At 55.0% G+C, this 47,257-nt stretch carries 38 protein-coding genes and 2 pseudogenes; 20 read left to right on the top strand and 20 right to left on the bottom strand.

Features of this window, described 5'->3' with window-relative positions; translation table 11 throughout:
- Window positions 1-512 precede the first annotated feature (512 nt).
- Window positions 513-2,654 carry a TonB-dependent receptor gene (locus QPL98_RS17620; protein WP_303293692.1) on the top strand — a complete coding sequence of 714 codons (2,142 nt, stop codon included), beginning with the start codon at window positions 513-515 and terminating at the stop codon, window positions 2,652-2,654.
- Window positions 2,655-3,065: 411 nt separating this feature from the next.
- Here the strand turns inward: QPL98_RS17620 and QPL98_RS17615 are convergent, their stop codons facing one another.
- A complete protein-coding gene (locus QPL98_RS17615; RefSeq protein ID WP_303293691.1) occupies window positions 3,066-4,151 on the bottom strand; it encodes an OprO/OprP family phosphate-selective porin in 1,086 nt (361 codons plus the stop codon).
- A 281-nt stretch (window positions 4,152-4,432) separates the two neighbouring features.
- Here QPL98_RS17615 and QPL98_RS17610 point away from each other — a divergent pair, with 281 nt between their 5' ends.
- The 12 genes from QPL98_RS17610 (at window position 4,433) to QPL98_RS17555 (ending at window position 20,498) form a co-directional block, all read left to right on the top strand.
- Window positions 4,433-5,161 carry a TorF family putative porin gene (locus tag QPL98_RS17610; protein ID WP_303293690.1) on the top strand — a complete coding sequence of 243 codons (729 nt, stop codon included), beginning with the start codon at window positions 4,433-4,435 and terminating at the stop codon, window positions 5,159-5,161.
- Window positions 5,162-5,448: 287 nt separating this feature from the next.
- Window positions 5,449-6,750, top strand: a complete 1,302-nt coding sequence (locus QPL98_RS17605; protein ID WP_199451736.1) for a TolC family protein — start codon at window positions 5,449-5,451, stop codon at window positions 6,748-6,750.
- Window positions 6,751-6,799: 49 nt separating this feature from the next.
- Window positions 6,800-7,984 carry an efflux RND transporter periplasmic adaptor subunit gene (locus QPL98_RS17600; protein WP_136629913.1) on the top strand — a complete coding sequence of 395 codons (1,185 nt, stop codon included), beginning with the start codon at window positions 6,800-6,802 and terminating at the stop codon, window positions 7,982-7,984.
- Window positions 7,985-7,998: 14 nt separating this feature from the next.
- Window positions 7,999-11,106 carry an efflux RND transporter permease subunit gene (locus QPL98_RS17595; RefSeq protein WP_303293689.1) on the top strand — a complete coding sequence of 1,036 codons (3,108 nt, stop codon included), beginning with the start codon at window positions 7,999-8,001 and terminating at the stop codon, window positions 11,104-11,106.
- Window positions 11,107-11,123: 17 nt separating this feature from the next.
- Window positions 11,124-11,480 carry a P-II family nitrogen regulator gene (locus tag QPL98_RS17590; RefSeq protein WP_035561679.1) on the top strand — a complete coding sequence of 119 codons (357 nt, stop codon included), beginning with the start codon at window positions 11,124-11,126 and terminating at the stop codon, window positions 11,478-11,480.
- A gap of 279 nt (window positions 11,481-11,759) precedes the next feature.
- Window positions 11,760-12,899, top strand: coding sequence for a TolC family protein (locus QPL98_RS17585; protein WP_303293688.1), 1,140 nt, complete (start codon window positions 11,760-11,762; stop codon window positions 12,897-12,899).
- A gap of 21 nt (window positions 12,900-12,920) precedes the next feature.
- Window positions 12,921-14,186, top strand: coding sequence for an efflux RND transporter periplasmic adaptor subunit (locus QPL98_RS17580; protein ID WP_008174785.1), 1,266 nt, complete (start codon window positions 12,921-12,923; stop codon window positions 14,184-14,186).
- Between the two features lie 14 nt (window positions 14,187-14,200).
- On the top strand, window positions 14,201-17,398 hold the full coding sequence (locus QPL98_RS17575; RefSeq protein ID WP_264995182.1) for an efflux RND transporter permease subunit: 3,198 nt from the start codon (window positions 14,201-14,203) through the stop codon (window positions 17,396-17,398).
- 76 nt (window positions 17,399-17,474) lie between these two features.
- Entirely contained in the window at window positions 17,475-17,636 is a 162-nt protein-coding gene (locus QPL98_RS17570; RefSeq protein WP_008169856.1) for a hypothetical protein, read from the top strand.
- Window positions 17,617-18,006: a GtrA family protein gene (locus tag QPL98_RS17565; protein WP_039881780.1), complete on the top strand. Its 390-nt coding sequence runs from the start codon at window positions 17,617-17,619 to the stop codon at window positions 18,004-18,006. The genes QPL98_RS17570 and QPL98_RS17565 overlap by 20 nt, the downstream gene beginning before the upstream one ends.
- A complete protein-coding gene (locus tag QPL98_RS17560; protein ID WP_008169859.1) occupies window positions 17,990-19,018 on the top strand; it encodes a glycosyltransferase family 2 protein in 1,029 nt (342 codons plus the stop codon). Before QPL98_RS17565 ends, QPL98_RS17560 begins: the two co-directional genes overlap by 17 nt.
- Entirely contained in the window at window positions 19,002-20,498 is a 1,497-nt protein-coding gene (locus tag QPL98_RS17555) for a glycosyltransferase family 39 protein (RefSeq protein ID WP_123891319.1), read from the top strand. Before QPL98_RS17560 ends, QPL98_RS17555 begins: the two co-directional genes overlap by 17 nt.
- Before the next feature lie 75 nt (window positions 20,499-20,573).
- Here QPL98_RS17555 and QPL98_RS17550 read toward each other — a convergent pair whose 3' ends face one another.
- Both QPL98_RS17550 and QPL98_RS17545 read right to left on the bottom strand, forming a co-directional pair.
- Window positions 20,574-21,896 (bottom strand): ATP-binding protein, encoded by a 1,323-nt coding sequence (locus QPL98_RS17550; RefSeq protein WP_303293687.1) that lies wholly within the window; start codon window positions 21,894-21,896, stop codon window positions 20,574-20,576.
- Window positions 21,897-21,925: 29 nt separating this feature from the next.
- Entirely contained in the window at window positions 21,926-22,597 is a 672-nt protein-coding gene (locus QPL98_RS17545; RefSeq protein ID WP_303293686.1) for a response regulator transcription factor, read from the bottom strand.
- A 234-nt stretch (window positions 22,598-22,831) separates the two neighbouring features.
- Between QPL98_RS17545 and QPL98_RS17540 the strand changes: the two genes are divergently transcribed.
- Together QPL98_RS17540 and QPL98_RS17535 are read left to right on the top strand one after the other, a co-directional pair.
- On the top strand, window positions 22,832-24,670 hold the full coding sequence (locus QPL98_RS17540) for a copper resistance system multicopper oxidase (RefSeq protein WP_303293694.1): 1,839 nt from the start codon (window positions 22,832-22,834) through the stop codon (window positions 24,668-24,670).
- A gap of 20 nt (window positions 24,671-24,690) precedes the next feature.
- Window positions 24,691-25,455: a copper resistance protein B gene (locus tag QPL98_RS17535; protein ID WP_199451743.1), complete on the top strand. Its 765-nt coding sequence runs from the start codon at window positions 24,691-24,693 to the stop codon at window positions 25,453-25,455.
- A gap of 167 nt (window positions 25,456-25,622) precedes the next feature.
- Here the strand turns inward: QPL98_RS17535 and QPL98_RS17530 are convergent, their stop codons facing one another.
- Complete coding sequence (locus QPL98_RS17530) at window positions 25,623-26,978, bottom strand: hypothetical protein (protein ID WP_303293685.1); 1,356 nt, start codon at window positions 26,976-26,978, stop codon at window positions 25,623-25,625.
- Window positions 26,979-27,262: 284 nt separating this feature from the next.
- Here QPL98_RS17530 and QPL98_RS17525 point away from each other — a divergent pair, with 284 nt between their 5' ends.
- Together QPL98_RS17525 and QPL98_RS17520 are read left to right on the top strand one after the other, a co-directional pair.
- Window positions 27,263-27,511: a hypothetical protein gene (locus QPL98_RS17525; protein ID WP_303293684.1), complete on the top strand. Its 249-nt coding sequence runs from the start codon at window positions 27,263-27,265 to the stop codon at window positions 27,509-27,511.
- On the top strand, window positions 27,460-27,963 hold the full coding sequence (locus tag QPL98_RS17520) for a hypothetical protein (protein WP_058577644.1): 504 nt from the start codon (window positions 27,460-27,462) through the stop codon (window positions 27,961-27,963). Before QPL98_RS17525 ends, QPL98_RS17520 begins: the two co-directional genes overlap by 52 nt.
- Before the next feature lie 17 nt (window positions 27,964-27,980).
- Here QPL98_RS17520 and QPL98_RS17515 read toward each other — a convergent pair whose 3' ends face one another.
- The 15 genes and pseudogenes from QPL98_RS17515 to QPL98_RS17445 all read right to left on the bottom strand — a co-directional run bounded on the left by QPL98_RS17515 (window position 27,981) and on the right by QPL98_RS17445 (window position 42,677).
- Entirely contained in the window at window positions 27,981-29,342 is a 1,362-nt protein-coding gene (locus tag QPL98_RS17515; protein WP_303293683.1) for an NADH-quinone oxidoreductase subunit N, read from the bottom strand.
- A complete protein-coding gene (locus QPL98_RS17510) occupies window positions 29,342-30,811 on the bottom strand; it encodes a NuoM family protein (RefSeq protein WP_104270560.1) in 1,470 nt (489 codons plus the stop codon). The genes QPL98_RS17515 and QPL98_RS17510 overlap by 1 nt, the downstream gene beginning before the upstream one ends.
- A gap of 15 nt (window positions 30,812-30,826) precedes the next feature.
- Window positions 30,827-32,725 carry an NADH-quinone oxidoreductase subunit L gene (locus tag QPL98_RS17505; RefSeq protein WP_153741175.1) on the bottom strand — a complete coding sequence of 633 codons (1,899 nt, stop codon included), beginning with the start codon at window positions 32,723-32,725 and terminating at the stop codon, window positions 30,827-30,829.
- Window positions 32,722-33,033: an NADH-quinone oxidoreductase subunit NuoK gene (gene nuoK / locus QPL98_RS17500; RefSeq protein ID WP_053113951.1), complete on the bottom strand. Its 312-nt coding sequence runs from the start codon at window positions 33,031-33,033 to the stop codon at window positions 32,722-32,724. The genes QPL98_RS17505 and nuoK overlap by 4 nt, the downstream gene beginning before the upstream one ends.
- On the bottom strand, window positions 33,030-33,566 hold the full coding sequence (locus QPL98_RS17495) for an NADH-quinone oxidoreductase subunit J (RefSeq protein ID WP_199452670.1): 537 nt from the start codon (window positions 33,564-33,566) through the stop codon (window positions 33,030-33,032). Before QPL98_RS17495 ends, nuoK begins: the two co-directional genes overlap by 4 nt.
- Complete coding sequence (locus tag QPL98_RS17490) at window positions 33,566-34,435, bottom strand: complex I subunit 1 family protein (RefSeq protein ID WP_227548929.1); 870 nt, start codon at window positions 34,433-34,435, stop codon at window positions 33,566-33,568. The genes QPL98_RS17495 and QPL98_RS17490 overlap by 1 nt, the downstream gene beginning before the upstream one ends.
- A 23-nt stretch (window positions 34,436-34,458) precedes the next feature.
- On the bottom strand, window positions 34,459-35,409 hold the full coding sequence (locus tag QPL98_RS17485) for a Ni Fe-hydrogenase III large subunit (protein WP_303293693.1): 951 nt from the start codon (window positions 35,407-35,409) through the stop codon (window positions 34,459-34,461).
- 971 nt (window positions 35,410-36,380) lie between these two features.
- The gene (locus QPL98_RS17480) at window positions 36,381-36,743 is read right to left on the bottom strand and encodes an NADH-quinone oxidoreductase subunit A (protein ID WP_008169436.1); all 363 of its coding nucleotides are present in this window, start codon (window positions 36,741-36,743) and stop codon (window positions 36,381-36,383) included.
- 151 nt (window positions 36,744-36,894) lie between these two features.
- Window positions 36,895-37,311: a hypothetical protein gene (locus QPL98_RS17475; RefSeq protein WP_153741171.1), complete on the bottom strand. Its 417-nt coding sequence runs from the start codon at window positions 37,309-37,311 to the stop codon at window positions 36,895-36,897.
- A 113-nt stretch (window positions 37,312-37,424) separates the two neighbouring features.
- The gene (locus tag QPL98_RS17470; RefSeq protein ID WP_099615972.1) at window positions 37,425-37,643 is read right to left on the bottom strand and encodes a hypothetical protein; all 219 of its coding nucleotides are present in this window, start codon (window positions 37,641-37,643) and stop codon (window positions 37,425-37,427) included.
- A 27-nt stretch (window positions 37,644-37,670) separates the two neighbouring features.
- The gene (locus QPL98_RS17465; RefSeq protein ID WP_278350854.1) at window positions 37,671-39,026 is read right to left on the bottom strand and encodes an APC family permease; all 1,356 of its coding nucleotides are present in this window, start codon (window positions 39,024-39,026) and stop codon (window positions 37,671-37,673) included.
- An 11-nt stretch (window positions 39,027-39,037) separates the two neighbouring features.
- Window positions 39,038-39,394: a hypothetical protein gene (locus tag QPL98_RS17460; protein ID WP_092031100.1), complete on the bottom strand. Its 357-nt coding sequence runs from the start codon at window positions 39,392-39,394 to the stop codon at window positions 39,038-39,040.
- A gap of 141 nt (window positions 39,395-39,535) precedes the next feature.
- A pseudogene (locus QPL98_RS17455) lies at window positions 39,536-40,285 on the bottom strand (copper resistance protein B).
- Window positions 40,282-42,062: pseudogene (locus QPL98_RS17450) on the bottom strand (copper resistance system multicopper oxidase). The pseudogenes QPL98_RS17455 and QPL98_RS17450 overlap by 4 nt, the downstream one beginning before the upstream one ends.
- Before the next feature lie 87 nt (window positions 42,063-42,149).
- The gene (locus QPL98_RS17445; protein WP_199452690.1) at window positions 42,150-42,677 is read right to left on the bottom strand and encodes a cupredoxin domain-containing protein; all 528 of its coding nucleotides are present in this window, start codon (window positions 42,675-42,677) and stop codon (window positions 42,150-42,152) included.
- Window positions 42,678-42,878: 201 nt separating this feature from the next.
- Between QPL98_RS17445 and QPL98_RS17440 the strand changes: the two genes are divergently transcribed.
- The 3 genes from QPL98_RS17440 to QPL98_RS17430 all read left to right on the top strand — a co-directional run bounded on the left by QPL98_RS17440 (window position 42,879) and on the right by QPL98_RS17430 (window position 46,426).
- Entirely contained in the window at window positions 42,879-43,544 is a 666-nt protein-coding gene (locus QPL98_RS17440) for a response regulator transcription factor (RefSeq protein ID WP_053113967.1), read from the top strand.
- Window positions 43,531-44,859: a sensor histidine kinase gene (locus QPL98_RS17435; protein ID WP_199452684.1), complete on the top strand. Its 1,329-nt coding sequence runs from the start codon at window positions 43,531-43,533 to the stop codon at window positions 44,857-44,859. The genes QPL98_RS17440 and QPL98_RS17435 overlap by 14 nt, the downstream gene beginning before the upstream one ends.
- Before the next feature lie 877 nt (window positions 44,860-45,736).
- A complete protein-coding gene (locus tag QPL98_RS17430) occupies window positions 45,737-46,426 on the top strand; it encodes a hypothetical protein (RefSeq protein WP_199452686.1) in 690 nt (229 codons plus the stop codon).
- Window positions 46,427-46,428: 2 nt separating this feature from the next.
- Here the strand turns inward: QPL98_RS17430 and QPL98_RS17425 are convergent, their stop codons facing one another.
- A complete protein-coding gene (locus QPL98_RS17425) occupies window positions 46,429-46,728 on the bottom strand; it encodes a hypothetical protein (protein ID WP_199452688.1) in 300 nt (99 codons plus the stop codon).
- Window positions 46,729-47,257 lie beyond the last annotated feature (529 nt).

Below are 47,257 nucleotides of genomic sequence, written 5' to 3'. Positions count from 1 at the left end.
TTGTGCCTGAATGCCGGAAACTGGCTAAATAATCGCCAACTTCGACCATGACCACTCGGATCTGGCACTACCAGGCTTGGTCTGCGAAGGTTGTTGGAGCACTATGAGAAATCCGGGCTAGAGTAAATCTCGTGACCCTCCCCGGCAGCCTCTAGTTTATAGAATTACCCGCACACCCTAGGCACTCACAGCATTCTCCAGGGCTGAGAAGGCCGGCGCGCTGGCCAGACCCTACTCTGCCTCAAGCGGTTTCACTCGGCGTCCGGCTTGAACACCGGGCCATGGCGCAGGGTGTTGACGTCATTAGCATCGGCATACCCGCAAGCTATCTGAACAATCCTCTCGGTCGATAAAGGAAAAGCGGGAGTTGACGGTTTTCAGCCTGTTGACACGTTTCGACCCATAAGAATTGGCTATTGACTTAATAGTTACAAAACCATAAAGTTTCGAAATGTAATGCTAATCATTATCACCTGCATCCGGCAAATTCAATGATAACGGAGAACAACCGTATGTTTAGACCTTCCCAACTATCACTGGCTGTGGCGATCAGCCTGGCCCCAGCCATGGGCTCTGCCGCTGGCGATGACCAGCCCCAGACCCTTGAAGCCCTGGAAATCATTGGCGATGCGTCTGCAGCCCAAACTCTGCCGGGGTCAGGCTATGTAGTTGGCGATCAGCAGTTGAAAACCGAGGTTGAGGCCGACATCAACCAGGTATTGAAAACCGTCCCGGGCGTGTATGTACGGGAAGAGGAAGGTCAGGGCCTGCGCCCTAACATTGGCATTCGCGGTGCCACCGCCGAGCGCAGCAGCAACGTCACACTGATGGAAGATGGCGTTCTGATCGCCCCGGCGCCCTACTCCAATCCGGCCGCCTATTATTTCCCGACGCTGAAGCGCATGTCCTCGCTGGAAGTGCTCAAGGGTGCCCCGCTGCTGCGCTATGGCCCGCAAACCACCGGTGGTGTCGTCAACCTGATTTCCACACCCATTCCCGATCAGCGGCAGGGGTATATTGAGACCGTCACCAACGACCGCGGCTCCACCGACGTTCATGTAACCTACGGTGACACGGCCGGCGACTGGGGCTACCTGCTTGAGACCATCCAGCGCTCCGCGAAAGGCTTCAAGGAGATTGACCGCAGTAACCGCGATACCGGCTTTGATATCGAAGACTATGTCGGCAAACTGCGCTGGCAGGGAGAGCGCCAGAGCGTAACCGCCAAGCTGCAGTATTCCGAGGAAACCTCCAACTCGACCTATGTCGGACTGACGGATGCGGACTTCAACCAGGACCCCAACCGGCGCTACGGGCTTTCCAGTCCCGACCAGATGGATAATACTCACTCCGGTGTCAGCCTGACTCATCAGTTCGAGTGGAGCGACAATGTAAGCAGCACCACAACCCTCTATCGCAACGACTTCAAACGCAATTGGTACAAGCTCAGTGGCGCCGGAAACATCATCGACCAGGCAAACGCCGGTGACGCCAATGCCCAGGGTATTCTCGACGGTACCGTTGACACCAGCGGCCTGAATTACAAGAACAACGCCAGAGAGTACGTCTCCCAGGGCGTGCAGACAAACTTCGATGTAAACATTGGCAACCACGAATTCGACTTCGGCGCCCGCGCCCACGAAGATGAAATGGATCGCTTCCAGCCGGTGGATGTGTACGACCAGGTCAATGGCTCCCTGGTGTTCCAGAACAGCGTGGCCCCAACGGGCAGCAACAACCGCTTCGAGACCGGCGAAGCCCTGAGCTTCTGGGCACTCGACAAATGGCAGGCGACGGACAAGCTCAGCATTAATCTGGCCCTGCGCTACGAAGATGTGCAGACCAGTCGCACCCAATACGCGGATCCCGGCCGCACAACCATCGACAGCACCCGCGCCAATGACAGCGCTGAACTCCTGCCCGGCGCTTCCTTTACCTACGACCTGACCCAAAGCTGGCAGGTTCTGGGCGGCGTGCACCGAGGTTTCTCCCCTCTCGGGGGTGGTGCCAGGGCAAACGAAGAACCGGAAACCAGCAAGAACTGGGAGGCTGGCGTCCGCTACTTTGGCAATGCGTTCTTCGCGGAAGTGATCGGCTTCTACAGCGACTTTTCCAACAAGGCTGAAAACTGCTCCGTGGGCTCGCCGTGCAGCAATGGCGCCACCTCTGGCAGCTTTATAACCGGCGAGGCTGAAATTGCCGGTGCGGAATTCCAGCTCCAGACCGGCACCGAGGCGGGCGACTTCTACCTTCCGGTCAGCCTTACCTACACCTTTACCCAGGCGGAAATCAGCAAGGACAATGCTGCCTCTGGCCTGAAAAAAGGCGAGCAGCTCAAAGACGTTCCGGAAAACCAGATGAGCCTGCGGGTCGGCATGGAGCACCAGAGCGGCTGGGACAACTATCTGGTGACTACCTACGTCGATGAGATGTGTGTCAGCGCGGGATGCAACAACACCGCCACGAAACTGGACGAGACCGAGTCCCTGTTCCTGGTCGATTTCATCAGCCGCTACGCACTGACCGCCAGTGCCGATGTCTTCCTGAAAGTGGACAACCTGTTCGATGAACAGCAAATTGTTTCACGTTTGCCCGATGGCGCCAGGCCAAACATGCCACGTACCGCTTCGCTGGGGATCAGCGTTAATTTCTGATCAACAACCCAAGGCCAACTGATCGGCGGCGAGTTCGCCTTTGCATTCTCTCTCTGTCATAGCCCTGGTTTCCAGCCGGGGTTTTCTGGCTATGAGAGACCTAACAACCTAATCCCGACAGACTGCCAGACGACTCCACGTGCGCGTCGGTGCGCCCCTTTTTCAGGAATTGATTATTGCCAGATAGCTATGTACCCAGAAACTTCAGATGAGCTCTATTCAGAGCGGGGCAGACAAAAAAATGGGCAGATGAATATCTGCCCTAAAAACCTGAGTACTTCATTAACTCGCAAGAACTATATCAAGCTAAACTGAACTCTAACTGAATTTTCCGATTGTTTTTTGATCGCAATGTTTCCCGTACCAGTGCCCTAATCAAGTGGTAAGCTTATTCAAGAACCCGCCATGCGGTCAAAACGCATATTGCAACCTTGCACGTACTTCATCTCCACTAGTGCCATTGGCTTCTTCCCCATCCATATAGCTCACGCCAACTCGGACGTTATTGTTGGCGTAATAGTTGAGCCCCAGTGTCGTTTGCTCGCCGTCAGTTGTGGCCAACCCCACGTCACTGTATTTTCCGTCACCATCCTCAAAGCGGGCAACAACTTCCCAGGCCCCTTTGGGTGATGCCGGTTTTACCCGCTTGAATACTCCGGCTTTGTAAGGACGGCTTTCGCCGGTGATGATCCAGCCAAGCTGTACGTAATAGCCATCAACATCCACCTGGCCTTCCTCGGAATCGAAATATTCGGCCTGGGCATGGAAGGGCCCGAAAGCGCCGGCGAGCTCCAGATTAAACGTATCGACCTCATCGGCCTGAGTGTCGGCATCACGCGTGGTATAGCCCGCGCCAAGATGAACAACAGCATTATTCGTTTGAACGGGTGCAAATGTGCCCCGCGCGGTTACTGCCGTGTTATTGAAGTCGTCGCTGCCATCGCCGTCTGCCTCGAAATAGCCGATACCGTAGGTCCAGTTGCTGCCCTTGCCGCTGAGCTGGATGCCACCGCTGCGACCGGGGGCATAACGCTCGGTCATGGCAGATCGCTCAAGCGCTGAGATGTCTTTTGAACTCGTTAATTCTTCCAGGCCGAATGGCTCTTTCTGTTTACCGATAGTCACGGTTGCAGCTGAGCCAAATCCCATGTAACGAATGTACAGGTCTTCAGCAGTACCGCCGTCGGCGCCATCACTTTCAGCGACGTTGAACTGGGTCTTGTACGCCCAGTCGCCAAAGTGGCCCTTGGCGTAGAGGCGTGCCCGGCGCACATCGAAATCGGTAGTGTCAACACCGTTGTCGTCAGACTGCGTGGCGTCGTAATCCCATTGAAGGCGCCCGCCGAGCTGAAAAGACGCAGAGTTATCCGACACTTTCACTTTGATACCGCTGTCGGTATCGATCACAAGGTCTTCGCCGCTGGTCGTAACAGTTCCGGCCTGTGCAGCAGAAGCGGCAGAAATCGCCAAAGCCAAGCCCAAATATTTCTTGCTCATGATCTGTCTCACCTTTTTCGGTTTGGTTGTGTGTGTTGGAGCGCGATTAAAGTCTATTTGGCAAAGATTACAGAATGGTTACAGAGAATGCATCAAAACAGGGCGCTGGTCCGGGCCGGTGACAGGTTCTGGGGCGCTAGGTGTTGCGGTCGTTTTTCGGGGGCAAGCTCAGAATGTGCCGATTTGTCTCTATCATAATGATAAACAAGAATAAATAAGATGTGGCAAGACTTTTGCTAAATCATATTTGGAGCAATGAAACCCAACCGAAGGTATCCATTATGAAGAAGCAGTTTTTCACCAAATCCGGATTTATCAGTATCACTTTGCTTGCAGCACTTCAGGCTGCGCCCGCCATTGTTAGCGCTGACGTCAGCTCAAATGTGAGCGCCAGCAGCAACTATCTGTTCCGGGGCGTCACCCAGACAGACGGGGCTGCGGCTGTCCAGGGAGGGTTGGATTATGAGCATGCGTCGGGCTTCTACGCCGGTGGCTGGGGTTCCAATGTCGATTTTGGTGACGGCACCAGCTATGAGCTTGATCTTTATGCCGGATTCTCCGGCTCTGTGGAAGAACTGGGTTATGACGTTGGGTACATTTATTATGCGTATCCTGACGCGCCGGACTCCATTGATTTCGGCGAACTTTACGGCGAGATCAGCTATGGCATTGCTGCTGTAGGCCTGGCCTACACGATCAACAGCGACACCAGTGGTGATGGGGTGTTCGTGCAGGGGGATGCCTATTACTACGCCTCTGTTGGGGTGCCTCTGGAGGACAGCTACAGTGCCGGTGTGACGCTTGGCTATTACGACTTCGCTGATGACGGCAAGGCTTCTGTCGGCGAGGCAAGTTATTCACACGTCGCCGCCAACGTTACAAAGGATGCGGGAAACTTCGGTTCTTTCAGTGTTAACGTGGAGTACGCGGACATTGAGTCAACCGACGCGCTTGGCTCTGTCAACTCGGATGATCCGAAGTTCTGGCTGGGTTGGAGCAGGAGTTTCTGATCGGCCAAGTGATCACAAGCAATTCAGATCCAGAATAAAAAGCCGGCCCAAATGACGGGCCGGTTTTTATTTATCATGCAAGAACCCACCATCGTGCGCCTGCCTTGACGCCCGGTGACTCGACATCCTCGCCCTTACCTCTGCCCCCCCCCCTGCCGCCAAAGCTCATTTCTTATCCGGTGCCTGAATTTCAAACTGTATTAAAGGTTTGTCTGTAAGGTCGTTCCAGATTCCCACGCAAAAATGCTGACTCACTGACCTCAGTCAAACAGCCAGGATGATACTGAATGAACAAACGATTGTTGTTGTGCGCGATGATAGTTCCGGGAGCCTTGGCCGTCTCTCCTATGGTGTCGGCCCAGGCAAAAGAGAGTGTGTCGCTGAAAGAATATCAGCAGGCCAAAGCCAGCCAGGCTGTTTCCCTGAACCAGGCCATGGTGATGGCTTTCGAGAATAGCCCGGTATTGGCTTTGAGGCGGGCCGCGGTCTCGATACAGCAGGGACAGCTTGATCATGCCAGCCGCTGGGCGCCGAGCAATCCAGAGTTTGAGTTGGGGGCCCGTCAGGCCCCGGATCAGGCCGACGAGTCCCTGGAATATGGGGTGAGGGTTACTCAGGAGATCTGGATGGGTAATCGCGGCGACCTTGGGCAGTCGCGTGCCCGGAGTAATCTCACGTCCCGGCAACAGGAGCTTGAATACCTGAAGGTAGCCACCAAGGCGCGGGTGCGGGCCGCCTATTTCCGGATACTGCTGGCTCAGAAAGAGTTGGAAACCGCAACCCGTGCCGTTGAACTTATGCAACGCACCAAAGACCTGGTTGAAATGTCCGTAAAACAGGGTAAACAAACCCGGATTGATCTCAATACCGCAGTCATTGGGCTTGCCAGGGCCCGGAATCAAAAAGCCTCGGCGGAACAAAAGCTCGAGCAATCAAAAATTGACCTTACCGAAGTGCTCGGGGTGTCCCCCTCCGATGCCGTTGGGGTGACCGGCGAGCTTGATGTGACGCTCGAAGACCTGCCTCCGACCAGCCAGCTTGTCGAGATGGCACAGAGTCAGAGAGCGGACCTGAAAGCGGCGGCCGCCAGAATTGCAGCGGATGAATCTGGCCTTGAAGTTGCGAAAAGCCTGACGATTCCAAATCTGAAAGTCTTCGGATTTTATGATCGTGAGGAAGGCTCCAACCTTTTCGGTGCAGGGGTGTCGATGCCTTTGACCGTTTTCCATGATTATTCCGGTGAGCAGAGACAAGCTGCTGCGCGGCTGAAAACCTCCGAGCTTGAGGCAGAGGCCTTGCGCCTGGCTACAGAGCGTCAGGTTGTGTCGGCTGTGGCCCGGTATAAATCCACCGCCGTTCGGCTGCGCCAGATGAACGAGTCGATCCTGGAGCGTTCAGAGGAAACATTACAACTGATGCAGAAAGCATTTCGGGCGGGCAAGGTCGGTGCCTCGGATGTTCTGGCAGCACAGGACAATCTCCTGTCGGTAAGGCAGGAATACGTTCAGGCGCAGAATGATTATATCGATGCCGTCCGGGCGCTGGAGATAAGCACAGGAGGTGCTCTGTCGATGTCAGCCGGTTCCTGAGGGTACGAAATTCAAAACTGACCGTTCTTTAAATAGCGAGGGTGAATGAATGATTCGCAATCTGAAGATATTTTTAATAGTTGCCAGCATTCTGAGCCTGCAGCAAGCATACGCTGCCGGAGAAGCTGGAGGTGACCAACACGGTGATGAAAGCGTCGAGCATGCCGGAGAGGAGAACCAGTCCCGCCAGATCCATCTGACGCCGGAGCAGACAGAGTTATTGTCCATTGAGACGGTGACGGCTGCCAAGGGGCGCGCTGGCGCAATTGTTACGGCACCTGCCGAGATTCAGTATGTGCCGGATCGCGTGGCCGAGGTTGGTCCGCTGTTGGAAGGAAAGTTGACGGGGTTGGTGGTTGACCTGGGGGATTACGTCAAGAAAGGGCAGCTATTGGCAACCTTGAACAGTGTGGAGTTGGCCCGGATTCGCTCCCGGTTGATCTCGCTGGAGGCCCGTAAAGAAGCAGCCGAGTCAGACTACAATCGCGAAAGACAATTGCAGGACCAAGGTATTTCCAGCGAGGAAGAATTTCTTGATGCCAAGGCGATCTACCTTGCCACAAAAGCGGAGTACGATTCCGTGCGGGAACAACTGGCGGTATACGGTAGTGAGTCGCCAGGTGACAGTGGGGGGCTGGCGCAATACGCGCTTCGCTCACCCATTGAGGGGCGTGTCGAACAGATGCCTGTCCGGCTGGGTCAGACGTTAAGTCCATCGGATACGCCTTTCATCGTGGCAGACACCTCGGTTTTGTGGGCCATTCTTCAGGTGTCGGAATCCGATATTGACCAGATTTCAACGGGAGACGAGGTTCAGATTGCCTCCAGGGATTCAGGTTCTGACCGGTTTCACAGTGGGCAGGTATCCTGGGTGTCGAGCATGCTGGATGGAAAGACCCGCACCATCCCCGTTCGCGTTGTACTGAAGTCTCCCAGGGGCGACCTTCGCCCGAATACCTATACCACCGCCAGAATCATGACGGAAGCGGAGGCATCACTGCCGCTGGTTCCGGATGATGCGGTTCAAACCATTAGCGGTGAATCTGTTGTGTTTGTTCCGGGCGATGAGAAAGGGGCTTACAAGGCTGTTCCCGTCACGCTTGGCAAGGAAGCAAACGGCTTGATTGAGATCAAGTCCGGGATCAGCGCGGGCACGGAAGTGGTTTCAGTAGGCGCTTTTGATCTGATGTCGGCCATTACCGCCAGTGGCCGTAGCGCCGCTCACGGACACTAAAACCCGGGGGGAACATGGTTAACGCAATTGTGAATTATGCGCTGAACAACCGTCTGATGACGATTGTTTTTGCTATCGCCGTGATCGTTGCCGGGGTATTTTCATTTCAAAAACTGCCGGTGGACGCATTTCCCGACGCGACGCCTACCATGGTTCAGGTTTTTACTGCCAGTCCTGGTCTGTCGCCGGTGGATATTGAAACGCTGATTTCCTATCCCATTGAAATCAGCATGTACGGCATCCCCAAGTTGCAGAAGGTTCAGAGCACGTCGATTTTCGGGCTTTCCCGGGTGACCATCTATTTCGAAGATGGCACCGATATATACTTCGCCAGGCGGCTGGTAAACGAACGGCTTTCAGAAGCCAAGCGCCAGATCCCGGAGGGCATGGGGGAACCCGAACTAGGACCCATCACCACGGGCTTGGGACGTATCCTGATGTATTCCCTGAAAGCTGAGGACGAGAGCCAGTACAGCTTGCAGGAAATTCGCACGATCCAGGACTGGATTGTTAAGCCGCAGCTCAGAACCGTTCCGGGTGTAACCGGTGTGCTGTCCATCGGCGGCGAGGTAAAACAGTATCAGGTCAATATCGATGCGCAGAAGCTTCAGGCAAGGAACCTGACAGTGTCTGACGTTCGCGGCGCCCTCACCCAGAATAATCGGAACGTCGGCGCCTCTTTCATTACGCGAGGAGGTGAAGAGTATATAGTTCGCGGCTACGGTTGGGTTAATTCAGGTACCGAGGGCATCGAGGACATCCAGAACATCATTGTGTCCAAGAGTGAGGGAGAGTCTCCTATTTATGTCAGGGATGTGGCAGAGGTTAGCCTTGGACCGGCAATTCGCCGCGGCGCGGAGGTGTCCTCGGGTGAGGAGTCCGTTGGCGGTTACGTGATGAAGTTGATCGGGACCAACACCAGCCAGGTGCTTGAGGACGTCAATGCAAAAATCGACGACCTGAACAAGTCACTTCCGGAGGGTCTGAAGATCGAAGCGTATTACTCCCAGGCGGAGTTGGTGGGCAAGGCTATAGGCACTGTCGAGAAAGCGTTGCTTGAGGGCTCGGTTCTGGTGCTGGTGTTCCTTTATCTGTTCCTGGGAAACATTCGTTCCACACTGATCGTGGTGGCGACGTTGCCGTTGTCTGTACTCTTTGCGTTCATTGCTATGCGCATGTCGGGCCTGTCGGCCAACCTGATGAGTCTGGGCGGGCTGGCTATCGGCATCGGCATGATGGTGGACGGCGCTGTGGTGATGATAGAGAACATCTTCCGACATATTGAAGAGCGATCGGACGAGAAAATCAGCGTGCTCAGGCTTGTTGGTGAATCCGCACGGGAAGTGGCTCGTCCGATCGTCTTTGCCATCGGCATCATTATTATCGTTTTTCTGCCGCTATTTACGCTGCAGGGCGTCGAGGGCAAGCTGTTTTCGCCCATGGCTTACACCATCAGTTTCGCTCTGATCGGCGCATTGCTGCTCGCGTTGACGTTGGTGCCGGTTCTGGCCTCGCTCTCATTCAGGATGGGTGGGCACCATAAGGAGCCGAAGCTGGTTCTATTCCTTAACCGGCTTTACAAACCGGTGGTCAATGTGGTCGTCAAGGCGCCAAAGGTGGTGATGGGCGTTGCAGTGCTGGCCTTTGTCGGAAGCCTCCTGCTGTTTCCCTATCTTGGGAGCGAATTCGTCCCCACCCTGAGGGAGGGCACTTTCCAGATCCGCTCAACACTGCCGCCGGGAGCCAGCCTGGAGTCCGCGATTAAATATGGCAAACGAGTCCAGTCCGTTGTGGAAGAATTTCCCGAGGTAACAGGCACCTACGCACGGATCGGTCGAGCCGAGGTGGGAGGCGACCCTGAGCCGGTAAACGTAGTGGCGACGCTTGTTAACCTCAAGCCTTTGGATCAGTGGAGAGAGGATGTGCGCTATGAGGATCTTCAGAGCGAGATCGCAGAAGCGTTGAATGAACGAGTCCCAGGGCTTGCCAACAATCTGTCCCAGCCGATTCAACTCCGTACCGACGAACTTCTGTCGGGCGTTCAGGCGCAATTGGTCGCCAGCATTTTCGGTGACGACCTGGATGAACTGGGTCGGATCGGCAGGGAAGTCGCTGCCCTGGCCAGAGAGGTGCCTGGTGCAACGGACGTCCGCGCCCAGCAGAGTGCGGGCAAGAAGCAAATTGTTATTCGCCCCGACCGTGAAGTGCTGGCGCAGTTCGGCATCAGCATTGATAACCTGATGAGTACGGTCGAAACCGGAATTGGCGGTAAAGGGGCCGGGCTGGTCTTTGACGGTGTCCGGCGATTTGAGATTTTCACCCGACTGCAAGAGTCCTACCGTGGGTCCATTGATGAAATCAGAAAGCTTCCCCTCAGGGGCAACAGTGGCGAGCTTATTCCGCTTTCACGGGTGGCTGATGTTGAAATGTACGCCGGCCCGAAGAAAATTTCGCGCTCCAATGCCAGTCGGCGACAGTACGTGCAGATGAACGTGCGTGGTCGCGATATGGGCGGTGTTGTTCAGGATTTGCGCAAGCGGATCGAGGAGCAAGTGGACATGCCGCCGGGGTATTTCGTGGAGTTCGGCGGTCAGTTTGAGAACCAGGAAAGGGCCATGGCTCGGCTTGCGATCGTTGTGCCCATTACCCTGGCGCTTATTTTCCTGCTTCTTTTCTCGGCATTCAGTAGTCTGCGCTATGCGGTGCTGATCTTCATGAATGTGCCCTTTGCGATTACCGGTGGCATTGTCGCGCTGTTTGTGACGGGGCTTTACCTCTCTGTGCCCGCTGCCGTGGGATTCATCGCGGTGTTTGGTGTGGCCGTACTTAACGGCGTGGTGATGGTGAGTTACATCAACCAGTTGCGGGACGAAGGCTACGAAGTCATTGAAGCAGTCAAGCTGGGTGCTCAACGCCGTTTGCGGCCGGTTCTGATGACCGCCTCTGTGGCTATTCTGGGGCTGATTCCCCTGCTGCTGGCCGATGGCATTGGCTCTAATGTCCAACGGCCACTGGCAACGGTTGTGGTTGGCGGTCTGATCACTTCAACGCTGCTGACGCTGGTGGTGTTGCCCAGTGTGTACCAGTGGTTTGCATCTGAACGTCGTGACATTTCAGTCTGATAGTCAGGAGACGGTTTATGTATGAAATAAAAGCGTATGTCAGAGAAGTGATGGCAGAGCATGTGGTTGATGCTCTGGCCAAAGTTAAGGGGGTGGCAAGTATTGCTGTCGTGTCTCTCGGCGAATTTGGTCATCTGGTCGGCGATGAGTCGCCTCTGGAGAAAGTGAAGATGGTCAAGCTGGAAATAGACGTAGCGACCGATGATGTCGCTGGTGAAGTTGTGGAACTCATTGTCAGAACGGGCAGAACCCAGGAAGGGCACCCGGGTGACGGCAAGGTGCTTGTATCCCGCCTGGTTCGGGCTGTTCGTATCGACGATGGTGCGACCGACGAGAGCGCACTTCAACCGGCATCAAACCAGCGCTTTTCCTAGATTGGATGGCGGCATCGTGGCCATGAGTCGCGATGCCGCTTCTCCCCGCCCTTATTGAGGAGCACTTTCAAGTTCCCTGAGCTAATGCCTTCCAAATTCAAGTTCATTTCAACCTTTTCACTTACTATCTCCACCTACCTTGTCATGGGCGTCTCGCCCCCATGAATTGTGGCTAACAACCCCTTCGGGAGAAAGTCGATGAAGGCAAGCAAGCACTCGCCCAGGGCGTTGCTGTGTTCAGTACTATTGTCTATTCCTCTGTTCGGTCAAGCGGAGACTGTGAATTGGACAAATTGGCTCACTGGCCAGATAAGCAAGCATCCGGATGTCATGGCGGCGACAGAGCAGGCGGCAGCCCGGAATCAGGATGCTGAGGCAAGCGAACAACCGCTGTATAACCCGGAGCTGTCTGTTGGAGCAGACAGAACGGGCAGTGACAACAACTTTGTGGCAGGGCTATCACAAACGATCGATTGGTCTGATCAACAGGGTGCGCTAAAGGACAAGGCAAAGCTGATCAGGCTTTCCGCTGAAGCTGATTTGAACGAGGCGGTTTTGGCACAAACGTCCGAGTCGCTGTTTGCGCTTGTCGAGTGGCGCGCGGCGACGCGTGCCGAAGAAATTGCGGAATCCCAGCAACACCGTCTGAATGCCTTGCTGGAGCAGGTTGAGCAACGCCAGCAGGCGGGCGACCTGGGGAGTACCGATGCAGAGTTGCTTTTTTTAAGCCTTTCTCAGCAGCTCAGTGAACTCGCCCAGGCAAAGGCCGCAGTTGATCGAACAGAAACTCAAGTTAGAGAACGTCTGCCGGACTGGAGGCCTCAGGATGGGGGAATCCCCGGGCACATTTGGCCGGCTCTTGCTTCCAGGGTCGATAACGACAATTTGCTGGATCATCCGTCAATTGCTGCTGCCCGCGCGAGGTGGCAGGTGCTGCGGAGCGAAGCCGAGGTGGTCAGTCGCAGAGCGACGGCATCTCCCACGGTCGGGCTGAGCGGAGGGCGTGATGGCGGTGAGAACCTGGTTGGCCTGACGTTCTCGATCCCTCTGAACGTCCGTAATAACTACAGCGCTGAAACCCGGGCTGCGAATCGACGGGCTCTGGAGGCGGAAGCGCGGTTTCAGGCGCTCTACCGGAAACGACAATATGACCTGGCAGGCGCTCGCGCTTCCTGGAAGCGATACGACACCCAACTTCGTCGATGGACAGAACTCTCCCAGGGGCGTGTACAGCGAAGTGCTGATTTGCTTGAGAAGCAGTGGCAGGTCGGCGACCTCTCCACCTCTGAGTATCTCCAGGCGCTGGGCCAGCGCGCGGAGAGCCTGAAAACCGGTATTGAACTGGAAAAGCAGGCGCAGTTGGGTCTGATTGAGCTCTTGAGCCAGTCTGGCGAACTGATCACCCTCTTCCAATACTAGTCTGGAAACTGGATATTCATTATGAAAAAAACTCTGATTTCTGTATTCGCATTGACGTTGCTTACAGCCCCACTTTCTTTTGTACAGGCAGAGGAAGATGCTCATCAGGAAGCCGGTCATGATCATGCTGCCAGTGGCGACGATCATCAGGAAGTCACCGGTGAGGAGGGCGAGTATAAGGAAGATCATGGTGAAGAAGGTGAGCATGAGGAGGAAGGTGATCATGAAGAGGAAGGGGGGCACGGCCACGAAGACGAGAACGGTGGCCATGAAGAAGCGGCCACCGCAAGCATCAATGCCAAACAGAAAGAGCTCGCCGGCATTGAAGTAGCAACCCTCGAAAGCAAGCACGTTGACTATGAAATCTACGCTCCCGGTGAGCTGCTGACCAACGGCTATACCAGCTATCACGTGTCCCCCCGGGTTGCCTCAGTGGTGCTGCGGCGTCACGTGGAACTGGGTGAGCACGTAACCAAGGGCCAGCCGCTGGTAACCCTGTTCAGTGAGACGGTGGCACAGGCGCAGGCGGATTACAGGAAAGCTTTTCCTGAATGGAAGCGAATCAGCGGGCTGGGTCGTTCCGTGGTTGGCGATCAGCGGTTCAATACAGCGAAAGCCAACATTGAAGCAGCAAGGGCGACTCTGCTTGCTTACGGGCTGAACGATGATGACATTGGTGCGTTGAAGGCCAGCGGGGTGGATAGTCTCGGTGAATACATGCTCAGGGCTCGCGTGGATGGTGCAGTACTGACCGATGAGTTTGAGCAAGGACAAAGAGTTGAGGCTGGCCAGCCGCTGGTGACTCTTGCTGATGAGAGTGAGCTTTGGGTAGAAGCCCATCTGCCAGCAAGCTCCGACATTGTTCTAGAGAAGGGCGCGGAAGCCGAAGTCAGGGCAGCGGGTCGTGTGGGCGTGGCAACGGTGTCCCAGGAAGCCCACACCATTGATCCTGTGACCCGCACGCGGATTGTCAGGCTTGAGCTGGACAATCCTGAAGATCGTTTTCATCCAGGAATGTTCGCAGATGTGTATTTTCGTTTTAAGACCAGCGAGCCGGTGCTTGCCGTGCCGGAGACTGCATTGATGCGTGGCGCGGACGGCGACTGGACGGTCTATGTGGAAGAGGCCGAAGGCGAGTATGAACCCGTGGAAGTGGAACTGGGCCGCTCAATTGGCGGGCTCCGTGAGGTTTCCGGCCTGGCTGCGGGCCAACGAGTCGTTTTGCGGGGCGCATTTTTTGTGGCCTCTGAGATTGCCAAAGGCGGCTTTGATCCGCACAACCACTGATTCCGGGAGCCATTATGTTCAACCGAGTTGTCGACTGGGCGGTTCAGAACCGCCTGTTGGTTCTTATTGCGCTTGCAGTGCTTATCGCCACGGCCGCGTTTCAGATACCAAAACTGAATCTTGATGCTTTCCCCGACGTTACAAACGTCCAGGTCGCTGTTAATACAGAGGCGCCCGGACTTGCGGCTGAGGAAGTCGAGCAGCTGATCACCTATCCCATTGAAGCGGTGATGTATGCGTTGCCGGATGTTGAGGAGGTTCGGTCCATCTCCAAAACCGGGTTGTCTGGTGTCACCGTGGTCTTTAAAGAGGGCACGGATATCTATTTCGCGCGCCAACTGGTTTTCGAGCGGTTGCAGGCCGCGCGGGAGCTGATTCCGGACGGGGTCGGGGTGCCTGAAATGGGGCCGAATACGTCCGGTCTTGGCCAGGTCTACCAGTACTTGCTGATAGCGGACCCGGATTCGGGGTACGACGCAATGGAATTGCGCAGCTTGCACGACTGGCTGGTCAAACTGTTGCTGATACCGGCTGAAGGGGTTACGGAAATCCTGTCGTTTGGCGGAGAGGTCCGCCAGTACCAGGTTAACCTGAACCCGGCGCGAATGCTGTCCTATGACTTATCACAGAACGATGTCATGGAAGCCCTGGAGAACAACAACTCCAATGTTGGGGGCTGGTATATGGGCCGCGGGCAGGAGCAGTTGGTTATTCGCGGTATGGGCTGGCTGGGTAATGGCGAGCAGGGGCTCGAGCAGATCCGTCAGGTGCCCGTTAAAACCAGTGATGGCATTACAGTGACAGTGAACGATGTCGCCGAGGTAGCGCTGGGCACTGAAATTCGCCAGGGTGCGGTAACCATGACCCGGAAGGATGAAGCCGGTCAGGTTGAACAACTGGGTGAAGTGGTTTCTGGCATTGTACTCAAACGAATGGGGGCCAACACAAAAGCCACCATCGACGGCATCGAGGCCCGCATTGATCGCATAAATCAGGCGCTTCCGAGTGGGGTTCGTTTTGAGCCCTATTACAACCAGGCGGATCTGGTGACCAAGGCCGTAGAGACGGTGACCAATGCGCTTCTGTTGGCTTTTGTGTTTATTGCGATCGTGCTTGCCCTGTTCCTGATGAATCTGCGGGCAACAACGCTGGTGCTGCTTTCAATACCGATTTCCATCGGGATTGCCCTGATGATCATGGCCTGGTTCGGTCTCTCGGCCAACCTGATGTCTCTGGGCGGTATTGCTGTGGCAATCGGCATGCTGGTGGATGGCTCTGTTGTTATGGTTGAGAACATGTTCAAGCATCTGACCCATCCTGATGGCGAGCATGACGCCCATCGGGATGAGTTGGCTGGAGATGACCCCGATCCATTGGACGCGTCACACGATGATCATGGCATTGCCCTTCGTCTCCAGGAAGCCGGCCGGGAAGTGGCACGGCCGATTTTTTTCGCGACGGCGATTATCCTGGTCGTTTTCATGCCTCTGTTCAGCTTCGAAGGTGTGGAAGCCAAGCTGTTCCAGCCAATGGCAATCAGCATCATGCTGGCTATCGTGTCGGCGGTGATCGTCGCTCTGGTGGTTGTACCCGCGCTGGCGTCATACATGTTCCGTAAGGGTATCCGGGAGCGGGAAAGCTTCATTCTAAAACCCCTGGAAAAGCTCTATCGCATGGGGCTTGCCTGGTCACTGAAGCATAGCCGCGTGGTTGTTGGCGCGGCGGCGGTTCTTGTTGTACTGGCGGCGCTGATTGTTCCACGACTGGGCACGGAGTTCGTGCCTGAACTGGAAGAGGGCACGATTAACCTCCGGGTGACCCTGGCCCCTTCATCAAGCCTCGATACGGCGCTTGAAGTGGCGCCGAAACTGGAGGCCATGCTGATGGAGTTTCCAGAGGTGACTTACGCTCTGTCCAGGGCTGGCCGAGCAGAAATAGGCGGCGACCCGGAGCCAGTTAACAACATAGAGGTCTATATTGGCTTAAAACCAACTTCGGAGTGGACCAGCGCCAGTAATCGCTATGAATTGCAGGCTCTGTTTGAGGAGAAGCTCGAACAGCACCCGGGACTACTGTTTAACTTTTCTCAGCCTATCGCGACTCGGGTTGATGAATTGTTGTCAGGTGTTCGTGCGCAGTTGGCCATCAAACTCTTTGGCCCGGATCTCGACGTACTGGCGGAGAAAGGCCAGCAGATTGAAGCGGCGGTCCAAACCGTTCAGGGAACACGGGATGTGGCCATGGAGCAGATTGCCGGTGAAGCGCAGTTGGTGGTTCAGCCAGACCGTCAGGCACTTTCCCGGTACGGACTCGCCGTGTCTGATGTGATGAGTGTCGTCCGGGACGGACTGGGTGGTGCCGCCGCGGGCCAGATCATCAACGGAAATGAGCGGTACGATATCTATGTGCGCCTGGCCAAACGTTTCCGGGAAGACCGGGATGCCATTGCTGATCTCAGGTTGCAGGCGCCTTCCGGAGCCTGGGTGAGACTCGGTGATGTGGCCGATGTGTCTATTGAGTCTGGCCCGCCCCAGGTGCGCCGCGACGACGTTCAGCGCCGTGTGGTCATTCAGTCCAATGTGCAGGGTCGTGACATGGGCAGTGTGGTTGCCGATATTCAGGATACCATCGCGTCAGAAGTGAACCTTCCCCCCGGCTATTCGGTGGATATTGGTGGTCAGTTCGAAAACCAGCAGCGAGCTCAGAAACGATTGACCATTGTGGTACCTGTATCTCTGGGCCTGATTGCGCTGTTGCTCTACTTCGCTTTCAGTTCGGTTGGTCAAGCGCTGTTGATTCTGGTCAACGTGCCGCTTGCCGTAATTGGTGGTGTCTTTTCGCTCTGGGTCTCCGGCCAGTATCTTTCAGTGCCCAGTTCCGTTGGATTTATCACACTGTTTGGTGTGGCGGTGCTTAACGGGGTCGTTATGGTCGAAAGCATCAATCAGCGAATACAGGATGGGTTGAACGTGGATACCGCGGTGTTTGAAGGTGCCGTCTCCCGTTTACGTCCTGTCTTGATGACAGCAATAACCTCGGCGCTCGGCTTGATACCGATGCTGTTGTCGACGGGCGTGGGAGCGGAAATCCAGAAGCCACTGGCCAGCGTGATTGTTGGTGGTCTCGTGACTGCAACTTTCCTGACACTCTTTGTTTTGCCGGTTCTGTTCGGTCGCTTTTCAAGAGCCAAGGTGGGTGATATTCAGCGGTAGATGTGAGGCGGAAATGCATAGTTGCGGTTACATGCATGGAAGTGTAATTCCGCCCGTTTTAACGGAGACGAGGGTCTTGCTGTTGAACTTTGCTCCTAGAAAGAAGGCTGTGACTGTGATTCTGGTGCCCGATGTTTCTGAAGAGTCAATGTTCACCATTTCCGGAATTGTTGTTGAAACATCGGGCACGATGGTTAGCCACGGGTGTGTCGGCCAGGATGAAGAAGGTTCCCTTTAAAAGAATAAGTGGATTTATTGCCGCCGGAGGAATGGCAACCCTTTTCCATTGGGCGGCCATGTCCGGCCTGGTTCTGCTTGGCATGGCCCCCGTAGCAGCCACCTTTTCTGGAAGCGTTGTAGGAGCGGTTACCAACTACTGGTTGCAGCGAACTTTGGCCTTTCCAAACGCACGCCCACACATCCAGGCCATCTGGCGATATGCCTTTTCCTGTTCACTCGCAGCTCTCCTGAACGTTCTGATCTTTTTAGTCCTGCATCAACTGTTTGAAATCTCTGTTGTGCCTGCTCAGCTTCTAACCACTGCGGCTGTCGCTGTATTTAACTATGTTGTCTACCAAAGGCTGGTGTTTCATGAACAAACCTCTTGAGACTTCCCGTGCGCCGAATGAATCAGAGCTGCTGTCCCTGGTGGTTCCGGTGTTCAATGAGCGTTCGATGCTTCCCCTATTCTTTGAGCATGTATTGCCGATCCTTGCGAGCCTCGATATTCGCTCGGAGATCGTGGTTGTGGACGATGGTAGCGAGGATGGCAGTGCCGAATTTGTTAGGACTTTCATTAAAAGGAAATCGAGCATCCGTCTCGTCAAGCTAAGCCGCAACTTTGGCAAAGAGGCAGCGGTAACAGCAGGGCTGGAGCATGCCAAGGGGGATGCGGTGATCGTTCTGGATGCGGACCTTCAGGATCCACCTGAATACATTCCCGAGATGGTCAGGAGTTGGAAGTCCGGCTTTGATGTCGTTCTGATGCAACGTCGATCACGTGTAGGCGAGAGTTTTCTCAAGCGCTGGAGTGCGCACCTTTTCTATCGCTTGCTGAATAAGACCAGTCGCACTGAAATCCCGGTCGACACGGGTGATTTCCGATTGATGAGCAGGCGGGCAGTTGATGCCCTTCTCCGGTTAGGAGAGCGCAACCGCTACATGAAGGGACTCTTTGCCTGGGTTGGTATGCCAACGACGATCATCGAATACGACCGGGCATTGAGAGTGGCTGGCGAGAGTAAGTGGGACTACCCGGGCCTGGTCGGCCTGGCCCTTGAAGGCCTGACTTCCTTCTCAGTGTCACCTCTCAGATGGGCAACGCTTGTCGGCTTGCTGGCCGCCTCCGTTGGTGGATTGTTCGGTGTCTGGATTGTAGCGAAGGCAATAATGCTCGGCGATCCGACTGACGGCTACCCATCGTTAATCGCCCTCATCAGTTTTCTGGGCGGCATACAACTGGTGAGCGTTGGTATCGTTGGTGAGTATGTGGGCAAAACCTACATCGAATCGAAACAGCGACCACTGTATCTGACCGAAGAAGTGGTCGAGAACAAAGAGGTATCAAGCCGAGACCAAATCAGCAACTTCAGAGGCGTCAAGAATGCTAAAGCGATTTGAGCCCTGGTTCTGGGTACTGGCTGCCGTATTGTTCAGTCGCTTTATCGGAATGACGCTGTTTCCCTTCGTGGATACAACGGAGCCCCGATACGCTGAAATCGCTCGTTTAATGGCTGAAACCGGGGACTGGATAACGCCCTGGTTTGAACCCGGCGTTCCGTTCTGGGGGAAACCTCCACTGTCGTTCTGGGCTCAGGCTGCCTCTATAAAAATATTTGGACTGTCTGAATTTTCTCTGCGGCTACCGGCATGGTTCGCCACGATTGGAATCGTATGGCTGACGTGGTGCCTTGCAAATCATGCGCGCGGTGCTGCGGTCGCTCGATGGTCTACTCTTGTGCTTTCCACGATGGTACTCACCTATATCAGTGCCGGCGCAGTCATGACGGATACGTTCCTGGTATTTGGAACGACCCTCTCCTTGGTGAGCGTGTGGTTTGTGCTTTCAGGGCGCTCTGACTATTGGCGCTGGTGGTTTTTCATGGGCCTGGCCATCGGTTTGTTGTCAAAGGGACCGTTGGCTGTTGTACTGACCGTTATCCCCCTGGTGCTATGGGCTGCTATTTTCAGGCAGCGGTTACAGCCGTTGAAAAAATTACCCTGGCTTCTTGGCTCACTTCTGACACTGGCGATTGCCGTGCCATGGTACGTGCTCGCTGAATTGAAAACGCCAGGGTTCCTCAACTATTTCATCATTGGCGAACACTTTAGCCGGTTTCTGGACCCCGGGTGGGCCGGCGATTTGTACGGTAGTGCCCATGACCGGCCCAAGGGCATGATCTGGATATTCTGGCTTTGGGCTTCATTCCCCTGGGGTATCATTGGCTTGGTTGGCTTTGGCCTTGCGGCGGCGCGAGGCAAAACAAAGGATATATTCACTGGTGCTGTTCAAGACGCCTCAACGCTGTATCTGTTGTTTTGTGCGATAACGCCAATGCTGTTCTTCACCCTGGCAGGCAACACGCTTTGGACGTACATACTTCCTTCTCTTCCGTTCTCGGCCATTCTGATTGCCGGATGGGTGTCGAAGCTCGATCTAGGTGCCTGGTCCAGAGTCAGGTCGGGGGCTGTATTGCTTGTGCCCGTTCTCATTACCCTTGTTGTGTTCATCAGTGTGAGCGGAGTCATTCCACTAAAAACCGAGAAACAATTGATAAGCCGGTATGAGAGCATCCATCAAGCGGGGGACAGTCCGATCTTCTACATTGGTGAGATGCCATTTTCGGCACGTTTTTATTCGTTGGGCGACGCTGTGGAAATCATCTCCACAGAATTCAACAGTCTGCTGGAAGCTGACGGGTACGCCAGGGTCTTTGCAGTAATTCCAAACCATGCGGTCGATGAGGTTCTTGGTCCGCGGGCCACTGACGCTCAGAAGTTGGGGGAGAACGAACGGTACCAGCTATTCTCGATCGATCTTCCGCCAACAGACAGCCAGAATGACCCCGTTGATTCTGAATTAAACTCGAAGAATGATTAATGACGCAGCTGATTACTGCTAAAACTGAGTCTTTGAAGGCCGGATTTTCAAGATGGCTGGCCTTTTGGCAGTGATCTAGTCCGGAAATGGCAGTAAAATCAGAATCCTGGCTCCTCCGTTTTTCGAGGATCCGATTTCCAGGTGTCCGAGGTTGTCTTCGACAATCTCGGACACGATGGACAATCCGAGTCCAAATCCGGCGACCGTTTCATCCAGCCTGGTGCCCCTGTCCATGACAGTGGCTGCCGCCTCGGGAGAAATTCCGGGGCCATCGTCCGCTACTTCTATGGAGAGTCCTGATGACGTGCGGGCGATTGTAACGTCGACGGTTGTCTGGCACCACTTCCCGCCATTTTCGAGTAAATTGCCAAGTAGCTCTGAAAGATCCTGCCGCTCCATAGGCCAATTGAAGTTTTCGGGTAAGGTGGTGTGGAGGCGGAAAACCGTATCAGGGAATATTTTTTCCATGACGGTGATGACACTTGCCGTGATTTCAACCGGCATGCACGTTCGTCCCATCTGTCTGCCTGATATGTCTGCCTTGCTCATCCTGTAGTTCAGGGATTTGTCAAGCTCCCGCAAGTTAGAGGTCATAAACACAATATCCTCCCGGGACGGAGGCAAGGTGTCGATGTCCGACAAAATGGCAAGATTGGCAGAGATAGAGGTTTTGACCAGGTGAGAGAGATCGGAATTCAGGCGGCGGTGGCGGTCCAGACGACGGTTTGACAGCTCAAGCAAATCATTGAGCTGGCGGATCAGCGGACGAAACTCTTCCGGTACGTGAGGGTTCAGGCGACTTTGTTTCCCGGATTGGAGCCGTCTCAGGTCCTCTTTTATCTTACTGATGGGCTTTAACGTCAGATGTGTAGTGGTTCCAATCAGGGCCAGCAGTATCGCGAGAAGAACGGCCGAGGCGCCGAGCAATGTCAGGTGAGCCTTCAGCGGTCGTTCAGAGAGCGCCCCCTCGGTTTCAAGAACGGTGATTGAGGCCAGTTTTTCACTGGCGGAGAAAATGCGTTTGAGCCCGAAAAGCGTGTTCGCACCCTGCGCTATGTGGATGAAACCCTCGGGCTTCTCTGCAGCGCCCTGCAGTTGGCTCTGGTCAAAGTTCGGGCTCGCCAGGACGCTTCCGCTAGCCGTTTCGATGACGATGGCATGCCCCAGAAGCATTTCAAACTGATTGATCATGTTGCTGAGGTCGTCGGTTGTGGGGGATTCAGCCTCAATGATTGCCTGAAAGTTTCCCAGCTCTTTGTTCAGGTGTTGCTTCCTGGACTCGTCCGATAGTTGCTTTATCACGTAGGTGTGTGAAAAGAATATCAGAGTAAAATATACGAGGCTGAAAACAGCACCATACTGAATGGCTGTTCTGCGGATACTTTTTGGAGCAGACATATTTTAACCTGGTTGGTTCACTCGGGCGTTCAGCGGGTAGCATCTTTTTCAAAGTAGTAGCCCTGGCCACGCAATGTTTTTATTTTATTGACCCCTATTATTTTTCTAAGCCGGGTTATGTAAACCTGAACGACATTTCTGGTGGGGCATCTTTCTATGTTGTAGAGGGATTCAACCAGTTCGTCCTGGGAAAACACTCGGTCCGGTGAACGGAGGAAACACTGTAAAAGGCGGAATTCCGTAGCTGTCAGTCTGAACTCTTTCTGGTCGGGCGTGGTAAGCGTTCGGTAGGTGGCGTTGAGATGAAATCCGTCGACGCTGATCTGGTCTGTCGTTCTGCCGTCCTTTCTGCGGATAATCGCACTGAGCCGGGCTTTCAGTTCATCAAACTCAAACGGTTTGGGAAGGTAATCGTCGGCACCCGCGTTCAACCCTTCTACTCTCTCAGTCCAGTTGGAGCGTGCGGTCAGAATAAGGATGGCCTCTTTTTTCCCGTTTTTTCTCCATCTTTGCATTAAAGAAAGTCCATTTTCATCGGGCAGTCCGATATCGAGAATAACGGCCTGGTAGGAGCTTGTTTCAATCAACGAGTCTGCTTCTTTGCCGGTTTTGGCGACATCGACTGTGTAGTGCGCCTGCGCAAGCCAGTCCGATATTTTTTTGGCAAGTACCGCATTGTCTTCAACAATCAGAATTTTCATTTGTAAGCGCCGTTTTTCGTGGTGGGAAAGTTTCGCCAGTCTGCCATGGATTGTACCAGTAACGGCAACTCCCCAGAAAAACAGCAACCCGTTAAAAATGGGGGGTTACCGGTCGACTTTTCAGTTTGATTTCAGTTACACCTGGTAGGATCAATAGTCGAGTCACGAACGCAAGAAGCTGTATATACATGGTTTTAGGAGCAACCTATGAGCGATAGACATTTCTATGCAGGTATGTCCAGGCGGCGCCTTATCCAAGGAGCTGCCACAATGGGACTTCTTGCCGGTTTCGACAGCTTGTTGCCGGCCTATGCTAGAGGACAACTGGACAACACGAACGCATTTCACACCGTGCGTAATGGCGCTGACATCTACGACCTGACCGTCGCGAGAACACCTCTCAAGATAGGGGGCACAGTCTCGGAACAGCCCATCACCATCAACGGCACTCTGCCAGCGCCTCTGGTGCGCCTCAAACAGGGGCGCGAGGCAATCTTGCGTGTCACCAATACGCTACCGGAGGCAACATCCATTCACTGGCACGGTCTGATTCTGCCGTACCAGATGGATGGCGTTCCTGGCGTCAGCTTTCCCGGCATCATGCCCGGCGAAACGTTTGAGTACCGTTTCCCGGTCGAACAGCATGGCACCTACTGGTACCACAGCCACTCTGGCCTTCAGGAACAGCTAGGCCACTATGGACCGATCATTATAGATCCGGCTGAGCCCGAGCCAGTCAGCTATGACCGCGAATACATTGTGGTTCTCTCCGACTGGACCTTCGATTCTCCCGCCGATGTCTTCCGCAACCTCAAAGTGTTTGAAGGCTATTACAACTACAACCAGCGCACCGTTGGCGACTTCTTCAAGGATGTCGAAACTATGGGTTGGGATGCCGCGTGGAGCAAAGCCGACATGTGGGGCAGAATGCGAATGAGCCCCCGGGATATCCTGGATGTAACCGGTTCTGAATACACCTACCTGATGAACGGGTCGCCTTCCGCCAGCAACTGGACCGGGCTGTTCCGTCCCGGCGAGAAAATTCGCCTGAGATTCATCAATGCCTCGGCGATGACCTACTTTGATGTCCGTGTCCCGGGCCTCCCGATGACGGTTATCTCCGCTGACGGCCAACCAGTGCAACCCGTTGAAACGGATGAATTCCGCATTGGCGTGGCGGAAACCTACGACGTGATTGTACAGCCAACCGACACGGCTCACACCGTGTTTGCCCAGTCACAGGATCGGTCGGGGTATGTGCGCGGAACGTTAGCCACCCGCAAGGGAATGGAGGCGCCAGTACCGCCCATGTATCCGCGAACCGAGCGCGGTATGGCCGCCATGGGCATGGGCGCGATGAGCATGGGCGCCATGGGCAAGGACGGCGATATGAACATGGACAGCGGCATGGACATGGGTGGCAAGATGGAAATGATGTCAGGCAGCAACGACAAAGCCCATGGCCAAATGATGATGAATGGCGCCGACTCGGGAATGAACAAGATGAGCTCGGACAAAGCAACGATGAATGAGGTCCCGACGGCGGGTCGGCCGATATCCCATGGCCCTGATAATCACGGTCCCGGGGCGGCCATGGTGGCTTCCAGCCCGCAATCGCGTCTGGATGACCCTGGTGTAGGCTTTGAAACAGCCAACCATCGGGTGCTGACTTATTCCCAGTTGCAGAGCATTGAGGGCTGGCCCGACAAGCGCCCGGCCGAACGCGAGGTGGAACTGCACCTTACCGGCAATATGGAACGTTACATGTGGTCGTTCGACGGCAAAAAGTTCTCTGAAGTCGATGGCCCGGTCAAGTTCTACCATGGCGAGCGCCTGCGATTGATCCTCGTCAACGACTCGATGATGGATCACCCCATTCACCTGCATGGCATGTGGATGGAACTGGAAACCGGTGCAGGTGAATATCGTCCACGCAAACACACGATTTCCGTCAAACCCGGCGAGCGTGTATCCGCGCTGATCACAGCGGATGCACCGGGTGACTGGGCTTTCCATTGCCACCTTCTGTACCACATGGACGCAGGCATGTTTCGTGTCGTGTCGGTCGTTTAACGGGATAGGGGATGAACATTATGATGAATCGCATCAAGTGGGTTGTGGGTGCCTCAGCCTTAACGCTTGCCTCGGGAGCCGGCGCCGCCGGTACTGGCGTTCAGGCCGAACCGGACTGGACGCTGCCGATACACGACAACCAGGTGTTTGGCCAGGTTCTGTTTGACCGGATGGAATACCAGCGTGACGGCGACAACGAATTGGCCCTGTGGGACGCCCAGGCCTGGATTGGTAAAGATCGCAATCGGCTCTGGGTCGAAACGGAAGGTGAGACTGATCTATCCAGCGACAGCGGCGACATCGAAAATTTTGATGTGCAGTACAGCTATCGCTTCGATCGCTTCTGGGATATACAGACAGGATTGGGTGCCCAGACAACGTTTGGCCCCAGCCCTAATAAGGAGCGCTATTCGGCCATTGTTGGATTGCAGGGACTTGCCCCCTACTGGTTTGAGGTAGACACAAATCTCCGAGTCACCGACGACGGTGACGTGTCATACGATCTTGAAGCCGAGTACGACTGGCTGCTGACCCAAAGGCTCATTTTGCAGGGCCGCGGCGAAACGCTCGTTGCCTTCAGCGATGTTGAGGAGTGGGGCGTCGGTAGTGGCATCAATAATGTGGGCCTGGGGCTCCGTCTGAGATACCACTTTTCGAGGGAGTTTGCGCCCTACGTGGGTGTTTCTTACACCCGCTTTCTGGGCAACACAGAGGACCTTCGTGAGCGCGAGGGGGAAGACGTCGAGTCCTCCAGCTTCGTGGCGGGCGTCCGGTGGTGGTTTTAGTACGATAATGCCCAGTAGAAAAGGCTGGCCCCTTTGCGTGGGTCAGCTAGTGTCCTCATTTGGAGGATTTCGTCAAAATCATTGCCGACCTTCCGCATGTCCGGCTCAATGACAAACGGCCGGACTAAGGCCCGGCCGTTGTATCAGATCATGAAATTACACGTTGATCAGTAACTGATATTGACCATAGCTACGACCTTATAGGTATCCTCCGGGTCATCTCCGTAGAAGTCCCCCATGAAACCGTAAGAGCCGCGGAGGCTGATGTCATACAAGCCAGCAAACTTTTTACCAACCTGAGCAGCGACTTCAGTACCAAGGGTTGAGCCGTTGGCCTGAGCTGCGCTGTCGGGCGCGTCGTCGGCAACGCGGAAGTAACCGGTGCCGTACTTCAGGTAGTAGTCGTTGGAAAGTTCCTGATCACCCGAGACCATCAGCCCCATCAGACCATATCCCTGGTAAGCTGCGTCATAAACTGACTTGGCCCCCTGGGAACCATTGTTGTAGTAGTAGTCTGTTCCGAAGATTTGCAGATTGCTGCTATTCAGCTCCCAGCCTGACTGGTTTGCCGCGAAGCGATCTGCACCATTGCTGCTGTCATCAGCCGGAATGTAGATGCCGTGAATCTTGAGACTTGCATTGCCCCAATGCCTCTGGGCATACAGATTCAACATGTACGTGTCGCCATCTGTTGCGTCAGAGTCACGCCCGGACGACTTTTTGTAAAGTACCGAGCCGCTATAGGCCATTTTGTTATAGGTAAAATCGGCGTAGGCACCGAAATAGTTGTCATCCGTTCGAGCCGCCGTACCATTCAGAGCAGCCTGACTGCTGTTGCTGATCTGAGCTCCGGTAAGGCCGTAGTGGAAAACCTCGCTGGGATGAAGTTCGGCACTCAACATGTAGAAGTCCACGTCGTCCGCAGAATCTTCATCGTTTTCTTCCCACTTGAACCAGCCACCTGTCAGCGTGGCCATACCAACATTGCCCGCAAAGGAGACGCCATTCATGTCGTCGTTGGTAACAAAGCTCTCGTACTTGCCGAAGCCATACCCCTGGACGCCCGCTCGCACCTTCCAGTCGCTGTTCGGCACCTTCAGTTCAGCGTAGGCATTTTTGGTCTCAACGCCAACGCCGTCGGCGCTGAGTTTGCCGCAATTGTCACCCTGGCAGCTTCCCTTCTCACCCCACGGAGAGTCGAACTCACCGTACCAAACCAGGCTCACATTATCATTGAGGTCGCCGGTGATCTTTGCCCGCAGGCGCTGATCAACAAAAGAACTGCTGTTATCGTTGGTTTCGTCCAAACTTTCTGAGGTCGCCTGCAGGCGGTAATAACCGTTCACCGTGAAGGGGGAATCGCCTTTCTTGAGCTCTTCCACTTCAGCCGTCAGTTGATTTATTTCAACCTTCAGGTCTTCTACGGTCGGTGACGCACGCCCGACCGGCTCCGCGGCCAACGCCGGTGTTGCTACTAAAGCTATCGCCAGCGGAGCGCTTATTGATTTGAAGATTTTGCTCACCTGAAACTCCTTATTTTAATTTTCATATCGACAACGATTTATTGCCTCAATATGGATGTGCCAGTTAAACGACACTTAATCTTGACGCACAAAGCTTGTAGTGGTCAACTGAAACGAACCTGAATTTTCAGCTAAATTTCATTTTCCCGATTTTCGTACTGACATCCCCACCCGTCAGACTGTCAGACCTGACGACGCATCAAAGAGGCTATTTCGCCCCCAGCGCCCATTCTTGGAGAGGTGCTATGATTGCTCACTATTGAAAGGCATACTGGGCGCCAAGCATGCAATCCGACCATTTGGCGCATGAAATCGAGATGGCCGCAATGAACCGACGAGTTATCTCCTTGCTGCTGCCGTTGTTTTTGGGTGGACCGGTTCTGGCCATTTCCGAAATATCGGGTGGTCAGGAGGGCGCTGCGATGAAGGGTTGCGATTTCAACTTCGGCTGCCTGAAGTTAGTAGATTGGCTGGATAGATTATGCATTGTTCACGTCGACCATCACGTAGAGGCTGGTTCCTGTTTTTTTTAATCTGGTCTGTCAGCTTTTTGCTGCATTTTTTTTGGGAAATGATCCAGGTGCCTTTCTTTACAGGGATGATGGAGGCGTCCCATGGTGCGGTCGTCTGGCTGTGCACGCGGGCGGCAATCGGCGATGCCAATATTGCACTATTTGCCTATGGCGTCGCCGCAGCGGCAACTAAAGATGGCTTTTGGATACAGGGGCGGTGGCGCCGCCATGCTTTAGGAGCGTATTTTGCTACCGGTCTGCTTATAACCATAGTCTTTGAAGCCTGGGCCACAGGCGCAGGCCAGCGCTGGAGCTACAATGATTCTATGCCCCTGTTTCCCTTCCTTGGCACAGGTATCGCCCCTCTAGCGCAGTGGATTATCGTTCCAACAGTCTCGCTCTTTGGTTTGCGTTGGCTCTACAGAGGCTGGCTTGATCTCAGACGTCAGGGCGGTGATTACTCCCGGCAATGAATAACGGGCTCCGGCCATCATGCAAACGGCCCTACAAACAACTGCGCAAATACACCGAAAAGGAGTGTGACGGTCAGCGTTATTATCAATACGGCTTTCAACCAGATATCAGTTCTGGCCACCACGACATTCCCTTGCCTGTACATCGGCACAACGAGGCGCAGATAAACTGCCAGCGAGAGTACGCTATTGATGATCGCCACCACTGCCACCCAGGTGTACTGCACGTCGATGGCTGCGGCAAACAAAAGGAACTTGCCGACAAAACCCGCCAATGGGGGAATCCCAACCAGCGATAGCAAAAAGATAACCATTGCGAGGCCAATAAGCGGCTGGGCGCGACCCAATCCGTCAAAATCGTTCAGAGTCCGTCCAGTACTGGCGGCAACGGCGAAAGCGCCCAGGTTCATGGCCGCATAGGCTGCGGCAAACAGGATGATGGATGGCAGCGCAAGCTCACTTGCGCCGACTGCGAGGATGCCCAGAAGAAAATAGCCGGATTGGGCAATCGACGAATAGGCAAGCAGCCGAATCACGTTAGTCTGAGCAAGCGCGGCCAGGTAGCCATAGGTCATGGTCAGAACAGCCAGACCGGCGATGATGGCGGTCCAACCACTTTCCGGGGGTAGATCGCGAACCACCTGAGCAAGTGCGAACAGAGCCCCGATCTTGGGCACCACGGACAGGTAAGCCGCTATCGACAGCGGCCCGCCCTCGTAGGCATCTGGCGCCCAGAAATGAAACGGAACCAGCGATGCCTTGTAGCCAAGGCCGATAACGACAGCCACAAAGCCGATGATGACGGCCATAGGCATGGTATCCATGCCCGGCAGATCAGCAAGCAAGGTGGAGCCGGCGGCACCGAACCAGTAACTCAGACCGAAAATCATGATTGCACCGGTGACCGAGGCAAACACGAAGAATTTCATGGCGGCTTCGGTGGCCGGGTCGGTATCCGGATAGGCGACCAGGGCGAAGGTGGCCAGGCCGGTCAACAGTGTGCCCAACACCAGGAACATCGTATCGCCCGCGCCGGCCAGAACCAGGGCGCCGAGGGTGGCAAAGCACAGCAGGCTGTAGACCGTACCCTCACGCGCGGTGCCTCGCACATCCACTCTCGCCAAAAATATGGCGAGGATGGTGGCCGGCAGCAGAATGAGTTTGGCCCACACACTGAGGTCGTCAACCCGGAAACTGCCACCAAACACCGTTGTGTCCTCACCAATCAGACTGACGGTCAGACCCGTGGCAACGATCAGACCGCTAACTGCGACCAGCAGCGCAATTTGCGGCCTACGCAGCATTTCCGCGATCAGCGCACCGACAGCCGTCAACAGTACGGCAATTTCAGGAATCAACAGTGCAAGATCACGAGCCATCACAGTGCCAGCGCCGATGTAGTGCGGTGGATGATACCCAGCACCCAGGAGGGTGCCACGCCAGTGCCGACAGTGAGCACCAGCAATGGCCCCACAGCAAGCCACTCACGAGCGCTCAAATCAGGCATGGACTGCCAGCGCTGCCGGGGCTCGCCCAGAAAGGTTTCCCGCAGTGCTTTGAGAAACGTACCGGCAATAATGGCAATACCCAAAATCACAACCACCGCGGCAGGCGAAGCGCTTAAAGTGGCAAGAAATATCTGAAACTCGGCCGGAAAGTGCGCCAGCCCGGGCAAGCCCAGCGATGCAAAGGCCGCCAACACAAAGGTCCAGCCGAGCATTGGGACCGTCTTGAGCAACCCACCCAATTCGCCCATTTCACGGGTGTGGGCACGGTCCTGGATCATGCCCACCAGCAAGAACAAGGCACCGGTAACCAGCCCATGGCTGAACATCTGCAATACCGCACCATCCAAAGCAACAGTTCGCACCGAGGGATCCAGAGTTATTGCCGCCACGGCCACACCGACAATGACATACCCCATGTGGTTAACCGACGTATAGGCGACCAAGCGTTTCAGATCACTCTGGGCCAGAGCGGCAAAAGCCCCGTAGAGCGCGCTGACAACACCGAGAACAAGAACAACAACGCCCGCTTCACGGAACGCATCGGGGGTCATTTGCAGAGCAAATCGAACCAGCCCGTAAGTGCCGAATTTCAGCATGACGCCGGCGAGGATGACGCTGCCGACGGTCGGCGCCTGCACGTGTGCGGCAGGCAACCAGGTATGCAGTGGCACCGCGGGGATCTTTACCGCAAAGGTGATCAGCATAGCGATCAATGCCCACATGGCCGCCGCGCCCTCCAGGGGGGGATTCTCAATCCAGGCTCGCATGTCGAAGGTCGGTTCGGGGCTGCCCAGATAAAGCCCGAGGATAGCAAGCAGAAGCGGCAGACTTCCCAGCAAGGTGTATATAAAAAACATCAACGCTGCCCGTTGCCTGTCTTCGTGGCCCCACCCGGCGATCATGAAATACATGGAGACAAGGGAAACCTCGAAGAAGACGTAGAACAGGATACCGTCGAGGGCTGTAAAGGTACCGATAGACGCAGTTTCCAGAAGAAGTACCAGAGCAATATAGGCGCGCGGACGTTCACGAAGCGACGACGCATAGATCACAGCAACCAGGAAAAGAACGGCGCTCAACAGCACCAAAGGCAGACTGATCCCATCAACTCCCACCCGGTAGGCGGCACCGATGGCCGGTATCCATTGCAGCTCTTCGACCTGGGAAAAGCCTGCACCGCTCGCACCCTGAAACCACATGGACAGAGCACCGATCAGTGTAAGGGCGGCGGTAATAATCGCTATGACGTGTACCGTACGCGTTGCGGGCTTCGGAAGACACAGAATCAGCACCGCGCCGACCAGCGGCAAAAACAGGGTGAGCGAGACAAGTGGTAACATGAATATGGGTTTCCTCTAAAAGCTCGTCGATGAAGCAAAAAGCAGAACAGCCAATGTGACGGCGATTGCGACCGCACTGATCGCCAGGCTGTGGTGGATGAGGCCGCTTTGGAGGTTTCGGGCTCGTGCACCCAGTGCACGCACAGCCGCCACCAGGGCGAAAATCAGGCCGTCGATACGGCGTTCATCTCCAAACCGCACGTAGGTCGCGACCCTCAGGCTCACTCTGCCCACGCAAAGCACAATCTTGAACAAGCCCCGCTCCGTTCGCTCGCCCGCAGAGGCAAGGAAGAGACCGGCGCGCCCAAGAGAAAGCACAGCTTCATACAGACGCCCTTCCAAACGCTCACATCCTCGGGCTACAGCCATTGCTGGCCTACCGACCCAGACCGTAAGCCCACCGCCAACGGAAAGTCCGCGTCGCGCCCACGGATAGACCGGACCTAGCAGGCGGGGAGCCGGCACGAGCCAGCCCAGGCCGAGGCCACACGCGGCAGCAAGAAGCCCGAGGAGCACGGCCAATGTGCCTGCGGTGACGGCGGGCAGATCAAGAACGGCCTCGATGGGGCCGAAGGCCAGGCCGAGAATCGTGGCAGGGACCGCCAACCCCCAAATGCCCACGCGCATCCAGGCACTACCGGCAACCGGTCGGGTTTCGCCGGAGCCTCGCCACAGCAGGCACAAGGCCCGGGCCATATAGCCGCCGGTCAGCAGGGTACCGGCCAGCGCCAGGGGGCCGAGCCAGGCGGCACCCTGCGCAGACAGGGCGGCGGCGATTACCGCATCCTTGGAGAAGAACCCACTCAGTGGCGGGATACCGGCCAGTGCCAGCGCTGCCAGCGCAAAGCCGGCAAAAGTCCAGGGTCTGTCACGACCAACCCCCTCCAACTGATCGAACCCGGTACCCCCGCGAGCATGCTGGAAGTCGCCGGCGGCAAGAAACAGGGTGCTCTTGATGGCTGCATGGGCGAGCAAATGCATGAGAGCCGCCAGCGGAACGCCGGCTCCAACCGCAACCAGCATCAAGCCATATTGACTGGCAGTGGAAGCCGCGAGCAGGCGTTTGAGATCACGCTCGGCAAGTGCAATAACCCCGGCTGCCACCGTGGTAACGCCGCCGACAAGTCCGACGACGAGCAACACCTCGGGTGTCAGCAGCGGGGCCGAACGGATCAGCAGGATGGCACCCGCCGCCACCAGCGTGGCCGAGTGCAGCAGCGCCGAGACCGGTGTCGGCCCCGCCATGGCACGCATAAGCCAGTCCTGCAAGGGGACCTGGGCCGACTTACCCATGGCGGCCAGTAGCAACAAAAGCCCCGCGGCGGTCGAGGCACTGCCGCCGGCCTCCAGGGAGGCGGCAATCTCGCCGGTACCGGCCGACCCAATCAGCATAAATACCGCCACGTACAAACCCAGATCGGCGCTACGAGTGTAGAGGAAAGCGCGACCGGCGGCATCCGCGGCCTCGGGTCGCTGGAACCAGAAGCCAATCAGCAGGTAACTGCACAAACCGATCAATTCCCAGGCCGCCAGCAACAGAACCCAGTCGCCGGACAGCACCAGCGCCTGCATGGCAGCCAGGAACAGGGACATTACGGCGTAGAAGCGGCACAGGCCGGACTCCCGCTTCATATAACCAACTGCATAAATCAGCACGAACGTGCCTACGGTGGCCACCGCCACCGTCAACAGCGCTTCCAGAGGTCCGGCAACCATTCGAAGCGGCATGTCTGGCAGCCCCGGCAGAAGCAGGGTTTCGGCCTGCCCGCCGGCGACCCGGGTCAGTAACCATAGACTGCCGCCCAGACTCAACGTCGCCCCGCCGAGAACCAGCGCCGTGGAGCCCCGGCGCAGGACCAGCAACGCCATGGCCGCGATCAGCGGTGGCATTATCGGTAGAAGCACTGCACTCATCCTTTCAGGTCCCCGGCTTCTTCCATTTCAACCGAGCCCTTGGCCCGGAAACGCGCAATCGCGACACCGAAGCCAACCGCCATTTCGACCGCCATGACGGTCATCACCACCAGCACGAACATCTGGCCGGAGTAGCTTTCGGGGTGCAGAAAACGCCAGAAGGCGACCAGGTTCACCAACGCGCCCGCAAGAATCAGCTCCACCCCCATCATGATCATAACCAGATTGGTCTGGGACAACGCGCCATAAACACCAATACCGAACAGGATTGCACCGGTTACAAGCGCCACGATCAGGACGAGAGTCATTCCGTATCCTCCTTGTCAGCAATATTGGCCGTCGTTTGCACCGGTATCGCCACCGCCGTGGCCGCAATCATCGCGGTCAGGATAGTGATACCGGCGGTTTCGAAGATCAGCATGGAACGACCCAGCAATTCCATGCCCAGCGCCCGTGTCTGCATCGCCGCATCCGGCGCCTCGGCCGTTACAGGTCCCCAATCGGCCCAAAACGCGACCACTATCGCAACACCGGCAGCGACCACGCCAGCGCCAATTGAAAAGCGCTTCTGGTGGGTCATATCCATGCCCCCCATCCCGCCCGGGTCCATCATGAACATCACCATGAAAATGGCCATGATGCTCATCTCCGTCGCCATCATCATGATCTGCAGCACGCCCAGGAATTCGGTCTGCATCGCCAGGAACATGCAGCCGACGGCAGTCTGAGAAAACAACAGCGCCAGCGCGGAACGCACCATGGACGATGTGCGAAACACCACCACGCCGAAGCCGATGGCGGCCAGCCCGAAAACGGCAACAAAAAAAGCCTGAGCGTACATTATGGAACCACCAGAACCAGTAAACCCACAACAATGATATTGAGCAGTGCCAGGGGAATCCCCAAGGTCCAGCACCACCGCATCAGATCCGCCTCGCGAATGCGCGGCAGATAGCGACCGGCCAGGAGCATCGACACGGCCACGGCCAGGGTCTTGATCAGGCTCCAGGCCCAGGGAGGCAGCAGCGGCCCATGCCAGCCGCCGAGGTAGAACACCGTGGTCGCGGAAGCCAGCGTGATCACCAGCGTCAGCCTGGCCAGGCGCAACACCCCCAGGCGCACGCCGGTGTATTCCGCGTCCACACCCCCGCCCAGTTCCCCGGGTGCGGTTGGCAGATCAAAAGGCGCACGAAACGCCAGCGCCATGGCGGCAATGAAAAACAGCACGAAACCAAGCGGCTGATAGACAATGTTCCACAAGCCGTCTTGGGAGCCAACGATCACCGTGGTCACCAGGGATTCGGCGCGCATCGCCACCGCAGTGATGGGCATGACAATAAGCATGGCGTAGGCGATGAGCTGGCCAAGGAATCGCCAGCCGCCGATCATGGCGTAGGCGCCATTCGGGCCCCAGCCGGCCATGATCAGCGCCACCAGCACATAGGCAAGCGCCGCGTTGATGAACAGCGCACCGGTAGCCAGATCCGCGATCACCAGGGTCGGCGCCAGAGGCAGAACCGCCGCGCCAAGCACCGCGACGATCAGCAGTAGCACCGGCGCCGTCTCGAAAAAGACCCGGTCCGGCGTGCGCGGTACAATGGATTCACGACCGAGGTGCGCCAGGCCGCTGAGTAGGGGCGCGGCCGGACGCAGGCGGCCCGTTGTCGTCCAGCCCTCGACCACGGCGAGCAGCCAGACGCTACCAAGCAACGCAAGCAACACGATGACGAAGTTCACGAGATCACCTCCCAGGGCGAAAGGTCAAGTGATCCGACCGCCACCAGTGCGTCGCCCAGTTCCCGGCCCTCGACAAGCTTTGCGACCAGGCCGATATGGTGACTGCAGGCGGTGTCCAACCTGTAGGATTTCACCTGGCCGTGTTCCAGAATCAGGCTCAGTTGAGCCTCGCCGCGCGGGGTTTCCACGGTGGCCTCACCGGTGCCTGATCCACGCCCGATGTTTCGCAAAACAGGTAGCCCCGGCTCCCCGGTTGCCTTGATGTAGTCGAGGCTCGTGATGATTTCGTCCAGGCGCTGCCACAGGCGCGCCCAGGCATCTCCGGCGTCGTCAGCAGCGCGCGCCACGGGGCCACTCAGGCCCGCAGTGCCCGATGGCAGTACGCCGATCCCCTTCAATCGCGATTTGAGCAAAGGCGTTCGCCCAAGACGAGCCGCCAATGCCTGCAGAGCGGGCGTCAGTTCCACAAGCCGTTTTCCACTGGCGCGGCGGATCTCCAGTTGCAGGGTTGCGGCACGATCCGTCAACCAGGCGAAGCCGAGCTGGCGCCCCGTTTGCGCCAGCCAACCCAGGTGACTGGCGATGCGCTCACATTCAAGCGCCACAGCCCGGGCCTGATCGGTTGCCGAATCGTTCTCCAGACCAGCCGCCCGCTCGATTGCCAGGCAGGCCAGCAGTCGGTAGCTCACGCTGGCCAGTGGCATGGCCGACGCCAGGCGCTCGATAAAGGTCTCGGCGTCGATCTCCTTGCCTTCTTCACTCTCATTGATCATGCCCACCAAGGATGTGGCCTGTCCTTCTGTTACGCCGTCACCGTCAAGAGTCAGCGTCAACTTGAGCCCACCAGGCAGACCGGGGAAAACCGGACCGAACGGCACCTCCATCCAGTCCATCGCCAACCCGTCGGCGCTACGAGGCAGGTCCTTGGTCACTTCAATCATGGACATGAATCCCGAGGCGCCGTGGTCATGCCCACCATGATCATGACCACTATGACCGTGACCTACATGATCATGGCCACCATGTTCGTGGCTATCATGACCGTGCTCACTGTGATCATGCCCCGAATTTTTCTCCTCCGCGTCGCCGTCGGACTCATCGTGCTGGTGCTTGTGTCCGTGATCATGATGGTTTTCGTGCGAGTGCTGATGACCCTCGTGCTGCTCATGATCGTGCTCATGCGAATCATGATGGTCATGGCAGTGACCATGATCGTGTTCGTGTTCATGGTGTTCGTGCTGCTGCGCATGATCATGATGCTGGTGTTCGTGCTCATGATGCTGGTGTTCGTGCTCATGATGCTGGTGTTCGTGCTCATGGTGCCGGTGCTCGCGATGATCGTGCCCATGGTCATGCTCGGGGGCCGGCTCCCCTGCCTCCCGGGCGACCAGGTCCATGCCACACTTGGGGCAACTACCCGGCTCGTTCTGGACAACTTCCGGGTGCATGGGGCAGACATACTCGATTCTGGCGTGCAGAACAGGGGCGTCGAAATCCTCGGGGGAGTCTGAGAATGCGCCCTTGGCCAGCGCGCGCTTCAACCAGTCAACCGCGTCGATCAGGCCGGCTTGCGAAACACCCGCGGAAAAATCAGCGTCCGGTAGCGTTGACGGCGTCTGTCCGCCCAAATTGACAATGGCTCGCGGCCTCGGCATCTGCGCATAGAGCACCGCCACGGCCTCGTTCATTTTCTCTGAAAGCTCGCCGATAATCAGGAGCACGCTCGCATCGCGAGGTGTCGCGGTGATGCGCATACCTGCCGCTGTCACATCCAGGCCATGGGACAGTGCCACTTCAGGCCCCGGGACGATCAGGCAGCTCAGGTTGCCCGCGAGGGCCCGGGAAACCCACTTCTGAAGTACCGTGAACCGCTCCTGCCGCTGGCGCGCGCCCGTAATGCTCATTGTCGGGTCAGAAGTCATTGCCGCCTCAATGCCCCCTGACTCCAGCCGTAGAGCAAACCAAGAAAGAGAATGGCAAGGAACACCCCCATGTCATACAAAGCAACCAGCCCTACTTCCCTGTATACAACTGCCCAGGGGTACATAAATGCCATTTCCATGTCGAAAGCCAGAAAGAGCAGCGCGTAGCCGTAGTACCGTGCGTGATAGCGGCCCCAGACCGGGTCCCGTGACAACACTCCGGAACTCGCTGGCACGTCCTTGCCCGGCTCCCGACGCGTCGGGCCCATGGCACGGGCAATCCCAAACAGGGCCAAAACCGTAGCTGCGATGCCAAGCACCAAGGCAAGCAGCAGACCGTACTGCTCCAAAATACTCATCATCCAATCCTCAAGTCGCGCAACGGAGTCTGCACTCCGATAGCGTTCTCCAGAGACAAGATCAATATGCCCTTAACTCGCTTCTTGGTTCCGCATGGGCGAACCGTACTTCCCGAGCAAACAGAGGCTAAAAACTCACCCGCAGATATCCTTACTCCAGTCCATGATGCTTCCCTTCATATACCTTGACGTTCCTTATCTTGCCTCCCTCATTGAGCAATTCGAAATCATTTCCAGACAAAGGCTTTATCTTGTTACAGGAATAGTCGCGACCATAGACAGATGTGCAAAATTTACCGTCTTTGACCTCCCATCTTCCGATATAGTGGGTAAGGTTTCCCTGCTGTTCGCGATATTTGGTCATTCCATAGATCGAACCATCAGGATCATAGTACTCATGAAAAGTTCGAGTGCGAAAATTGTCCTGAGCATCTCGGAATTCCATTTGCACCGTGTTTCCGACGACAACATCTGCGACACCTTCGCCAGAAAGAACTTCTTCAGCGTGCAAAAATGGCGCTTGCAAAAAAGTCAAAAATACGAACAGTTTAAAATTTATTGCTTTCATCTGGTTATCTCCCAGTTTCTTTCAATTATTGTGATCACACGAACAACAGCCTTAAGTCGTATCGTAGGATTGTGAAGAAAGCTCAATGTATCAATTGCATTACAACAGTCCACTTATTTTCCACTCCGCTCAACTGGCCAGTCACTAAAAGCGATGAAGTAGAGCAAAACCAGATTGACGATGGGGATAAGTATCAAGACCCCCATCCACCCCGGATATCCCGTGCGCTGGCAGATACGCCAGGCCGGTATCACTACCACAATGCCAATCACCAGCATCCAGAGCCAGTGACCTGCCCACATTGTGTTGCCAAACATATCACCTTCCATCACGGTGCTGTCCTCCCGGTTGACTACTGATTAGTGGTGATCATGGGCATGAGATTCATCATGTCCCGAATGTCCGGTTTCCTGGAACCTTTTCAGAAAAAACTGCTCTGCTGCCGCAATAACAACCATCGTGCCAACCGCAACGCCAATCACAAACGGGTCAGAGTTCAGTTTGACCCAAACAAACCCTCCGAGTACGAGCAAATCCAGGAGGATGGCAACCGCTGGCACCCACGCCTTTGCCTTCACATCGTGGCGCAAATAACGAAGGACTCCCCAGTGAATGGCAATATCCATTACCAAATAGAATACGATACCTAATGCTGCAATCCGGGAGAGATCAAAGAAAGCCGTCAGAACCAGCCCCAGGACCACGGTGTACACCAACGTGTGCTTTTGGATACTGCCCGGCATACCGAAATGACGATGGGGAACCAGTTTCATTTCGGTTAACATCGCAAGCATACGTGAGACCGCAAAAATACTGGCTAGAATACCGCCGGCGGTGGCCATCATGGCAATGGCAACGGTGAACCAGACCGCGTACTCTCCCAGAGCCGGGCGCGCGGCGGCAGCAAGCGAGTAATCCTGCGTTTCGATGATTTCAGCCAGCGACAGGTTACTGGCCACAGCAAAACCAACCAAAGTATAAATCACCACGCAGGCCGCGATGGAAATAATGATGGCCCGCCCTACATTCCGCTTGGGATCTATGACTTCAGAGCCGCTGTTAGTGATCGTAGTAAAGCCCTTGAAGGCCAGTATTCCAAGTGCCGTCGCACCCAGGAAATTACCCGTTGCTCCGGCTTCGCCCGTGCTTGAAAAGTCGACCAACAGACTGTCGGCAACCCATACACCCACGACCCCGAAAATCAGTATGCCTCCGATCTTCAGGATGCCTATGAAGGAGGCCACCCCCTGAATCATTCGGTTACCGAGCAGGTTGATCAGAAACGCTGCCAGGATCAGGGACACGCCGAGAATGGGCACCATGCGACCGCTTTCATCGCCACCGAACAGCTGCATGGTGTACGAGCCGAACGTGCGCGCGAGGAAGCTCTGGGCGATCACCATCGAGAAATACATCAGCAGGGCGTTAAACGCCGTCGGCAGACGGTTTCCGTAAGCCTTGTGAAGGTACATGCCAATGCCCCCGGCTGAGGGGTAGGCATCAGAAATCTTGATATAGGAATAAGAGCTGAAGCTGACGATCACCGCAGCCGCCAGAAACGCCAATGGGAAAAGAACACCGGTCATCTGCGCCATCTGCCCGGTAAGTGCAAAGATACCGGCGCCGATCATGACGCCGGTACCGAGCATAACGGTTCCCGCGAGTGTGAGACTGCCTTCCTTATAGCGAGTGGTTCTATCTTGCTCCCTGCTCATTTAACCTCCGGTTATTTTCGTTTCATGGGCGGGATCTTTGAACAGCAAAACGGATCAAGTTTGGCATTGGCACGTACGTTATCATCTGTAAACCGGTACCACGCCAGTTTCCGTTTAGTCCACCACCCCCCCTTCAACCGACCGCCATGTGCTTCAATCGCCTCCAGCAACTCATCGGTGGACCAATGGGTTCCATCGAAGGTGACTTGCAGTTGGTTATTTGCCTTGCGTTCGGCAAAATCTACACAGGGATGATGGTTGAGTTCGTGAATAAAATCAAACCATTCGCCCTCTTCAATACCTTCAACGGCAAGTTTTCGGCGCAGCAGAAACTGCTCTTGGTTCGATGCTTTGTGTGCTTTAGTCATGGGAGAAACCTCTTAGCCTTATCATCTCCCCTCTATGACAACATGCGGACCTGAACTGCGACTGAAAATCAGTGAGGGCTTTCGATGAAATTGATGTACATCAAAAAGAGAGCCAGGACAAAACCTGGCTCGTTATCCCAATCAGAACGCGATGCGGGCACCGATGACTGCGAACCAGTCTTCTGTGCCACCGCCTTCGGCTTTAGCGAGATCTGCGGTATCACCGTACTTGCGCTCATGCACCACGCCCACGTAAGGCGAGAATGCGCGATCGATCAGGTCATAGCGTAACCGGAGCCCAGTTTCGGTGGAAACCAAGCCTTTACCCACGCCAATTTCCTCGTCCTCGCTGAATGCTACCGTTGCATCCAGCGTCGCAGACAGGATCCAGTAGTTAGTGAACAGCAGCTCGTATTCCGCGTCGATTTCGGCAGACGAATCACCATCCTTGCTAACATACAGGTTGGCATCGACCTCAAACCATTGTGGGGCAAGCCCAGCGACACCCAGCACGGCATAAGTGCGATCCGGCCCTTCAGGGGTGTCGAAGCGAACACCCGCTTTGGCGTCGAAGAACTTGGAGATGGGGATCTGGCCGACCAACTGGTTTTCCAGTGTTTCGTAGGCCTGTTCCTCTATCTCGTATTCCCCGGTTGTGAGCAGCCGGACTTTGAACTCGTCGGTGCCATAGAAGGCATCCGCATTCCAGACGCCCAGTTCCTCATCATCATCGCTGTATCGGTACTCAAACTCCTCAAATTGAACACCCCAGGCTGTGAGCGGTTGTTTACGAGCGGTGGTATCGGAAATCATTTCCTAAGCTATCACCGTCGTTGAGAAACCAATAGAGGCAAGGAAACTGACTGCGGCAAGTGATCGAATACAGCTCATGCCTCACCTCCATCTTCAGCAACAACGCCTGTCTTGGCCTGCGTGGACTCAGGGCCACCCTCAACAATCACCTTGCGGAACATCCCGGCAGCCGCATGGTAAGAAAGATGGCAATGGAACGCCCATTGGCCTGGCTCGTCAACCTCGGTTTCCATGTACACCGTAGTGCCCGGGTTCACGCTAACGGTGTGTTTGATCGGGTTCCACTGACCTGCGCCAACATCAAGGATGGACCACATACCGTGCAGGTGCATGGGATGAGTCATCATGGTTTCGTTCACAAACTTGAAACGGACCCGTTCACCATATTTGAGACGAATGGGATCCGCGTCTTCGTATTTAACACCGTTGATACTCCACGTGTAGCGCTCCATATTGCCGGTCAAACGAAGCTCGATCTCCCGAGTCGGTTCGCGGTCTTCGTACAACGGGTCCTGAGCCTTCAGATCAGCATAGGACAGGAACTTGCCACCATTGGCCGCCGTCGGCACAAGGCCACTGCCCTTGGCATAGAAGGGATCGCTGGGACCGCCTTTTCCCATCGCCATGGAACCATGGTCCATGCCGGACATGTCAGAGTGATCCATTCCTTTCATGTTGGAGTGATCCATTCCTTTCATATTCGAATGGTCCATGCTGCCCATGTTTGAGTGGTCCATTCCGGACACACCTTCTGAGCTGCCCATATCCATGTTTCCATGATCCATGCCTGCCATGCTGCCATGGTCCATACCGGGCATACCGCCCATATCCGCCATGGTCAGTCGGGCAGCTTCACGCAGTTGCGGCACGGCCGCTTCCATACCCTCTTCGGGGGCCAGTGTTGCCCTCGCATAACCGGAACGCCCCATGGATTCGGCGAAGATTGTGTAAGCCTGCTCGTCCTTCGGGCGTACTATCACGTCGTAGGTTTCCGCCACACCGATCCGGAATTCATCGACACTGACCGGCTGAACGTTGTTGCCATCGGCCTGAACGACTGTCATATCCAGACCGGGAATCCGGATATCAAAATAGGTCATCGCCGAGGAGTTGATGAAGCGCAGCCGGATGCGTTCGCCGGGCTCAAAGATTCCGGTCCAGTTTTGGTCCGGTCCTTTACCGTTGATCAGGCCCGTAAAGCCCTGCAGATCCTCAACGTCCGCTTTCATCATGCGCATATCGCCCCATGCCATCCGATCTCGGACAGTATTCATCAGACCGTTTCGGACACGTCCGAGAAAAACTCGCCCACGGTTTGCTGCTCACGGTTGTAATAGTCCGGCATCATTTTCAGGTTGCGCATGATGCGGTCACCGGAATGTGGGTGTTTATCGGTCAGCTGCACTACGTATTCACGATCGTAGCGGAACGGTTCACGGCCTTCGGGCTCAATGACAATGGCGCCATAGGCTCCGTCTGGTTCCTGAAAACCAGAGTGGCTGTGGAACCAGTAAGTGCCTGCCTGCTGGATAGGAAATTCATAGGTGAATGTTTCACCCGGCTTGATACCTGGAAAACTGATACCGGGTACACCATCCTGGTCGAAGGGAAGAATCAGGCCGTGCCAGTGGATCGAGGTCATCTCGTCCAGGTTGTTGGTCACGTTGATTTTGACGTTTTCACCTTCCTTGAAGCGCATCACCGGTCCAGGAGATGCGCCGTTGTAGCCTATACCTTCTTTCACAAAATCGCCGGTATCAATTTTAACCCGGTCAACCGTAAGGTCGTACTCACCGGCCATAACCATGGCCGGCATCAGCAGGGTCAAAAGCCCTGTCAAAAGGCGTATCTTCATCTGTTTTATTCCCAACTGCACTTCATTGGAGTTAGGCTGGAAAGCCTTCACCAGCCCTTGCAATCGTGCGGCGCTCAGCACACTGTATTATTCGAAATTTACGTCACCGTACATTCCTGACTGGTAATGGCCCGGCACGTTACAGGCAAATTCGATATTGCCTTTATCAGAGAACTTCCAGACAACTTCCTTGCTCTGCCCGGGTTCCAGTAAGACGCTGTTGGGATCGTCGTGTTTCATGGAATGACCATTGCCCATATCCATGTTCATCATGTCGTGGTTCAGCTTGCCGCCCTGAATCACGCCATGCTCAACCATCATCATCATTTCTTTTTGATGGCTCTCGTGCATGGCGGGGGTGCCAATGTTGAACTCATGGACAAGACTGCCCTTATTCTCCACCACAAATCTCACGGTTTCACCAGGCTTCACAGTTATTTCTTCCGGCTCATAGTAGTTGTCGTACATTTCAACCGTGATCGTGCGGGCAGCTTCGGACGCTTTAGCAGGTTCTCCGCTGCTAGCCCCGTGCCCGCCACCGTGGGCTCCTGCTGCAAAAGCACCCGCTGACATTGAAAAGGCCACACCCGCTACCAACAACTTTGATACATTCATACCATCTTCTCCTGTGAAATCGTTCAGCAACAATTAATTGTATTTTCAGGACACTTGATCAATGTCCAGAATCGTTACATAAGATCGCTTACCAACCTGAATTCTTACTGAAAATTCAAAAAAATTTATTTAGGCTGAATTCAGGACTACTAAAGACATTACGTTGAATTCACAGTCGCCGCTCAGCAAAAAGGAAAAAAAATGCGTTTACTACTGGTTGAAGACGATCAGATGCTCTCAAACAGCCTTTTGCATCAACTTGAAAAATCGGGGTTCAGCGTGGACCCTGCGTATACGGCAAAAGAAGCAATAACTCTGGGTGAACAGGAAGATTATCGGGTCAGCATCTTGGATCTGGGGCTGCCCGACGGCAACGGTTTAGATGTTTTAAAAAAGTGGCGCGCAAAGAACATTGCCTTTCCCGTACTAATCCTGACAGCGCGAGATGACTGGCATGATAAAGTGGCTGGACTAAAGGCAGGGGCAGACGACTACCTCGCAAAACCTTTCCAGACCGAAGAGTTAATTGCACGGCTGAATGCTATTGTTCGCAGGAGCGAAGGGAGAACACATTCATTGGTTAAGGCAGGCCGCTTTGTGCTGGATGAAAATCGTCAATGCTTGTCGGTGGACGATGGAACTGAACATCCACTTACCGGCACAGAGTTTCGTCTTCTGCGCTGCCTGATGAGTAAGCCGGGCCATGTCTTTTCAAAAGACCAACTGCTAGAGCAGCTTTACAGTCTCGAAGATAGCCCAAGCGCGAACGTTATCGAGGCATATATTCGGAGGCTGCGAAGACTGGTGGGAAATTCCACAATCTCAACCCGACGTGGCCAAGGCTATATGTTCAATGACAACGTTTAAGAAACCTGCCTCTGTAAAAGGCACCCTGCTTGTAATACTGCTGCCCGCAGGTGTTGCCTTGATGGCAATAGCCTGGTTTGCACATGGTGCTCTGCTCGAAAGAATGTCCCGTGAATTTGTCACGGACAGGCTGAAAGAGGAGGTTTCGTTTTTAGAGCATCAGATTCGGGACAGTGACGGAGCCTTCGACGGACTCAAGACGGGCGATTACTTTCAGCGCGTATTCCACCATGCTTTTGTTCAACACTCCGATTCCAGGACCATCATTTCGCCAGAATCATGGAAACCGCTACTATCGCCGCTCATCAAATCGGAAAAAGAGGGCACGATTCGGGTCGAAAATTCTGAAATAGCAGGGGCCCCAACGGACATATTGGCATATCGGAGTTCCTTCATCGCAAACGAAAAACCGTTTGTTGTTATCGTTGCAGAAGACCTCGGCGCATTGAAGAATAGCCAGGCAGAGCTACATGCATGGACGGCAATCGCATCTCTTTTACTTATCTCGCTATTGGTTTGTGCAATCTGGCTCGGCGTCAATTTGTCCATGCATTCTGTCACACGACTCAAGGCGTCACTGAAAAGACTCCAGGATGGGAGCGTCTCGCGTATAGATATGACTGTCCCCGAGGAGTTCCACCCTCTCGTCGAACAGTTGAACCAGCTGCTTGACTCACTTGATCAACGATTGGAGCGCTCGAGGAATGCGCTGGCAAACCTATCCCACAGCGTTAAAACTCCGATTGCGTCTGTCCAACAAATTCTCAGCGACACTTCTACGCCGCTAGATAGCGAGTTAAGGCAGCAAATAGCTGCGCGTCTCGGGGATATTGACAAACAACTTGAAGCTGAAATGCGCCGCAGCCGGTTTGCTGGGCCGCAGGTAGGAAAAAGCTGCTATCCAGTAGAAAAAGCACGGGACCTTCTGTGGATGATGGGAAGACTATACCCGGCAAAATCATTTGAGTTATCAAGTTCTCTCCCAGAGAATAGCCGTTGGCCAATTGTAGAATACGACCTATCTGAAATACTGGGGATCGTGCTGGACAATGCGGGGAAGTGGTCACATAGAGAGGTGGAGCTAATATTGGAACAACGCGGCCCCTCAAAACGAATTGTCGTGACAGACGATGGTCCCGGCGTTGAGGAAGCTGAATTGAGCAAGCTTGGTCAACGAGGATTAAGGCTGGACGAACAGACTCCGGGCCACGGGCTCGGCCTTGCAATCGTTCAAGACATTGTTAGCCGGTATGGTGGGAAGATCGTCTTTTCAAATCGCCCACGGGGTGGATTAAAGGTCACGATTGAATTTTGAATTCACGAAAGTTAACGAGTGGGTTATCGCGCCTGAAAAACTCTGACAACTCTACCCTTAGCAAGAACCAACGCAGTCAAACAAGTACGATTTGCCACACAACCGCACTGGCCTGACGGTGGCAACCATTCAGCGGGACCACATGCTCGATGTCGATCTCACTGCTGTTCTGGATGACTTTGCCTGTGAACGGACTGATTCAGCGGCCCGAAACCACTCTGCAACGACGTTCATCTGCAAGCCGGACCTTGGTCGTGGATTGTGCAATCAATGCCTCAGTACGGCTGTCTTGACAATCTCCATCGGCGTCTTCCCAACCTTGCCCGAACGCAGACCGTTCGTAGCTTTGTAACTTGCCTTTCTGCTCTTGGACCTGTTGAACCGAGGCCAAAGAGACACCATCCGGAAGTTTACCGCCTGAATCCAGGCAGGCATCAACAGAGTCGTAGGGTTGATATTTCTTGATTCGCTCATACCAACTTCCTTGCGGTGGATGGCAAAGGCCGCTGCTCGACTTTTTATATTGGAAGCGTGAGCCGGAGCACTGATAAGACCTGCTACCACAAAAACGAAGAGGGGGAGGATTCTTAAAGCGCAAACCATGATGTGTAAAGGCTCTCTCAAGTGTAAACTTACGGAAGGCTGCACACGTATGGTCCCTCGCAGCCTTACACTCCATGGACGATGCTTCACTCCTAGGAAGCGACAACGATTGACCGAAGGTCGGTGTTTCCAGTTTGCAGCCCAAAGAGGCTGAGAAGTTTATTGACCATTTTCGATTGCAGCAAGCTGACGTAGGCCTCAGAGTAGAGCAGGCGACGCCTGCTTGGCTGCGTACTATCTTTAACGTGATTTGGACGGGAAAGATCGACTATCCATGGCTATTAGCTTTTATGAAAAAGGGGAGCTGACCTCTGGCTTCCACGGTTGGCGAGTTGTTGCCACCATCCGAGGCAAACGCTATCAGAAGTATTTCTCTCTTAAGAGGCCGAACAACAGAATTACTCAAGAACTCTGGTACCAGTATCAAGAGACCAGGGCCAAGTACTATGAGGCCCGTTACATGGCCCGCTCCGCAGCACTTCAATATCTGGATTTCATTGGAAAAGACCATCCCTCAACCCTCCCCTGTCGCGGTGTTGGCTTCCAGGGCATCACGCTTGGCATCGGAAGCGGGAAAAGTACTGCACAGGAAACCTGCTATTTCTCCGTAAACAAACGAGGAGCTGCTAACAAATTCTACATAGATGAGCGGGCATCTCTATCTCAGGCCTGGGAGCATGCCGTAAAACATTGGGGAGAAGTGTTCAATATCCGACCCAAAGACATAGCTAAAAAGCTCGAACAGGTTCCCAGTCCTGATCAGTTCAAATCGCTTCGAAAACAACTGAACAATCACGAGGGCTGCGACTATCAAGCCAGCGTCCTCCATCATGTTTACGCCGAACAACGTAGCCAGCTGGAAAAACATAAGGCTAAGGCAACCACCAGAGGAAAGCTCAACGAGGATGATCTTCTGGCAATGTACGCGAACCTAGAGCGCCAGGTGTCAGAGTTTCGGAATTAGATCTATTCAGTGTCTTGGCCGAAGGACCGGCCCAGCGCGTCCGGTTTAGACGAAAAAACCCTGACCATTGGCTGTCGTCCTTCCACGACGCCAACAATTCTGTCATATCCGATGAAAGCCCCTACCATGTAGACACCGGGGCCAAGCCGTTTGTAGGGCTCAAGAATCATCGTTCGCCAAGCTTCGATATCCAATAGAACCGACTTTAACTCTAGAACTAATCGTAGAATCCTGCGGTCCGCCACGCCGAGCCAATGAGAAAGCTCAATATTATCTTCTGTAACGATGCCGACGGTTTCCATTGACGCAAACGCTTGAAGGGTGGCGTAGTCATATTGTGTCGGCGACGAAACTCCGTCCTCAGCTCGCTAATCCCGTTCACGTGGATTTCCAACTAGTAAGGTCAGAAGGCAAATACCGTAACCTTTCCAAAGGCAATGCGGACAGTAACCGATGCTCATTGAGAGTGATGGAACACCTCTGACCCAAAACTGAATATTCGAACATTATTCTGATAATCCTGATTGACTAGGTCAAGATTGGGTCGATCAAAGGGTGCGAATTGTCACAAGCGGGGGTGGTGCCAAGTCTCTCCTTGGCGCGTCACACCACTGGGCAGGTGTCGCGTTTGCCTAGCATCCGTGCCGGCTGCATATTCCGGCCCATCGTGACCGCCCATTCCGTTTGAACGTGACCGCCTGTTCCGGTTGATCGTGACCGCTCACTCCGTTTTATCGTGACCGATTTCGGGCGTTTTTCCGGAATCACCGGTCACGTTCCTCCGGAATCACTGCCAACACGCTGGAATTCTTCAACTTTATCCGGCATACC

Origin of the sequence: Marinobacter sp. ST-43, from assembly GCF_030541085.1 — a bacterium.
Taxonomy (GTDB): Bacteria; Pseudomonadota; Gammaproteobacteria; order Pseudomonadales; family Oleiphilaceae; genus Marinobacter; species Marinobacter nauticus.
The sequence above is the reverse complement of the archived record's forward strand: the minus strand, read 5'-3'. Positions and strand labels throughout refer to the sequence as shown.

Coding starts and splice junctions, on each gene's coding strand:
- QPL98_RS17620 (WP_303293692.1), top strand. CDS start 513: ATGTTTAGACCTTCCCAACTATCACTGGCTGTGGCGATCAGCCTGGCC.
- QPL98_RS17615 (WP_303293691.1), bottom strand. CDS start 4,151: ATGAGCAAGAAATATTTGGGCTTGGCTTTGGCGATTTCTGCCGCTTCT.
- QPL98_RS17610 (WP_303293690.1), top strand. CDS start 4,433: ATGAAGAAGCAGTTTTTCACCAAATCCGGATTTATCAGTATCACTTTG.
- QPL98_RS17605 (WP_199451736.1), top strand. CDS start 5,449: ATGAACAAACGATTGTTGTTGTGCGCGATGATAGTTCCGGGAGCCTTG.
- QPL98_RS17600 (WP_136629913.1), top strand. CDS start 6,800: ATGATTCGCAATCTGAAGATATTTTTAATAGTTGCCAGCATTCTGAGC.
- QPL98_RS17595 (WP_303293689.1), top strand. CDS start 7,999: ATGGTTAACGCAATTGTGAATTATGCGCTGAACAACCGTCTGATGACG.
- QPL98_RS17590 (WP_035561679.1), top strand. CDS start 11,124: ATGTATGAAATAAAAGCGTATGTCAGAGAAGTGATGGCAGAGCATGTG.
- QPL98_RS17580 (WP_008174785.1), top strand. CDS start 12,921: ATGAAAAAAACTCTGATTTCTGTATTCGCATTGACGTTGCTTACAGCC.
- QPL98_RS17575 (WP_264995182.1), top strand. CDS start 14,201: ATGTTCAACCGAGTTGTCGACTGGGCGGTTCAGAACCGCCTGTTGGTT.
- QPL98_RS17565 (WP_039881780.1), top strand. CDS start 17,617: ATGAAGAAGGTTCCCTTTAAAAGAATAAGTGGATTTATTGCCGCCGGA.
- QPL98_RS17560 (WP_008169859.1), top strand. CDS start 17,990: ATGAACAAACCTCTTGAGACTTCCCGTGCGCCGAATGAATCAGAGCTG.
- QPL98_RS17555 (WP_123891319.1), top strand. CDS start 19,002: ATGCTAAAGCGATTTGAGCCCTGGTTCTGGGTACTGGCTGCCGTATTG.
- QPL98_RS17550 (WP_303293687.1), bottom strand. CDS start 21,896: ATGTCTGCTCCAAAAAGTATCCGCAGAACAGCCATTCAGTATGGTGCT.
- QPL98_RS17545 (WP_303293686.1), bottom strand. CDS start 22,597: ATGAAAATTCTGATTGTTGAAGACAATGCGGTACTTGCCAAAAAAATA.
- QPL98_RS17540 (WP_303293694.1), top strand. CDS start 22,832: ATGTCCAGGCGGCGCCTTATCCAAGGAGCTGCCACAATGGGACTTCTT.
- QPL98_RS17535 (WP_199451743.1), top strand. CDS start 24,691: ATGATGAATCGCATCAAGTGGGTTGTGGGTGCCTCAGCCTTAACGCTT.
- QPL98_RS17525 (WP_303293684.1), top strand. CDS start 27,263: ATGCAATCCGACCATTTGGCGCATGAAATCGAGATGGCCGCAATGAAC.
- QPL98_RS17520 (WP_058577644.1), top strand. CDS start 27,460: ATGCATTGTTCACGTCGACCATCACGTAGAGGCTGGTTCCTGTTTTTT.
- QPL98_RS17515 (WP_303293683.1), bottom strand. CDS start 29,342: ATGGCTCGTGATCTTGCACTGTTGATTCCTGAAATTGCCGTACTGTTG.
- QPL98_RS17510 (WP_104270560.1), bottom strand. CDS start 30,811: ATGTTACCACTTGTCTCGCTCACCCTGTTTTTGCCGCTGGTCGGCGCG.
- QPL98_RS17505 (WP_153741175.1), bottom strand. CDS start 32,725: ATGAGTGCAGTGCTTCTACCGATAATGCCACCGCTGATCGCGGCCATG.
- nuoK (WP_053113951.1), bottom strand. CDS start 33,033: ATGACTCTCGTCCTGATCGTGGCGCTTGTAACCGGTGCAATCCTGTTC.
- QPL98_RS17495 (WP_199452670.1), bottom strand. CDS start 33,566: ATGTACGCTCAGGCTTTTTTTGTTGCCGTTTTCGGGCTGGCCGCCATC.
- QPL98_RS17485 (WP_303293693.1), bottom strand. CDS start 35,409: ATGTCCATGATTGAAGTGACCAAGGACCTGCCTCGTAGCGCCGACGGG.
- QPL98_RS17480 (WP_008169436.1), bottom strand. CDS start 36,743: ATGAGTATTTTGGAGCAGTACGGTCTGCTGCTTGCCTTGGTGCTTGGC.
- QPL98_RS17475 (WP_153741171.1), bottom strand. CDS start 37,311: ATGAAAGCAATAAATTTTAAACTGTTCGTATTTTTGACTTTTTTGCAA.
- QPL98_RS17465 (WP_278350854.1), bottom strand. CDS start 39,026: ATGAGCAGGGAGCAAGATAGAACCACTCGCTATAAGGAAGGCAGTCTC.
- QPL98_RS17460 (WP_092031100.1), bottom strand. CDS start 39,394: ATGACTAAAGCACACAAAGCATCGAACCAAGAGCAGTTTCTGCTGCGC.
- QPL98_RS17445 (WP_199452690.1), bottom strand. CDS start 42,677: ATGAATGTATCAAAGTTGTTGGTAGCGGGTGTGGCCTTTTCAATGTCA.
- QPL98_RS17440 (WP_053113967.1), top strand. CDS start 42,879: ATGCGTTTACTACTGGTTGAAGACGATCAGATGCTCTCAAACAGCCTT.
- QPL98_RS17435 (WP_199452684.1), top strand. CDS start 43,531: ATGACAACGTTTAAGAAACCTGCCTCTGTAAAAGGCACCCTGCTTGTA.
- QPL98_RS17430 (WP_199452686.1), top strand. CDS start 45,737: ATGGCTATTAGCTTTTATGAAAAAGGGGAGCTGACCTCTGGCTTCCAC.
- QPL98_RS17425 (WP_199452688.1), bottom strand. CDS start 46,728: ATGGAAACCGTCGGCATCGTTACAGAAGATAATATTGAGCTTTCTCAT.